General features: G+C 37.2%; 43 protein-coding genes and 1 pseudogene. 35 read left to right on the top strand and 9 right to left on the bottom strand.

The genetic code is table 11. The features are described 5' to 3' along the window. The first annotated feature begins 715 nt into the window (after positions 1–715). Complete coding sequence (tet(W), locus tag CP355_RS04090; protein WP_098036734.1) at positions 716–2,641, top strand: tetracycline resistance ribosomal protection protein Tet(W); 1,926 nt, start codon at positions 716–718, stop codon at positions 2,639–2,641. Beyond that, positions 2,629–2,906: pseudogene (locus CP355_RS04095) on the top strand (IS30 family transposase); the annotation flags it as partial. The gene tet(W) and the pseudogene CP355_RS04095, both read left to right, overlap by 13 nt. A 454-nt stretch (positions 2,907–3,360) precedes the next feature. Here CP355_RS04095 and CP355_RS04100 read toward each other — a convergent pair. Next, entirely contained in the window at positions 3,361–4,608 is a 1,248-nt protein-coding gene (locus CP355_RS04100) for an MFS transporter (protein WP_098043947.1), read from the bottom strand. Between the two features lie 147 nt (positions 4,609–4,755). On the opposite strand from CP355_RS04100, the gene CP355_RS04105 reads away from it, so the two are divergent. Next, positions 4,756–5,736 (top strand): cytochrome C5, encoded by a 981-nt coding sequence (locus CP355_RS04105; protein ID WP_098043948.1) that lies wholly within the window; start codon positions 4,756–4,758, stop codon positions 5,734–5,736. A 92-nt stretch (positions 5,737–5,828) separates the two neighbouring features. Here the strand turns inward: CP355_RS04105 and CP355_RS04110 are convergent, their stop codons facing one another. Both CP355_RS04110 and CP355_RS04115 read right to left on the bottom strand, forming a co-directional pair. After that, positions 5,829–6,950 carry an RNA-guided endonuclease TnpB family protein gene (locus CP355_RS04110; RefSeq protein WP_098043949.1) on the bottom strand — a complete coding sequence of 374 codons (1,122 nt, stop codon included), beginning with the start codon at positions 6,948–6,950 and terminating at the stop codon, positions 5,829–5,831. 125 nt (positions 6,951–7,075) lie between these two features. Continuing rightward, entirely contained in the window at positions 7,076–7,438 is a 363-nt protein-coding gene (locus CP355_RS04115; protein WP_087236344.1) for an aggregation promoting factor surface protein, read from the bottom strand. A 210-nt stretch (positions 7,439–7,648) separates the two neighbouring features. Here CP355_RS04115 and CP355_RS04120 point away from each other — a divergent pair, with 210 nt between their 5' ends. Then, positions 7,649–10,183 carry a M1 family metallopeptidase gene (locus CP355_RS04120; RefSeq protein ID WP_098043950.1) on the top strand — a complete coding sequence of 845 codons (2,535 nt, stop codon included), beginning with the start codon at positions 7,649–7,651 and terminating at the stop codon, positions 10,181–10,183. A gap of 227 nt (positions 10,184–10,410) precedes the next feature. Then, complete coding sequence (locus CP355_RS04125; protein WP_098043951.1) at positions 10,411–11,904, top strand: peptide MFS transporter; 1,494 nt, start codon at positions 10,411–10,413, stop codon at positions 11,902–11,904. A 38-nt stretch (positions 11,905–11,942) separates the two neighbouring features. On the opposite strand, the gene CP355_RS04130 is transcribed toward CP355_RS04125, so the two are convergent. Together CP355_RS04130 and CP355_RS04135 are read right to left on the bottom strand one after the other, a co-directional pair. Then, on the bottom strand, positions 11,943–12,137 hold the full coding sequence (locus tag CP355_RS04130) for a hypothetical protein (protein ID WP_025006416.1): 195 nt from the start codon (positions 12,135–12,137) through the stop codon (positions 11,943–11,945). An 89-nt stretch (positions 12,138–12,226) separates the two neighbouring features. Next, positions 12,227–13,435: a L,D-transpeptidase family protein gene (locus tag CP355_RS04135; protein WP_098043952.1), complete on the bottom strand. Its 1,209-nt coding sequence runs from the start codon at positions 13,433–13,435 to the stop codon at positions 12,227–12,229. 144 nt (positions 13,436–13,579) lie between these two features. On the opposite strand from CP355_RS04135, the gene CP355_RS04140 reads away from it, so the two are divergent. After that, positions 13,580–14,374 (top strand): DUF4931 domain-containing protein, encoded by a 795-nt coding sequence (locus tag CP355_RS04140; protein WP_087176817.1) that lies wholly within the window; start codon positions 13,580–13,582, stop codon positions 14,372–14,374. Between the two features lie 30 nt (positions 14,375–14,404). Here the strand turns inward: CP355_RS04140 and CP355_RS04145 are convergent, their stop codons facing one another. Next, on the bottom strand, positions 14,405–15,049 hold the full coding sequence (locus tag CP355_RS04145) for a hypothetical protein (protein WP_098043953.1): 645 nt from the start codon (positions 15,047–15,049) through the stop codon (positions 14,405–14,407). Positions 15,050–15,107: 58 nt separating this feature from the next. Between CP355_RS04145 and yaaA the strand changes: the two genes are divergently transcribed. Beyond that, positions 15,108–15,869, top strand: a complete 762-nt coding sequence (yaaA, locus tag CP355_RS04150; protein WP_098036402.1) for a peroxide stress protein YaaA — start codon at positions 15,108–15,110, stop codon at positions 15,867–15,869. Here the strand turns inward: yaaA and CP355_RS04155 are convergent. Beyond that, positions 15,866–16,621, bottom strand: a complete 756-nt coding sequence (locus tag CP355_RS04155) for an alpha/beta hydrolase (RefSeq protein ID WP_098043954.1) — start codon at positions 16,619–16,621, stop codon at positions 15,866–15,868. The genes yaaA and CP355_RS04155 overlap by 4 nt on opposite strands. A 143-nt stretch (positions 16,622–16,764) precedes the next feature. On the opposite strand from CP355_RS04155, the gene CP355_RS04160 reads away from it, so the two are divergent. From CP355_RS04160 to CP355_RS04175, 4 genes are all read left to right on the top strand, one after another. Continuing rightward, positions 16,765–17,364, top strand: coding sequence for a histidine phosphatase family protein (locus CP355_RS04160; protein WP_098043955.1), 600 nt, complete (start codon positions 16,765–16,767; stop codon positions 17,362–17,364). A 111-nt stretch (positions 17,365–17,475) separates the two neighbouring features. After that, complete coding sequence (locus tag CP355_RS04165; RefSeq protein WP_098043956.1) at positions 17,476–18,003, top strand: TetR/AcrR family transcriptional regulator; 528 nt, start codon at positions 17,476–17,478, stop codon at positions 18,001–18,003. Further along, positions 18,004–19,065, top strand: a complete 1,062-nt coding sequence (locus tag CP355_RS04170; RefSeq protein WP_098043957.1) for an ABC transporter permease — start codon at positions 18,004–18,006, stop codon at positions 19,063–19,065. Between the two features lies 1 nt (position 19,066). Next, the gene (locus CP355_RS04175) at positions 19,067–19,741 is read left to right on the top strand and encodes an ABC transporter ATP-binding protein (protein ID WP_098043964.1); all 675 of its coding nucleotides are present in this window, start codon (positions 19,067–19,069) and stop codon (positions 19,739–19,741) included. A 45-nt stretch (positions 19,742–19,786) separates the two neighbouring features. On the opposite strand, the gene CP355_RS04180 is transcribed toward CP355_RS04175, so the two are convergent. Continuing rightward, positions 19,787–21,199 (bottom strand): C69 family dipeptidase, encoded by a 1,413-nt coding sequence (locus tag CP355_RS04180; protein WP_087176203.1) that lies wholly within the window; start codon positions 21,197–21,199, stop codon positions 19,787–19,789. 101 nt (positions 21,200–21,300) lie between these two features. On the opposite strand from CP355_RS04180, the gene CP355_RS04185 reads away from it, so the two are divergent. The 6 genes from CP355_RS04185 to CP355_RS04210 all read left to right on the top strand — a co-directional run bounded on the left by CP355_RS04185 (position 21,301) and on the right by CP355_RS04210 (position 25,354). Next, the gene (locus CP355_RS04185) at positions 21,301–21,543 is read left to right on the top strand and encodes a hypothetical protein (RefSeq protein WP_087176204.1); all 243 of its coding nucleotides are present in this window, start codon (positions 21,301–21,303) and stop codon (positions 21,541–21,543) included. Positions 21,544–21,667: 124 nt separating this feature from the next. Then, entirely contained in the window at positions 21,668–22,291 is a 624-nt protein-coding gene (locus CP355_RS04190) for a TetR/AcrR family transcriptional regulator (protein ID WP_098043958.1), read from the top strand. A 145-nt stretch (positions 22,292–22,436) separates the two neighbouring features. Continuing rightward, complete coding sequence (locus tag CP355_RS04195) at positions 22,437–22,976, top strand: NADPH-dependent FMN reductase (protein ID WP_025005915.1); 540 nt, start codon at positions 22,437–22,439, stop codon at positions 22,974–22,976. 13 nt (positions 22,977–22,989) lie between these two features. After that, a complete protein-coding gene (locus CP355_RS04200) occupies positions 22,990–23,538 on the top strand; it encodes an NADPH-dependent FMN reductase (RefSeq protein ID WP_025005914.1) in 549 nt (182 codons plus the stop codon). Between the two features lie 86 nt (positions 23,539–23,624). Beyond that, positions 23,625–24,416 carry a tyrosine-protein phosphatase gene (locus CP355_RS04205; protein WP_098043959.1) on the top strand — a complete coding sequence of 264 codons (792 nt, stop codon included), beginning with the start codon at positions 23,625–23,627 and terminating at the stop codon, positions 24,414–24,416. 8 nt (positions 24,417–24,424) lie between these two features. Then, a complete protein-coding gene (locus tag CP355_RS04210; RefSeq protein WP_098043960.1) occupies positions 24,425–25,354 on the top strand; it encodes an FAD:protein FMN transferase in 930 nt (309 codons plus the stop codon). A 41-nt stretch (positions 25,355–25,395) separates the two neighbouring features. Here CP355_RS04210 and CP355_RS04215 read toward each other — a convergent pair whose 3' ends face one another. Beyond that, positions 25,396–25,932 (bottom strand): CvpA family protein, encoded by a 537-nt coding sequence (locus CP355_RS04215; RefSeq protein WP_025005912.1) that lies wholly within the window; start codon positions 25,930–25,932, stop codon positions 25,396–25,398. Between the two features lie 161 nt (positions 25,933–26,093). Between CP355_RS04215 and rsmG the strand changes: the two genes are divergently transcribed. From rsmG to CP355_RS04310, 18 genes are all read left to right on the top strand, one after another. Continuing rightward, positions 26,094–26,816: a 16S rRNA (guanine(527)-N(7))-methyltransferase RsmG gene (rsmG, locus tag CP355_RS04220; RefSeq protein ID WP_098043961.1), complete on the top strand. Its 723-nt coding sequence runs from the start codon at positions 26,094–26,096 to the stop codon at positions 26,814–26,816. A 14-nt stretch (positions 26,817–26,830) separates the two neighbouring features. Then, entirely contained in the window at positions 26,831–27,670 is an 840-nt protein-coding gene (gene noc, locus CP355_RS04225) for a nucleoid occlusion protein (protein WP_098036411.1), read from the top strand. Positions 27,671–27,684: 14 nt separating this feature from the next. Then, on the top strand, positions 27,685–28,464 hold the full coding sequence (locus tag CP355_RS04230; protein WP_098036426.1) for a ParA family protein: 780 nt from the start codon (positions 27,685–27,687) through the stop codon (positions 28,462–28,464). Further along, complete coding sequence (locus tag CP355_RS04235; protein WP_087176210.1) at positions 28,442–29,326, top strand: ParB/RepB/Spo0J family partition protein; 885 nt, start codon at positions 28,442–28,444, stop codon at positions 29,324–29,326. Before CP355_RS04230 ends, CP355_RS04235 begins: the two co-directional genes overlap by 23 nt. Further along, positions 29,319–29,582 carry a DUF951 domain-containing protein gene (locus tag CP355_RS04240; protein WP_025005907.1) on the top strand — a complete coding sequence of 88 codons (264 nt, stop codon included), beginning with the start codon at positions 29,319–29,321 and terminating at the stop codon, positions 29,580–29,582. Before CP355_RS04235 ends, CP355_RS04240 begins: the two co-directional genes overlap by 8 nt. A gap of 55 nt (positions 29,583–29,637) precedes the next feature. Beyond that, on the top strand, positions 29,638–30,738 hold the full coding sequence (ychF, locus tag CP355_RS04245; RefSeq protein ID WP_098043962.1) for a redox-regulated ATPase YchF: 1,101 nt from the start codon (positions 29,638–29,640) through the stop codon (positions 30,736–30,738). Between the two features lie 8 nt (positions 30,739–30,746). Continuing rightward, entirely contained in the window at positions 30,747–31,526 is a 780-nt protein-coding gene (locus CP355_RS04250; protein ID WP_087235900.1) for a DUF1129 domain-containing protein, read from the top strand. Positions 31,527–31,639: 113 nt separating this feature from the next. Beyond that, a complete protein-coding gene (locus CP355_RS04255) occupies positions 31,640–33,364 on the top strand; it encodes an ABC transporter ATP-binding protein (protein ID WP_087176212.1) in 1,725 nt (574 codons plus the stop codon). A gap of 9 nt (positions 33,365–33,373) precedes the next feature. After that, positions 33,374–35,233 carry an ABC transporter ATP-binding protein gene (locus tag CP355_RS04260; RefSeq protein WP_098043965.1) on the top strand — a complete coding sequence of 620 codons (1,860 nt, stop codon included), beginning with the start codon at positions 33,374–33,376 and terminating at the stop codon, positions 35,231–35,233. Between the two features lie 170 nt (positions 35,234–35,403). After that, positions 35,404–36,090 (top strand): response regulator transcription factor, encoded by a 687-nt coding sequence (locus tag CP355_RS04265; protein WP_025005902.1) that lies wholly within the window; start codon positions 35,404–35,406, stop codon positions 36,088–36,090. Between the two features lie 3 nt (positions 36,091–36,093). Next, positions 36,094–37,242, top strand: a complete 1,149-nt coding sequence (locus tag CP355_RS04270; protein WP_025005901.1) for a cell wall metabolism sensor histidine kinase WalK — start codon at positions 36,094–36,096, stop codon at positions 37,240–37,242. Positions 37,243–37,290: 48 nt separating this feature from the next. Continuing rightward, positions 37,291–38,862, top strand: a complete 1,572-nt coding sequence (locus CP355_RS04275; protein WP_087176214.1) for a UDP-N-acetylmuramoyl-L-alanyl-D-glutamate--2,6-diaminopimelate ligase — start codon at positions 37,291–37,293, stop codon at positions 38,860–38,862. An 8-nt stretch (positions 38,863–38,870) separates the two neighbouring features. Further along, on the top strand, positions 38,871–39,620 hold the full coding sequence (locus tag CP355_RS04280; RefSeq protein ID WP_098043963.1) for an aspartate/glutamate racemase family protein: 750 nt from the start codon (positions 38,871–38,873) through the stop codon (positions 39,618–39,620). Positions 39,621–39,924: 304 nt separating this feature from the next. After that, entirely contained in the window at positions 39,925–40,248 is a 324-nt protein-coding gene (locus CP355_RS04290) for a bacteriocin immunity protein (RefSeq protein ID WP_025005897.1), read from the top strand. Positions 40,249–40,404: 156 nt separating this feature from the next. Beyond that, the gene (locus CP355_RS04295) at positions 40,405–40,923 is read left to right on the top strand and encodes a DUF2975 domain-containing protein (RefSeq protein WP_098036413.1); all 519 of its coding nucleotides are present in this window, start codon (positions 40,405–40,407) and stop codon (positions 40,921–40,923) included. A 15-nt stretch (positions 40,924–40,938) separates the two neighbouring features. Then, positions 40,939–41,466 carry a DUF2975 domain-containing protein gene (locus CP355_RS10360; RefSeq protein WP_025005895.1) on the top strand — a complete coding sequence of 176 codons (528 nt, stop codon included), beginning with the start codon at positions 40,939–40,941 and terminating at the stop codon, positions 41,464–41,466. A 15-nt stretch (positions 41,467–41,481) separates the two neighbouring features. Beyond that, a complete protein-coding gene (locus CP355_RS04305) occupies positions 41,482–41,715 on the top strand; it encodes a helix-turn-helix transcriptional regulator (protein WP_025005894.1) in 234 nt (77 codons plus the stop codon). Beyond that, entirely contained in the window at positions 41,705–41,926 is a 222-nt protein-coding gene (locus CP355_RS04310) for a hypothetical protein (RefSeq protein WP_087176218.1), read from the top strand. The genes CP355_RS04305 and CP355_RS04310 overlap by 11 nt, the downstream gene beginning before the upstream one ends. Positions 41,927–42,099 lie beyond the last annotated feature (173 nt).

The raw sequence follows: 42,099 nt of genomic DNA on the forward strand, positions 1-42,099 counted from the left end.
CCTATTATTAATCTTTTGTTATTGGTATTAATTGATCTACAATACAGCAATCAATGCTCATGTACGGTAAAGAAGCAAGCAACCGAAAACAATAGATAGACCGCCAGCACTACACTATTCCGAACCAAAGACCAAAAGATAAGCATTTTGAGAAAATCTAAACTTTTGGATTTTCCTACAATGCCGACTACGGCGGAATCCCTCCCACTCCTTATATATTTCTTTCTGTATACATTGAATTTGTATTTAGTAAAATGCAGACAACACCACGGATCGGCTTTTGGCTGGACAATTCCAACCAAACACCGCAGCAGACAGTAGAAACCATTCTGAACGTTAGGAAGCCGGTATGATTGTTACATATAAGGGGAAGAAAAATTTCTTTTAGATACTTGTTTTCCTAAAACTGATGTGATATAATAATTCAATTCCAGAAAAGGAGTAAAAAATATGCGGCAAGGTATTCTTAAATAAAACTATAATCAAATAGTGGGAACAAAGGATTATGATAGTCCCTTTTGTAGGGGCTTAGTTTTTTGTACCCAATTTAAGAATACTTTTGCCTTATCAATTTTGACATATCCCCAAAAACAGCACTCACAAACAGGTGTATGCTGTTTTTGGGGATGTCCGCAAATTATCATCCCCAGTGGTAAAAGTATTTTACTGCTGGGGATTTTTATGCCCTTCGGGGCAGTAAAGGGAGGACAATCACATGAAAATAATCAATATTGGAATTCTTGCCCATGTAGACGCTGGAAAGACGACCTTGACGGAGAGCCTGCTATATGCCAGCGGAGCCATTTCAGAACCGGGGAGCGTCGAAAAAGGGACAACGAGTACGGACACCATGTTTTTGGAGCGGCAGCGTGGGATTACCATTCAAGCGGCAGTCACTTCCTTCCAGTGGCACAGATGTAAAGTCAACATTGTGGATACGCCCGGCCACATGGATTTTTTGGCGGAGGTGTACCGCTCTTTGGCTGTTTTAGATGGGGCCATCTTGGTGATCTCCGCTAAAGATGGCGTGCAGGCCCAGACCCGTATTCTGTTCCATGCCCTGCGGAAAATGAACATTCCCACCGTTATCTTTATCAACAAGATCGACCAGGCTGGCGTTGATTTGCAGAGCGTGGTTCAGTCTGTTCGGGATAAGCTCTCCGCCGATATTATCATCAAGCAGACGGTGTCGCTGTCCCCGGAAATAGTCCTGGAGGAAAATACCGACATAGAAGCATGGGATGCGGTCATCGAAAATAACGATAAATTATTGGAAAAGTATATCGCAGGAGAACCAATCAGCCGGGAAAAACTTGTGCGGGAGGAACAGCGGCGGGTTCAAGACGCCTCCCTGTTCCCGGTCTATTATGGCAGCGCCAAAAAGGGCCTTGGCATTCAACCGTTGATGGATGCGGTGACAGGGCTGTTCCAACCGATTGGGGAACAGGGGAGCGCCGCCCTATGCGGCAGCGTTTTCAAGGTGGAGTATACAGATTGCGGCCAGCGGCGTGTCTATCTACGGCTATACAGCGGAACGCTGCGCCTGCGGGATACGGTGGCCCTGGCCGGGAGAGAAAAGCTGAAAATCACAGAGATGCGTATTCCATCCAAAGGGGAAATTGTTCGGACAGACACCGCTTATCCGGGTGAAATTGTTATCCTTCCCAGCGACAGCGTGAGGTTAAACGATGTATTAGGGGACCCAACCCGGCTCCCTCGTAAAAGGTGGCGTGAGGACCCCCTCCCCATGCTGCGGACGTCGATTGCGCCGAAAACGGCAGCGCAAAGAGAACGGCTGCTGGACGCTCTTACGCAACTTGCGGATACTGACCCGCTTTTGCGCTGCGAGGTGGATTCCATCACCCATGAGATCATTCTTTCTTTTTTGGGCCGGGTGCAGTTGGAGGTTGTTTCCGCTTTGCTGTCGGAAAAATACAAGCTTGAAACAGTGGTAAAGGAACCCACCGTCATTTATATGGAGCGGCCGCTCAAAGCAGCCAGCCACACCATCCATATCGAGGTGCCGCCCAACCCGTTTTGGGCATCCATCGGACTGTCTGTTACACCACTCCCGCTTGGCTCCGGTGTACAATACGAGAGCCGGGTTTCGCTGGGATACTTGAACCAGAGTTTTCAAAACGCTGTCAGGGATGGTATCCGTTACGGGCTGGAGCAGGGCTTGTTCGGCTGGAACGTAACGGACTGTAAGATTTGCTTTGAATACGGGCTTTATTACAGTCCGGTCAGCACGCCGGCGGACTTCCGCTCATTGGCCCCGATTGTATTGGAACAGGCATTGAAGGAATCAGGGACGCAACTGCTGGAACCTTATCTCTCCTTCACCCTCTATGCGCCCCGGGAATATCTTTCCAGGGCTTATCATGATGCACCGAAATACTGTGCCACCATCGAAACGGTCCAGGTAAAAAAGGATGAAGTTGTCTTTACTGGCGAGATTCCCGCCCGCTGTATACAGGCATACCGTACTGATCTGGCCTCTTACACCAACGGGCAGAGCGTATGCCTTACAGAACTGAAAGGGTATCAGGCCGCTGTCGGCAAGCCAGTCATCCAGCCCCGCCGTCCAAACAGCCGCCTGGACAAGGTGCGCTATATGTTTCAGAAGATAATGAAGCACTAACTAAGTTCCTAACCACTTTTAATGGAGCTTTATTGTGGACCGTGGCACTGAGTTTAGTGGGCTAGTATCACTTGAATCACAATATGGTATTAAGACCTATTACTGCCATGCTTATACTCCAGCTGAACGTGGTAGTAATGAACGCTTTAATCGGAATTTACGTTATTTTTATCCTAAAGGGACTCGTTTTGAGCACATTAGTGCCCAAGATTTAACGACGACGTTACTCCAAATTAACCAGCGACCGCTTAAAATACTCGACTGACAAACACCGTATCAGGTTATGCTGACAAATTTGTCCAAAAATTCGGATTAAATTTGCAATCTACCAAATATTTATGAATAAGGTCTATCAGTGAAAGCACGTTTAGCCGCTGATAGGCCTTATTTTTATTAAGACTTTGTGCGTGGCACTCAAAAAATTATTTAAATTATTTATACAAATAATTATGAAGCGCTGCCTGATTTAGCCTTTGAAGAGGCATTGGTCTACCTGCTTATCGCTCTTAAAGAAGTAAAAGCAGAGATCTCCGCCACAGTGGAACAAATATTAGACAACTTTATTAAGTTATTGCCGGTTTTCATGCAAAAGCAGCTGCTGCGGACAGCTTAAAAACTAATTTAAGAGACAAAAAGCCAGATCCAATATGGATTCGGCTAGTTTTAGTGCTTTCAAGTTTCAGTTATGGATTAAAAGTAAAAGCAGTGAAAGCGATTACTTATTTATTTCGATAAGAAATACCCCATGCGAAGATCAAAATTAAAATAAAGTTCAATAATAAAGTAAATCCGGTTACCCAGAAAACAGTCGCATAGTTTGAAAAACCAGAAATGGCAGAACCCATTAATGATCCAAGTACTGCACCTACTGCTTGGAAAGACTGATTATAACTAAAAATTCGACCGAAACTTTCCTTAGGTGTATTCAAAGTTAAAACAGTTTGAGCTGCAGGCAACATCCCCGCACTGGCAATACCTAATAAGAAACGTAAGAAGGCAAGCATCCACGGATTATTAGTTAAAGCCATTGGTGCAAATAAAATGAAGCCGATGACTAAACCTACACGCAAAACGCGTAACGGCCCAATTTCATCCATCTTATGGCCAATCTTAGATGCAGCAAGCAAAGTACCAAGTCCTGGCGTTGCTGCTACGATACCAGCAACAAATGCAACATCAGAACCATGAGGAATCATTGATTTTACGTATAATGAAACGATAGGATCAATTGACATAGTTGAAGATTGAACCAACATCGTAGTGATGAACATAACGATAATTAATTTAACACTTGGCAAACTCTTCATGATTTCGCCCATTGGCTTCATCTTTTCGCGAGAAATTGGAGTAAAGTCTTCATGAACTAGGAATGTTGTTCCTAAAAATACGATGAACATCAAGACACCGGTAATAAAGAACGGAATACGATAGCCCCATGCACCGCCAAAGATATTGCCAAAGAAACTAGAAAGGGCACCACCTAATAATGGACCAACCAAGTTGCCAGCAGTACCAGCGGTCATCATCTGACTCATTACCCATCCACTACGTTCGTGCGGCGTTTCGCTGGCCATCAATGCCGTAGCGTTGTTGATATAACCAGAAAATGACCCTTGAATGAAGCGCATGACAACGATATAAATCGCATTTGGTGCAAAACCAGTCAAGGTAATAGTAATTGCCATAACGCCGGATGCACGCATACACATTAGTTTTCTTCCTTTACGGTCAGCCAAGCTGCCCCAGTATGGAGAAACTATTGCCTGGGCAATAAAGGTCATAGCGAATGCCAGCCCAGAGTATAAGTTGATTTGCAGCTTAGAATAATTACCTAAATCAGAAATAAACAGTGAGATAAAGGGCATAGTCATTGAGTAGCCCATCCCAGTGATGAAGCAACCTAACCACAGAGTATAAAAAGCCTTATGCCAACCTGCAGGCAGATTGCGTGATTTAATAGTAGTCAAAGTGTCATCTCTTTCAAAAATAAGAATAAGTTTTAATGTTTATTTTAGCACATACAAAAAATTAAATATTTTTCCAATTTTTTATAATAAAAAGATTATTAATGAAATAATGTGCTACGATAATGGTTCTAGAAGGGAGTTATCTTTATGGCACACATGTCGCGGCGAGAATATCGTATGAAGAAGGAACATGGACAAGATGGTGCTGATCGATCACGAATCAATTATTCTAAAAGTAGAGTAAATAGTCGTGAAGAATTTAGAAGTAAAAAAATTAGCAATCCTAAACCTGCTGCTAATACCAAAATCGATCTTTCACGTGAAAATTATAATCACGTAAAGCTCAATTTCTGGACAATCTTTTCTGATCGACCATATATTTCAGTTGCAATTATTGTCTTGGCACTATTTCTTGCCATGATCAAATTATGGTGGGGATTATTAATCTTATTGGCAGTTGTAATTGTTGGAATATACGTCATCGGCCACAGTCATCATCCCCATCAAGTACTTAGTCTTGAATTTCATCTAAAAGCTTCAAGAAAATTAAGTATGCTGAGAGCTTTAGAATTAGGTGGCTCAGTTACTATGTTTTTAGCTACCTATATGAAGCAAGTGGTAACTGTCGACTTTTCATCGGCAGGGTCAACCGATAGTTTCCAAATTATTCAAGGAGCATTGTCTAATAATGGTGGCTATTATGGTCAACAAGGATCATACTTTTTGAGTTTACTAAATACAGTCACTGGTGGTCAGCTCTGGAGTTCATACCGTTATGCCACAAATAGTGCGCAAATGATGAATAGTAGTTCTGGTCGCTGGATTATTATGTGGATCATGCTTTTGATGATTGCTCCAGCTTTTTGTGTATTAGCACAATTTTTTAAAGAACCATATTCTAGAAATGTGACTTTGATTACTTCATTGATTACCACATTTAGTTTTATCTTAACTCCTGTTTTAATGCGTAAATGGGTAGTTGGTTATGCTATGGAAAACCAACTGGCAAGAAAAGCGGCTAATAATGCTGTTCACATTGGGACGATGGCCTACGTAGGAATGGCTTGCTCGATCCTGGTATTAATAATTGCAACCTACCGGGTAATTAAACAAGATCATTTTGAATGAACTACACCGGCACTGAAGTGCCGGATTTCTGGGAACACTGAGTAGTGTTTAGGATCTTACATTGAATTATTCAAATACCTAACTCACGGAACTCAGCTTGTTACCGTGGCCAGTCCCTGACCATTTAGCTTTGCTTTATGCAAGATATTAACTGCCGCATTAATATCTCGGTCATGCTTAGTTTGACACTTAGAACAGGTCCATTCACGAATCTCTAATGGCTTAGCACCACTGTTATAGCCACATTTTGAACAAATTCTGGAAGTATTCTTAGGATCAACTGCAACTAGCTTTTTCCCATACCATTCACACTTATACTCCAGCATTTGTCTAAACATTTGCCATGAAGCATTGGCAATTGATTTGGCTAAGTGATGATTTTTCTGAAGATTCTTGGTTTTCAAATCTTCAATTGCAATTACATCATATTGCTTAACTAAATGCGTAGTTAATTTATGCAGGTAATCTCTGCGCTGATTAGCTATTTTTGCTTGGCATCCGGCTTTTGAGTTTTGTGCTTTTTGCCAATTAGTGAAACTCTCTAAGCTTCTAGGACAAAGTACCCTTTTATTCTTATCTTGTAAAACTAGTAATTTAGCTAAATGTCTACGTCGAGAATACTTTTTCTGCCAAATTCTAGCTTTCTTTTCAAAATAAGAACTGGCAAAACTAGAGTACTTTAAACCATTAGATAGAATTGCTAAATCAGCTACGCCAACATCAATTCCAACTTGTTTGTCAGTTAAGCTGTACTTCTCTGGTTCAGATATTTCTACCTGTAGAGACAAATAATATTTTCCTGTTGGTTCAAGCAGAACAGTGTAGCGCTTAATCTTAACATCTTGCAAAACTCCAGTCTTGCTGGTTTTGACACAGCCTAATTTAGGAATCTTTAAATATCTTTTACCTGCAATTCTGATAGTCGATTTACCAGTATAAGACCTTTTCAGATACTTGCGTGAATGAAAACGAGGCTTGTCAATTTGACCACTTTTATCTTGAAAGAAGTTCTTCCAAGACTGAGTTAGAAATTCATTAACTACTTGCAAGCTTGAAGAATCGCTGTTTTTCAAAAAAGGATATTCTTTTTTAAGCGGCTTAAGCAGATAATTCAGCTTAAATTTACCCAAGAAAGGCAAATCCTTATTATTCTGATAGCGCTCATTCATCATAGCCAGCATTTGATTCCAAACAAAGCGATCATTGTCGAACATATGTTTAAGAAAGAAGGAGGAACAAGCAAAAAACTAAAAAAAGGCCGGCAATTAATCAATAAAGAAAAAACAGCTTAGTCAACTTGACTAGGCTGCTTTTTTGGAAATTAAGGAATAAATTAATTTTAGTACCAGTTATGTGCTAACCAAAATCTCTTAGCGTTAACCCATGAACCGTAACGACCGTAAACGTATCTATCAGCAGTACGTTCTTGGTTCTTTGGTGATAAGTCACCGTGTAAGTAGCCGATGCTTAATTGGTACTTACCGTAACATGAACCGTTTCTAGCAGTGTAGCTACCGCCTGATTCACGCATTGCGATCCATCTCTTAGCTGCTTTTTCTTTTTTAGACATTTTCTTCTTAGCAGCTTGAACATTTTGGCTAGTAGAATCGTTAGCGAAAGTTTGTGCAACTGCAACACATGCAAAGGCAAGTGCTAATGCAGCAAAAATTTTAACTAAAGTAGATTTAACTTGTTTACTCATTGATCTCATTCATTCCTTATTAAAACTTATTTTTAAAAAATTTATATATTTCTTAATGACTATGCTTATATATTACAAGGTCTATATGACAGCAATGTTACAAAACGAAAACGTCACTCTTACAATCAGGAAGAAATTGCCTTTTTTAAGCGTTTTTACTGATATTTTGGTAAAATTTAGAGTGAATTATGCTAATAGGAGGCAAAATAAATGGCAGTTAAACGTTTTTATGAAATTTTCCACCCAGAACATTACGATTTACGCATTAACGTAAACCGTAAGAATAAGACTATTAATGGTACTTCAACGATTACTGGTGATGTAATTGAAAACCCAGTATTCATTAATCAAAAGTTTATGACCATCGACAGCGTTAAGGTTGGTGGCAAGGACGTTGATTTTGAAGTAGTTGAAAAAGACGAAGCAATCAAGATTGAAACTGGCGTAACTGGCAGAGCCGTAATCGAAATTGCTTATAGCGCACCACTTACCGACACTATGATGGGTATTTACCCTTCATACTACGAATTAGAAGGCAAGAAGAAGCAAATTATCGGTACGCAATTTGAAACTACTTTTGCTCGTCAAGCATTTCCATGTGTTGATGAACCAGAAGCTAAGGCTACCTTCACCCTTGCCCTTAAGTGGGATGAAGAAGATGGTGAAGTTGCACTTGCCAACATGCCAGAAGTTGAAGTTGACCAAGATGGCTACCACCATTTTGAAGAAACTGTTCGTATGTCAAGCTACCTTGTCGCATTTGCCTTTGGTGACTTACAATCAAAGACTACTCACACTAAGGATGGCGTTTTGATTGGTGTTTACGCAACTAAGGCTCACAAACCTAAGGAATTGGACTTTGGCCTGGATATTGCTAAGCGCGCAATTGAATTTTACGAAGACTTCTACCAAACTAAATACCCACTTCCACAATCATTACAACTTGCATTACCAGACTTCTCAGCTGGTGCCATGGAAAACTGGGGTCTTGTAACTTACCGTGAAGCTTACTTACTCCTTGATCCAGACAACACTAGCTTAGAAATGAAGAAGTTAGTTGCTACAGTTATTACCCACGAATTAGCTCACCAATGGTTCGGTGACTTAGTAACCATGAAGTGGTGGGACAACTTATGGCTTAACGAAAGTTTTGCCAACATGATGGAATACTTATCAGTTGATGGTTTGGAACCTGACTGGCACATCTGGGAAATGTTCCAAACTAGTGAAGCTGCATCTGCATTGAACAGAGATGCTACTGATGGTGTTCAACCAATTCAAATGGAAATTAATGACCCAGCAGATATTGACTCAGTCTTTGACGGTGCCATCGTTTACGCTAAGGGTTCAAGAATGTTAGTCATGGTTCGTTCACTTCTTGGTGACGACGCACTTCGCAAGGGTCTTAAGTACTACTTCGACCATCACAAGTTTGGCAATGCTACTGGTGATGATCTTTGGGATGCACTTTCAACTGCAACTGATCTTGATATTGGTAAGATCATGCACTCATGGCTTAAGCAACCAGGTTACCCAGTAGTTAATGCCTTTGTTGATGAAGACGGTCACTTGAAGCTTACTCAAAAGCAATTCTTTATCGGTGAAGGTGAAGACAAGGGTAGACAATGGCAAATTCCATTGAATGCTAACTTTGACGCACCTAAGATTATGTCTGAAAAGGAAATCGACTTAGGCAACTATAAGGTACTTCGTGAAGAAGCAGGGCACCCACTTAGACTTAATGTTGGCAACAACTCACACTTCATCGTTAAGTATGATAAGACTTTGCTTGATGATATCTTGGCAGATGTTAATGAATTGGACCCAATTGACAAGTTGCAATTGCTCCAAGACTTACGTCTCTTGGCAGAAGGTAAGCAAATTTCTTACGCTTCAATTGTTCCACTTTTGGTTAAATTTGCTGATTCTAAGTCAAGTTTGGTAATTAACGCACTTTACACTACTGCAGCTAAGCTTCGTCAATTCGTTGAACCAGAATCAGATGAAGAAAAGAACTTGAAGAAACTTTACGACCTCTTATCAAAGGATCAAGTTGCACGTTTAGGCTGGGAAGTAAAGCCAGGCGAAAGCGATGAAGATGTTCAAATTCGTCCATACGAATTGAGTGCCAGCCTTTACGCTGAAAATGCAGACTCAATTAAGGCAGCTCACCAAATCTTTACTGAAAATGAAGATAACTTAGAAGCATTGAATGCAGATGTTCGTCCATACGTTTTGATTAACGAAGTAAAGAACTTTGGCAATGCTGAATTAGTTGATAAGTTAATCAAGGAATACCAAAGAACAGCTGATCCATCATACAAGGTTGACTTACGCAGCGCTGTAACCAGCACCAAAGATCCTGCAGCTATCAAGACTATTGTTGGCGACTTTGAAAATGCTGACGTAGTTAAGCCACAAGACTTACGTGGTTGGTACCGTGGTTTACTTGCTAACCATCATGGTCAACAAGCAGCTTGGGACTGGATCAGAGAAGACTGGGATTGGCTTGACAAGACTGTTGGTGGTGACATGGAATTTGCTACATTTATCACTGTTACTACAGGTGTCTTCCACACTCCAGTAAGACTTAAGGAATTCAAGGAATTCTTTGAACCAAAGATTAATGTTCCACTTCTTAGTCGTGAAATTAAGATGGATGTTAAGGTTATCGAAAGTAAGGTTAACTTGATCGAAGCTGAAAAAGATGCTGTTAATGATGCAGTTGCTAAGGCAATTGATTAGGTAATATAATTGTAAGTGTTCATGAAGAACTAAATGCAATTCATGCAGAAGAACACAAATGAGAAAAAGAGTATGCTAAACGTGACTTTAGTCATGCAAAGCGTGGGCGGTCGTATGACCGCTTTTTTTGTAAAGAAATAAGGATCTATCTGTAAATAGGATAGGTCCTTATTTTTCGTGGTATAATTATTTTTATTGCTTACCTTAGATAAGAAGGGAGTTTTTCTTTGGGTAAACGAGATTCAAATACAGCATTCTTTGGACAGCCAAAGGGCTTGTCCACTTTATTCTTTACTGAGATGTGGGAGCGTTTCAGTTACTACGGCATGCGGGCTATCTTATTGTTCTACATGTACTACGCAGTTACCAAAGGTGGTTTGGGAATGTCTCAAACTACTGCTGCTTCAATCATGTCAATCTATGGTTCGCTTGTTTATTTATCAACGTTAGTCGGAGGCTGGCTTTCTGACAGAGTATGGGGCTCTAGAAAAACAGTCTTTTACGGCGGTGTGCTTATTATGTTGGGACACATCGTTTTAGCTTTGCCAGCTGGTGTAGCGGCGTTATACAGTTCGATCGCTTTAATTGTTGTGGGAACTGGATTGTTAAAGCCAAATGTGTCTGATATGGTTGGTGGTCTTTATTCTGTTGAAGATCGCCGTCGTGACGCCGGCTTTAGTATTTTTGTTTTCGGAATTAACTTAGGTTCCTTCATCGCTCCATGGCTTGTTCCATGGGCAGCTGAAGGTTTTGGCTTCCATATCTTTGGTAGCCAGTTGAACTTCCATGCAGGATTTTCATTAGCTGCAGTTGGTATGTTCTTTGGTTTAGTACAATATGTACTTGGCGGAAAGAAATATCTATCAACTGAAAGTTTGACACCTAATGATCCTATTGATAAAGGCGATTTGCTTAACGTAATCAAGTGGGGTGTCATTATTATCGTTGCAATTGCTGCAGTTTTAGCCGTTATGGCTGGAGTAGGACAATTAAATGTTGATAATGTAATTACCTTATTAACTATCTTGGCTATTGCATTGCCAATTTACTACTTCGTAATGATGCTTCGCAGTTCAAAGGTTACTAAGATTGAACGTTCGAGAGTTAAGGCATATATTCCATTATTCTTCGCCGCAGCTATTTTCTGGGGAATAGAAGAATCAGGTTCAGTTGTTTTAGCATTATTTGCGGAACAAAGAACTGTTTTACATATCGGCGGTTGGCACTTTACTGCGGCTAACTTCCAATCTCTTAACCCATTATTTATCATGATTTTGACACCAGTATTTGTATGGCTATGGGAACACTGGAAGAAGCAGCCAACTGCACCGGGGAAATTTGCGGCAGGTCTTGTCTTTGCTGGGCTTTCATACATGTGGATGGCTCTTCCAGGTATGCTCTTTGGTACAAGTGGTAGAGTAAGTCCATTCTGGCTTGTAGGTTCATGGTTTATCGTTGAAATTGCCGAAATGTTGATTTCACCAATTGGCTTGTCAATTACAACCAAACTTGCTCCAAATGCATTCCGCTCACAGATGATGAGTATGTGGTTTATGGCCGATGCGACAGGACAAGCAATTAATGCCCAAATCGTTAAGTTTTATTCAACTAAAACAGAAGTGCCATACTTCATGGCTGTTGGTGTAGTCAGTGTAGTATTCGGGATTATTATGTTTGTTTTAATTAAGAAGATTAACGTCTTAATGGAAGGCGTACATTAGAATATGAAAAATGACGTGGGAATAATCTCACGTCATTTTTAAAATCTACGTAAATAGATGCTATAAACTACTAGTAAAATACCAAAGATTAAGAAAATAATTGCCAAACTACGTTGCCATTTAGCTTCATTAGTTTTAGTATTATCTTTTTTCGTGTTATTGTTCTTAATACTTAAACATCTTAAATATGAAATTGCCGCCATAACTAAGCAAATGATTCCGATTATTAACATAAAAACCTCTCAAAAATCTATATCTTTATGTCTAATTTTACGCAAAAAAATAATGCCATTCAAATTTGAATAGCATTATTTTTATTTTCTTAGTAAACAATTACGGCATCATTAGTAGAAACATTGTTCCATACGCTTCTAATTTCAGCAGGACGAATGTTAACACATCCATGTGAGCCGCCTTGAAGGTATGCAGTCTTACTCCAATCATTTCTCCAGCTAGCGTCGTGCAAACCACAGCCGCTTAAAGTAAATGGCATCCAGTATTGAACTTTAGATGCGTATTTGGAGCCGTCGTCATTGAAACCGCGTAAAACGCTAGGTGACTCTTTATACATGATGTACCAAACACCCTTTGGAGTTTGGTTGCCTTTTCCACCCTCTAAAGTACCAGTAACTACATCGTTTAAATGAACAACAACGCGTCCTTTGCGAACGACCCATAATTCTTGGTTTTTAATCGAAACGACAACATAATTATTCCCGATACCGTTGTTGCTCTTGCCATAACCATGAGCATAAGTACTGTAGCCATCGCCATAAATGTACTTGCTGCCATCAAGTTCTGTAGTACCATCGATAAATGCCTTTTCTATAGCAGCTTGGGCTTTCTTTACATAAACGCCCCAACCATAGCTTTCGTTAGTTACGGTGACCGTTTTGCCTTTAGCCTTATTGCCTACAGGTACCATAAATTTATAGCTCTTTTTCAACGTTTGGACTTCTTTATTGATGTCATGAAGTTTGTTAGTTAAGTTTTTGACATCAGTGAACTTATACTTACCATCCTTATAAGTAACTTCACTAATTAAGTCTTCAGCTTTTAAGGTGTATTTTTTACCAGCGATATTATAAGTTACAGAAGCGCTTTGCATCTTCTTCAGTTTTTCTTTTGCTTCGCTTAGAGCTGTAGAGTTATAAGTATATTTTTGATTATTAATCAAATCTGTATGTTGCTTGTCAAAATATTCTTTAACAGTTTGCTTATCAACAGTTTGAATATTTGCATCCCTTTCAGAAACTATTTTTTTATTTCTTAAAAAGATGACATTATCAGCTTTTTCGTTAATCTTCGCTGTAGCTTTATTAACTGTTAATTTGCCGACCTTAACGCCATAGATTGTAACATTAGGATTGAAGTGAGTAGAAGCAAAGGCACGCTCACGTTGTTCGCTTTCTACCTTCTTATTGTAAAAAATTACACCACCAATAATTGCAATTATGACAATTACGCCGATAATTATTAAATAGAGATTATTTCGATTATTATGTTTTCTAAGTTCCGTTCTAGATTGCATTTTATCAAATACCCATCTCATTAGATTTTCGAATAAGTGTTTGCTTTGAAACAGTATAGCAACTATTTTTATCCTAGTAAAGTTACTATATAATACTTTCAGAATAATATACGTTATTAATTTTAACAGACTTTGAGGGAAAATATGAATAATGATCCACTTGTTTTTCAAATGAATATTGCAAAAGATAAGCCGCAGTCTTACCGTAAGGACAAAAAGAAGAAGGTTTGTCCATTTTGTGATGTAGCTAATTTAACTGATATTTATCAAAAAGAAGATGACATGATTTGGCTGAAAAATAAATATCCTACTCTGCGTGATACTAATCAGACCGTATTAATTGAATCAAGCGATCACCATGGTGATATTAGTATTTATACTAAAGAGCATAATCGTAAATTGATGCGGTTTAGCCTTGCATGTTTTGAAAAAATGGCGGCTAATAAAGATTATCAGACCGTTGTTTGGTATAAAAACTATGGTCCGCATTCGGGCGGTTCTTTGATTCACCCACACATGCAGATTGTGGGCTTTGAGCATGAAGATGGTTATAAATATATTCACCCTAATAATTTTGAAGGTGAAACGCTTTTTGATGAAAATGGGGTAGAAGTCAATATTGCCGAACACCCCGTACAAGGATATACAGAATTAAATATTAATCTTTTAACTAAGGATAGTATTGACCTATGGGCAGATTGGATTCAGAGCGGTGCTAAATACTTGCTTAATATCATGTACAATGGCAGATGTGATTCATACAATTTGTTCTTCTATCCACGCGAAGATGGTGGTGTTTGTGCTAAATATATTACCCGTTTTGAGGCTCCTCCGTATTTTGTGGGCTATAAATTATCTCAAGTAAACGATGAGATCACTTTAGACAAAGAAGCTCATCGCTTTAGAAAATTCTATGATAATGGATCGAAGATTAACTAAAAAACCTTCTCATTGCGAGAAGGGTTTTTGTTAGAATTCAGTGTGAATGATGTCGTCTTCTGGACGATGTGCTTGGATACGCAAAACTTGCCAAGCTAAATCACTTTCTGGTTCAGTAAGATTGATGGTCAATTTACCGTCTTTAAAAGTAAAATCAAGATCAGTTCTGTGATCGATCCATTCAACGCGGTTAGGTTCTTGAGTTAAACCGGTAACCTCAATTTTTTCAGGGAGTGGTCGTTTTACAAAAACATATTTTTGGTAATCTGCGTGCCGATTCTCTAAAATAAAACCATTGTTGCTTTCAAGAGTGCTACTTTTGCCTTCATTTAAAGCATGACCAAATAAGTGCATCCAAGAATTAATGGTATCAAGCAACTTTTGAGTAGTATCGTCAAATTTACCGTCGGTTACAGGGATGTTAATGATAGTATTTTTGCCATTTTGACGATTAGTAACAATAGTGTCAATTACATCATCACTGTTTAAATCGACACCGTCTGCTTCGTCAGCTAGAAAAATAGTGTATTTGCTGCAAGCTTCTTTAAAATCGTCTTTTTGAGCATTGGTTATCACGGCACGTGCACCAATGTTTCTAGCAGTTTTGACTAAAAAGTCCGCATCCGCATTTCCGTTTATTTTAAAAGTTAAGACAATTGCAAAATCAGGATTCATCATTTTTCCTCCTTATTAATTACTAGTTAAGTTTAACCTAAAGAAGTGAAATCTAAAAATGAAAATTATTATTGCACCCGCAAAAATTATGAAAATTGATCGTGATTCTTTTCTAGTTGAGTCTAAACCTGAATTTTTGGATAAGACTAAAGTACTGGAGAAATTTTTAAAATCGCGTTCTGAAGACCAATTAACTGAGTTATGGCATGCTAGTAAAAAGGTGACAGAGCAGAGTATCGAGCAGCTAAAGAATATGAATTTGGATGAACGATTAACGCCTGCTATTTTGGCTTTTTCAGGCATTCAATACCAATATATGGCGCCGGATTTGTTTACTCAGCCAGCGCTTGATTATATTCAAAAAAATTTGCGTATTTTATCCGGCTTTTACGGGATGCTTAGACCTTTTGATGGTGTTTGCCCATATCGTTTAGAACTTAATACCAAGATGAAAGGTTTTATTGATTATAGCTTGTACCATTTCTGGGGTGATGCTATTGCTGAAAGTCTGTTTAAAGATGATGACACAGTCATTAATCTAGCTTCCAAGCAATATATGCGGTTGGTTAAGCCGTATTTAAACGAAAATCGAAAAATGATTACCATTGATTTTCAAGAATTAAAAAATGATCAATGGAAAACTGTAGGTGTTCATGCCAAGATGGCACGCGGTGAAATGGTGCGCTTCATTGCCGAAAACCAAATAAAAAATCCCGCAGAGTTGCGAGATTTTCATGATTTTGAATTCCAATTTGTGCCCGAAGTTAGTTCATCAGATCATTATGTCTTTAGAACTAACTTTGATTTTAAACGTCGTTAAAACGCAGGCTTTAAAAATTGCGCAGTTAAATCAGCTGCCATGTCTTTGTATTCACCGCTAAATCTATGATCAGCATCAGGGATCATATGTAATTCGCTGTTTTCATAAACTTCATCGTGTTTTTTAGCATATTTTGGATCAACGACTTGGTCATTAGTACCGGCAATTACGGAAACTGGTCTAGTGAAACGTTGAGATACTTCATAAATTGGTAAAACTTGTGCAGTTCTTAAGTAAAAGCCGCCAAGCTTCATCCCTAATTTATTGCCTACTAATGGCACAACTTCAGGAATATGATTTGGATCATAAGTTGCACCTTGAGTGTTACCCTTTAATGCGTCGTCTTTTAATTGAGCTGCAGGAGCTAAGAGGACTACTTTTTTTACAACATCAGGATAAAGACCTGCAAGCATTGATGCCACTACGCCACCTTGAGAATGTCCCACTAAGAAGATGTCTCGAACGTGTGGATCGGTGCGGACATAGTCCAAGATCGCCTTACCGTCGGCGATTTCGTTGCAGACAGTCATATCTTCAAATTTACCATCGCTTTCGCCGTGACCATTAAAATCAAAACGAACGCTAGCTACATTTTCATCGCGTAAATCATCGGCAATTTGTCTTAATAAATCTGTATTTCTATTAGCAGTGAAACCATGCATTAAAATAGCCATGTCATAGATTTCACCAAATGGTTCTTCACGGTCACCTACGAGAGTTAAACCGTCTCTTTCAATCGTAATGCGGGACATAAACATTCTTCTTTCTAAATTGGTCTACTATTATTGTAAACTTTTTTATAGGAAAATTAGTAGAAAAGAAATTAAGAAATTGGAAAGATTGCGTAATTACGCGTAAAATTAATTCATTGATTAAGTCATGCGAGGTATTAATGATGGAAATAGTTTTTATTCGTCATGGTCAAACAGATGTTAATAAGGATAATCGTCTTCAAGGCGCGCATGTTGATGCGGAATTAAATGATTATGGCCGCGCTTATGCTAAAAAAGCAGCAGCTAACTTCGATGAAGATGAGTTTGACGTAGTATATTCTAGTCCAATGAAGCGAGCAGTCGAGACCGCTAAAATTTTTACTAAAGATAAGAAAAAGATCAATCTTGATGATCGTTTGCTTGAATTTGACTTTGGTGACTGGGATGGCAAGAAGATGGATGATATCGTTAAGGAATATCCTGATATTGTTGATCCTTGGGGAAAGGTTAATCGCAACTATGTAAGATATGCCAAGAATGGTGAAAGCTACGAAGCTTTTGACAAGCGTTGCGGTGACTTTTTAGATGAAATGTACCAAAAGTATCCTGATAAAAAGGTGCTAGTAGTAGCTCATGGTCGTTTGATTCGAATGATGGCGGCGCACTACTTAACTAATGGCGATATGGATAAAATTGATACGATGGATAATTGTGCCCTAGCAAAATTTAGCGTTAAGAAAAATATTGCACGAATGATCTTCTACAATCGGCTACTTGCTTAGTAAAAAAGCAAGCAGCTTTTTTTATGTATATTCATTGACAATACGTCACAAAAGAATAGTATAATAGTTGATTGGTGACAAAACGTCAGTGTGTTGAAAGAGAGGATAAAAATGGTTAAAGCAACATTTAAAAATTTACCTTCCGCTAAACGCGAACGAATCGAAAAGGCTTTGTTAGAAGAGTTTAGTACATATCCTTTAGCAGATGCTAAAGTTTCTCATATTGTCAAAAAGGCAGACATTGCACGTGGTGCATTCTATAAGTATTTCGATGATTTAACAGATGCTTATGTTTATATGTATCATATTGCGATCGATACTATTCACGCTAATATGAGTCCTGATGAAAAATTTGATCCTGATCATTTTTATGATCGAGTTATTAAATTTATTGATAAGACTCAAAACAGTAAATATGAACCAATGATGAAGTTGCACATGTCGCAAAATGAATATTTAATTCCGGATAACTTCAAGATTTATTCAAGACAATTATTAAATATGAGTCCACAATTATGGAGTGCAATGGTTTTAAGTCATGAAGTAATCAATCTTTGCTTGTCAGACCCAGAAAATCAAGAGAAGAACCTTGCTCGTTACAAGAAGAGTTTATACATGATTGCAAAGGGGATGAAATAATTGTTTTTAGCACTAAAAGAAATTAAACATGAAAAGTTGCGCTATGGCTTAATCATTTTAATGATCTTTTTAATCAGTTATTTGATTTTTATGTTGTCTTCATTAGCCGTGGGATTAGCGAGTGAAAATACACAGGCAATCGATAGTTGGAATGCTAAGAAAATTGTTTTAAATAAAAATTCCAATATTAGTTTGGGTCAATCTATTTTGACTAAAAAAGATTTAAAAGACGATGATATTGGTAAAAATGAAGCATATATTGGTCAAGTGGCGGTAGTAGTTAAATCTAAAAATCGGCCATCTGTTTCTGCGCAATTTTTAGGGATTAAGAAAGACCAATTTATTTACAAAGACCAGGACTTAGTAGCTGGTAAACGAGGAAAAGGTAAAACAGAAATTACCGTAGATTCAAGCTTAAGGGATAAAGGCTATCGTTTAGGCGATAAGATTAGTTTGAATGGTTCAGCTAGAAAGTATAAGATTGTGGGCTTCGTTAATAATGCCAAGATCAACATTGCCCCAATTATCTATGGCTCTTTTGCTACATGGAGAAAACTGCGGATGGTTGCACCAAATGTAGCTGCTGCAGCGATTGTTTCCAAAAATGCTAATTATAAATACAACTATAAAGATGCAAAAACATATCCGATTGCCACATTTATTAATAAATTGCCAGGTTATACTGCACAAAATATGACCTTTGGGTTAATGATTGGATTCTTATTTGTCATTTCTCTAATTATCATTGCAGTTTTCCTATACATTTTGACGATGCAAAAAATGCATAATTTGGCTGTAATGAGAGCACAGGGAATTCCAAGCAAGACACTAGTTGGTGCAACAGTTAGTCAATCAATTATTTTGGTCGTTGTGGGAGTGATTATCGCCTTAATATTGATGTGGGTCACAGCCGCTGTTTTACCCGCTGCGGTGCCTATGAGCTTTACCACAACTATTATGATTGCTGGTACGCTAGGGATGCTTGTAATGGGTATTATTGGTAGTTTGATTCCGATTAGATCAATTTTAAAGGTTGATCCTGCAAAGGCAATTGGTGAATAAAATGGCAGTAATTGAGTTAAAAGATGTAGAAAAGATTTATGGTAAAGGCGATGCGCAAGTTGAAGCTTTAAAAGATATTAATTTTGAAGCTGATAAGAGCGAATTGGTTTTGATTATGGGACCTTCCGGTGCCGGTAAGAGTACGTTTTTAACTATTGCCGGTTCACTGCAGAAGCCAACTTCAGGCCAAGTTATCGTTAACGGAGAAGATATTAGCAAGTTCTCTGATAAAAAAAGAAATAGTTTGCGTTTAAATGAAATAGGTTTTATTTTACAAGCCTATAATTTGGTTCCGTATTTAACTGTTCATGATCAATTTGTTTTGGTCGATAAAGTTAAAAAGGGAGATAATTTGTCTAAAGAAGATTTGGATAAATTGCTTGAGGATTTGGGTATTACTAAATTAGTTAAAAAATATCCTAATGAATTGTCAGGTGGTCAGCAGCAGCGTGTGGCAATTGCGCGGGCGCTTTATGCTAACCCAGCGATTTTGCTAGCAGATGAACCAACGGCATCTTTAGATACGCAAAATGTAGAAGAAGTTGGTAAGTTATTTAAGAAGCTGGCTAAAGAACGTGAAAAAGCAATTTTAATTGTGACGCACGACCCTCGTCTTGAAAAATATGCGGATCATATTTATGAAATGATGGATGGTAAGATGAGTCAAAAGAAGTAAAAAATACCTAGTTCAAAATTTTGAACTAGGTATTTTTGTTATGAACTATAAGTTAGGATCCATCTTGAAGCGAAGAGGTGAATCGCCAGTTTGCTTGGTGATTAATTTAGCAGACAATTCTTTGAAAATATCCGTAGCAGTTTTAGCCATCTTTTCGTTAGCTTCATTAACAAGGTCAATTCTCTTAGCTGGATCACTTTCTTTAGCTAATTTTTGATCATATTCGTAACGCAGACGGGTAGTCTTTTCTCTAGCTTCGTCTTGGGCATTGCTTAAGTCTGTTCCATATTTATTCCAATCGCGGTCAGCTAAGGTGCTTGCCAGTTTAAATACCCAGTAAGCAGAGTTAGTGCTGTAAGTTTCCTTGCCATATTTATACATAGTAGGGACCTTAGTTCCTTGTGGGTAAAATGGAACATAAACGCTTTGTGCAGCTATACCCATTGCTAACCAATGAATCATGTTTTCACCGTTTAATTCTAATAAGTGAGACTCTTGGGTAGTAGCAACAGAAATAGGTCTAAATGTCGCATTATTCTTGTTCTTAGGATTAGTTAAATCATAAGGCGTATTTTGGTAATGATTGCTCAATACGGCTTGTGCGTCTTGAATAGAAATTGGCTTGTCCGGTTTTCTAATAAATGGCAAGTCAAAATCTTGTGGTTCTTGCTCGACAGATGGAGTTAATAATTTTTGCCCAATCCAGACACGAGGTGTGTTGTAATGCAAGTCGCTATCGTCATGTGTGCCAAAGATTTCACGCCAGTTAAAGACGGCATCTTTAGGCCATAATTGATTTTGGTAAACAAAGTCTTTTAGATCTTTTGAATACATAAAATCATTACCATCGAAGACGACAGCTTGGATTGCCAATTGGTTAGCAACTACTGCGTAAGAGTCGTCAGGAATTCTTTGAGCAACCCAGTGATGGCCTGAACCGATTTCCATATACCATGCTTCATCTGGGTCACTGAATAAAATACCGTCTGCTTCAGCAGCACCATGCTTTTCGACGATTTCACCTAAACGTTGTACGCCTTCGCGGGCTGTTTTAACGTATGGCAAAACAACGGTTACCATGGCTTCTTCTAAAATACCTTTTTCTGTATCAAAAGGATCAACTGCTAATACTCGTTCATTGGCATATGCACTTTCAGTAGCACTCATTGCTACATGATGTTCATTGATACCATCTTCTTCAAAGACGCCATACTTGTCTGTCCATTCTGGTGTTGAAGAATATGAAAAAATAGTTTCAGGTAAATCCATTTCAAATTTGTTATCTTTTGATTTGAAATGGTTATTTTTTACATTATCTTGATGCGGATTAAATGCAAGATGTTTGGGCCAAGCGGTTTTAGCATCTTCATTACGACCAATAATTACGCTTCCTGTGAGAGAAGCCTTCTTACCAATAAGAATAGAAGTACACGATGAACGTCCGATTACATTATTCATAAAAAATCACGCTTTCTAAATCGCATTTGTAACATAATTATAATGTAATTGTATTAATTTTTATATTATATTAAAAATATGTAAAAAAAGGAGATCTTAACATGAGCGAAGGACCAGAAGATAAATCAATCGAGCTAACGACAGATTATGCAGATCATACTATTAATATGAAATTTTCAGATAATCTGACTGACGATCGTGAGCGGGGCTATATTCTTTCTGCAGCTTTCTTTTCATTTTGTGCTGCACAAGGATTAGATAAGCAAGCAGTTATTGAAATGGTGTCATCACATTATGATCAATTTACTGGAGACAACGGATCATCGCTATTCAAGCGATTATAAAAATGACAAAAATGTATTGCTTAGGCTTGCATTTGTTATTTATTGGATATATGATGTACATGAAGATAAAAATAACAAGCGTATTGAAAAGCACATGTTTAACAAATGATTGAGGTGTATTAAAATGGCAAGAAAAAAAGAAATAAGCAAAGATAAGATTTTAGATACCGCTTATAAGATGGCTATTAAAGGTGGAATTGAAGGATTAACTGCTCGTAGTATTGCTAAGGCAGGACATTTTTCAACCCAACCTTTATATCTAGAATTCGATAATATGGGAGATCTTCGTAATCAAGTATTGAAGAAAATTTCTTCAGATTTAAGAACTCACACTTTACAACAAAAGTTTACTGGTGAGCCTTTAATCGACTTGGATTTATCATACATTGATTTTGCACAAAAGCATGTTAACTTGTTCCGTGCAATGTTTGTTGATGGTAAATTCGGTAGCAAGATTATTGCTGATACTTTGATGGATCTTGGAATTGAAAAGTTTAATGAACAATATCCTGATACTGGATATGATAAAGACAAGATTAATGACATTGTAATTGCTAACTGGATTTCAACTACCGGTATGGCTGCATTAGTTGTTAACGAAATTGCAAGTTTCAACCAAAATCAAATTATTAATGTTTTGAATGCTCAAATCCATGATGCAATGCTTAACGATCGTCTTAGCGAAACTGAGGAAAATCCTATGTTTGCTGCAGATGACGAAGCATCTCTGAAGGATAACTTAGCATAATATTTCATCAATCATCTGTGCTTTTTAATGAAAAAAGACGCTTCACAATTGTGGAGTGTCTTTTTTTGCTGTTAAAATTCAGCTATTTTTGTGGCCATTAAGTTATAATTATATATAGTAAAGGAATTTTCGAAAGGTGGTTTTTATGAAGGTACTCGCTTTATCTGGTTCAAATGCAGATAACTCATTTAACGAAAAATTACTCAAAGTTATTATCAAAAATTTAGATTATAAATACGACTTCGACTTTGCAACTGTTAAGGGCTTACCAATGTTTAAAGAAGGTGTTGAAGCTCCTAAAGAAATTTTAGATTTAGGCGAAAAAGTAGGAGAGGCTGACATGATCTTAATCGGTTCTCCTGAGCAACAACACTCAGTTACAAGTGCTTTAAAGAGTGCACTTGAATGGCTTTCTAGTTCAGTTCATCCTTTCCATGACAAGCCAGTTGTGATTGTTTCAACTTCACCAATGCCTCAAGGTGGTGCTCGTTCTCAAACTCGTTTAAAGAGTATTTTGGCTGCTCCTGGTTTTAGTGCTCACGTATTTAACGGCGATGAATTTATGATGGGAATTGCACCACAACAATTTGACGAAGAGGGCAATTTAACCGAACCAGGTACGCTTAAGTTTTTGAATCACTTCTTTGATGAAGTAGATGATTGGTATGCACAACTTACTAAGTAGGGGGCTTATTTAAATGAAATTATTAGTAGTCGTTGGTACAAATGCTCCATTTTCATATAATCGTTTTTTAGCAAAATTTATTGCTAAGCGTTATGCAGATAAGGCTGATTTTGAAGTTAAAGAAATTGATCAAATTAAGCCTTTCTCTAGAACGGATGAACCTGATGAAGCTACCAAGAATTGGATTGAAGATATTAAGAATGCAGATGGCGTAATCTTGACAACACCTGAATATGATCATGCTATTCCTGCAGCTCTTAAGAGTGCACTTGAATGGCTTGGCTCACATGCTGGCCCTGACGTAATGAAGATGAAGCCAGCAGCAGTTGTTGGTACATCATACGGCATTCAAGGTTCAAGTCGTGCTCAAGAAGATGCACGAGAAATTTTGCTTTCACCTGATATGAGTGCCAACGTATTACCAGGCAATGAAATCTTAATTGGTGGCGCTGCAAGAAACTTCGATAAAACTACTGGTGATCTTTCAAATGAAGATTACATCAAGCAATTAGATGTAATGATGGACAATTTCATTAAGTTTGTAGAACAAGCAAATAAATAATTTTGCCAGTTATCTAACTCAATAGTAAAATTACCGGATAGAAAACTATCCGGTTTTTTCTCAAAAAATGTAATGGGGTGAATTAAATGGTGAATCCAGTTGTTTTGTCACTAGAGCAAGTTCGTAATCCGCGTGATTTGGGCGGCTATATTGGTGATCATGGACGTAGAGTAAAAATGCATCGTTTACTGAGAACGGGGAAGATCAGTAATATAACGCTGCATGATCAGCAATTCTTGCTTGATTATGGTTTGACCAAAATCATTGATTTACGTTCGCCATTAGAGTGTCATAAGATGCCTGATAGTAAAATTCCGGGCGTAGAACACATTGATTTATCTATTTCGACTGATGATAATACGCAAGGAGGCAAAAAAGACCTTGCTAAGACATTTGAAATTTATCGTCATGACCAATATGCTGGCTTTAAAATGATGTGTGATCGCTATCGTTCACATGTATTAAAAGAACACGCTCAAAATAGTATTCATAAAATTTTAGAAGTTTTAGCCAATACTGAAGATGGTGCAGTGTTGTATCATTGCTCTGAAGGTAAAGATAGAACAGGTATTGTTACCGTAGTTGTTCTTTACCTATTGGGTGTTGATATGGAAACTATTAGGCAGGATTATTTATATTCAAATTATATGCTAAATGACTATCGTGCTTTACGGGATAAAAAGATGCAAGAAGAAGGAGAAAATTTATGCTTCCGTGCTAATATGCGTATTTTAGGTTCCGTATCCGATGCATTTTTAGATACTGCATTAATTGCAATTGAAAAAGACTTCGGTAGTATCGATAATTATCTTAAAGAAAAAATTGGCGTAACGTCGGAATTGCGTGATAGATTACGTGAATTGTATTTAGAAAACTAGGAATTAAAATGATTAAAGATTTAGCATTAGAACAAGTAGTAGGGCATCACCATGCTTTAGGTACATCGATTACTTTGCAAATATTTGGGACACAGGATCGAAGCCTGTTGAAAAAATCTTTTGATTTAATTGATCATTATGAAGATATTTTTACTGTTAATCGTGATCAATCTGAAGTAATGGATATTAACCATGCCTCAGGTGAGCATCCTGTTCAAGTTTCAAGTGCAGTCTACAGCCTAGTGAAGTTAGCCGTAGAAAAAAGCAGAGAGAATTTTGGCTTTAATGCCTTAATTGGACCAGTAGTAAAATTGTGGCACATTGGTTTTAAAGGTGCCCATGTTCCAAAAGATGAAGAAATCAAAGATAAGATGTTACTGACGAATCCTTTTAAGGTGGAATTAAATGATCAAGATCAAACTGTTTTTCTTCAAATGAAGGGGATGGAACTGGATCTTGGTGGTATTGCCAAGGGCTGGATCGCCGACCGCATTCGTGATTTATGGCTAGCATATGGTGTTGAAGCAGGGATTATTAATTTAGGTGGTAATATCCTTCTGGTAGGCGATTCACCTAAGCGAGACAATGGTAAATGGGTGATTGGGATTCAAGATCCTAAAGAGCCTCGCGGCGACAATATTACCTCTGTAATGGTAGGAGAATGTTCAGCTGTGACTAGTGGTACGTATGAGCGTTACTTAGTAGTTAATGGACATAAGTATCATCATTTAATCGATCCTAGAACTGGTTATCCTGTAAAAACGGATTTGGCAGGCGTAACTACTTTTACCAAAACATCCGTGGAAGCAGAAATTGAATGCAAGAGATTATTCTTTGCAGGTCATCCGCTAAAAGGCTGGCATGGTGATCCTGACCGTGTTGGGGCAATTTTTGTTTATAATGATGAACATGTTGAATATGATAATTTTAATCAATAAAAAATAGGACTAAGCAAATTGTTTGTTTAGTCCTATTTTGTTTAACCAACGGTCTTACCGATGTTGAAGATACTGTTGAAGACGCCGTTAGAAAGTCCAGGTGTACTGTAGATAATGAAGCGTAAGAAGCTAGAATCTATTGTTTGTTGCATGAACCATGGATTTTGCAATGCATTGAACATGGACAAGACAACGTAGACTACGAAGTAACTGGCTACTAGGGATGCCAAAGCTCCTAAGACATTGTCTAAAAGGCTGCCAAGATTAGTGGCATGTGGATTTTTAGCAGGAATCCAGCCCTTAAATATTTTCATGATCATCTTACCAACGAAGAAGATAATGAAGAATGCAGCAAAACGTGCAATCATTAATTCAACATTAGTTGTTGAATTGCTTCGAATCATTTCTCCTGTAACTTGGGTGTAAAGCCAATTGCCAAACGGATTTTGCATAAAAATTGCGACCATAAAGACAATAGCGGAACAAATTAAACCAATAATATATCTGGTAAAACCGGTTTTATAGCCTGTATAGGCTTTATAAGCTAAGTAAGCCAAAACAATTAAAGTAACAACCATTTTTATTTCTCCTTTGCGGAATATTATACCCTATTTTGCATGCGACAAAACTTTGACGATTGCAATGAAATAGTTGATAATTGTAAGGACGATTTCTCTTTACTAATAAGTATAATTAGCGTTAAATTTAGAAGTGTGAAACAAGGTTTCACGGGTGAAAAATGAATCCTGAAAAATTTATTTTAGAATTATCAAAACATAATTTTGTATTAACTGATAAACAAAAAGAGCAATTTAAACTTTATTTTAAATTCTTAATTGAAGTCAATGAACATGTTAACTTGACTCGAATTACGGAAGAAAATGAAGTTTATCTCAAACATTTTTATGATAGTGTTACGCCACTCTTTGTTTTTGGCGATGTTTTTAAAGATGGTGCTACTCTTTGTGATGTCGGAGCTGGGGCCGGATTTCCTTCGATCCCATTAAAGATTTTAAAGCCATCTCTTAAAGTAACGATTGTTGATTCGCTGGCTAAAAGGCTGACTTTTTTGAAAGATTTGATTGCTAAATTAGATTTGGATAATGTGGAGTTAGTTCATGGCCGTGCTGAAGATGTTGGTCAAAATAAGCTTTATCGCGAAAAGTTTGATATTGTTACTGCACGGGCTGTAGCCAAGATGAGTGTTTTAAGCGAATATTGTCTACCATTGGTTAAAAACGATGGTTATTTTGTAGCTCTTAAAGGACCAAAAGCTGAAGATGAACTGGATGAAGGACAAAAGGCACTTGCAGTTCTCGGAGGTAAATTAATTAAAGATGAAGAGTTAACTTTGCCAGGAACTACAGAAGAAAGAACTTTGGTTTTGGTTAAAAAAGTTAAAGAAACGCCAAAGAAATACCCTCGTCAAGCGGGGACGCCGCGGCGTAAACCAATATGTTAATAGGAGGATGAAAAATGTCATTATTTTCTTTTATGCATCATGATGAAGAAATCCCCAAGAATAAGCAAATTCAAGATCTTGAGTTAGATAAGATTGTTCCTAATCAATATCAACCACGACGTCAATTTTCTGATGATTCAATTAAGGAATTGGCGGATACTCTTGATCAAGATGGATTGCTTCAACCGATTGTAGTACGTGAAGATGGTGATGATCACTATGAGATTATTGCAGGTGAACGTCGCTATCGTGCTGCTAAGAGTTTAGGCTGGGAGACTATTCCTGCCATTGTCAAAAACATGAATGATGATCAAGCAGCTTCTCTTGCTTTAATTGAAAATTTGCAACGTGAAGACTTGAATCCTATTGATGAAGCTAAAGCCTATACTAATTTGATGAAATTAAATGATTTAACTCAAACTGCTTTGGCTAAAGATATGGGTAAGTCTCAATCATATGTCGCAAACAAGTTGCGTTTACTTAAGTTAGATGATGACGTGCAAACTGCTTTGGTTGAAGGAAAAATTACTGCTCGTCATGGCCGTGCTCTTTTAAATCTTGATGATGCTGATCAAAAGCGAGTTTTAGCTGAGATTGAAGCTAAAGGCTTGAATGTAAAGCAAACTGAAGAAATTGCTAAAGATGTGGATGCTTACTTTAATCCTCAACCTAAGAAAAAGGAAAAAGCAGAACAAAAGCGTGTTGTTAACCGCATTCCAAAGGACCTTAAAGTTCAAATTAATACCATTAAGAAGGCTGTTAAGTTGGCTAAAGATTCAGGAATTAAAGTTAAAATTAAAGAAGATAAAAATCCAGATGATTACAAAATCACCATTGAATTAAAGAGAAAGTAGAAAGGATGGAAAATATGGTAAATGTAATTTCGGTTGCTAACCAAAAAGGTGGCGTGGGTAAGACCACTACTACTATCAATTTAGCAGCCTCAATTGCCGACCGTGGTTACCGTGTTTTAATTGTGGATATTGACCCACAAGGAAATGCCACCTCTGGTTTAGGAATTGAAAAATCAGAGATTGACCAGGACATTTACAATGTTTTGATTGACGAAATTCCAATCCAAGATACAATTCATCATACATCAATAGCTAAGTTAGACATGGTTCCAGCAACAATCAATTTATCAGGTGCTGAAACTGAATTAATTAGCATGATGGCACGTGAAACAAGATTGAAGTCGGCTTTAGATGCAATTAGTGATCAATATGATTTTATTTTTATTGATTGTCCTCCTTCATTAGGTCAACTTTCAATTAATGCTTTTACTGCGTCTGACTCAATTTTGATTCCAGTTCAAAGTGAATATTATGCTATGGAAGGTTTAAGTCAGCTTTTGAATACTATTCGTTTAGTACAAAAGCACTTTAACAAGGACTTAGGTGTTGAAGGCGTCCTTTTAACTATGTTAGATGCTAGAACCAATTTAGGTGCAGAAGTAGTTAAGGAAGTTCAATCATACTTTAGTAAAAAAGTTTATAAAACAATTATTCCAAGAATCACTAAATTGGCAGAAGCACCAAGTTATGGTCAGCCGATTACCGAATATGCTCCAAGATCTCGTGGTGCTAAGGTATATGATGATTTAGCAAAAGAGGTGTTAAAAGCTCATGGTAAGAGACTCCAGAAGTAAAGAAAATAGAAAAAAAGGCGGATTAGGTCGTGGTATCGAAGCTTTATTTGATGATGAACCACAAATTGAGGAAACTGAAGAAGTTCAAGAACTCAATTTAAGTGAGATTCGCTCTAATCCATATCAGCCTAGAAAGCGATTTGATGACAAGAGCCTGAAAGAATTATCTGATTCTATTAAGGAAAATGGCGTTTTTCAGCCTATTATCGTCCGCAAGTCTGTTAATGGTTATGAGATTATTGCAGGTGAACGGCGCTATCGTGCATCAAAATTAGCTAAGAAAAAGACCATTCCTGCAATCGTTCGCAAGTTTGACGAAAGTCAAATGATGGAAGTAGCCGTCTTAGAAAACTTGCAACGTGAAGATTTGACCCCACTTGAAGAAGCACAAGCTTATGAAATGCTACAAAAGAATCTGGGTTTAACTCAGGAAGAAGTTTCTAAGAGAATGGGCAAGTCTCGTCCATACATTGCCAATTATTTACGTTTATTGACTTTGCCAAGCAAAACTAAGCGTTTATTGCAACATGGCGAATTATCAATGGGTCAAGCTAGAACTCTTTTAGCTTTAAAAGACAAAGATAAAATTGATAGTTTAGCCAAAAAGGTGGCCCAAGAAGGGATACCTGTTCGTAAGGTTGAAGCCTTGGTCAATGAAATGAATGCCAAAAAGCCCCAAAAGAAGGCTATTAAAAAGTCAGCCTTTATTAGAGCAAGCGAAAACCAATTGTCTAATAAATTTGGCGCAAGCGTTAATATTTCAGAGACTAAAAAGGGTAAAGGTCACCTATCAATTGATTTCACTTCTGCCGAAGAGTTGAATAGAATTCTTGATTTGTTAGGTGTTGATTTAGATGACTAAAGAAATCACTTATAATTTAGCTGATACAGTTCAAATGAAAAAGTCTCACGCATGCCAAGTCAACGACTGGGAAATTTTGCGTATGGGTGCTGATATTAAGCTGAAGTGTATGGGATGCGGCCATATGGTTATGATGCCGCGTAGCGAATTTAATCGGAAGATGAAAAAGGTTTTAACTAAAGCTAATGATCCGGTTAATGCAAAAAAAGAGCAATATGTGCCAAAAGATCGTATCGCTCGCCCTAATTTTAGATAAAATAGACAAGTAAGATAAAATATTAAAATAGTTTTTTAGAAAAAGAGGACAACAAATGTCATTAACTGCTGGTATCGTTGGTTTGCCAAACGTTGGTAAGTCAACTTTGTTTAATGCGATTACTAAGGCTGGTGCAGAAATGGCTAACTACCCATTTGCCACCATTGAACCAAATGTCGGGATGGTTGAAGTTCCTGACAAGCGTTTAGCAAGAATCCAAGAATTAATTCCTGCTAAGAAGATTGTGCACACTACTTTTGAATTTACTGATATTGCTGGTTTGGTAAAAGGTGCTTCAAAGGGTGAAGGTCTTGGTAACAAATTCCTCGAAAACATTCGCCAAACTGATGCCATTGTTCACGTAGTTCGTGCTTTTGATGATGACAACATTACTTCAGTTACAGGTAAGGTTGATCCAGAAGAAGACATTAATACTATTAATTTGGAACTTGCAATTGCTGACCTTGATGCTGTTAACCGTCGCATTAACAAGGTAAAGAAGGTTGCTCAACAAGGTGACAAGGAAGCTAAGGCAGAAATGGCTGTACTTAACAAATTGCAACCAGTTCTTGAAGAAGGTAATGCTGCTCGTTCAATCGACTTTAATAAAGATGAACAAAAGATTGTTAAGGGCTTATTCCTTTTGACTTCTAAGCCAGTTATTTATGTTGCTAACATTGCTGAAGATTCAATGGCTGATCCAGAAAGCGACAAGTACTACCAAATCGTTAAGAAGCACGCTGAAAGCGAAGGTGCTGAATGCTTGGGTATTTCTGCTGCAACTGAAGAAGAAATCGCTGGCATGGCTGACGATGAAAAGAAGGAATTCCTTGAAATGGAAGGCGTTGAAGAATCTGGTTTGGACCGTTTGATTCGTGCCGCTTACCACATCTTAGGTCTTAGAACCTTCTTTACTGCTGGTGGTCCTGAAACTCGTGCATGGACTTTCCACAAGGGTATGAAGGCTCCACAAGTTGCTGGTGTTATTCACTCAGACTTTGAACGTGGCTTCATTCGTGCAGAAGTTGTTTCCTTCGATGATTTAGACAAGCTTGAAACTATGCAAAAGGTTAAGGAAGCTGGTAAGTTGCGTCTTGAAGGTAAGGACTACGAAGTTCAAGATGGTGACATTATCGAATTTAGATTTAATGTCTAGGAGGAAGAATGGCTGAAGAGACAAAAAAAGAACAAACAGCTTCAAATATTGATAGCGAAAAACAAGCAAAGTTAAAGCGTCAAACTGAAGCTGACAATCAAGATGAAAAAATTAAACAAATGGATCCAAAGGAATTACGTAATAAGTTAAGTAATAAAAATCAAGATTACGTTTTTCGTTTGGAAAAAGAATTGCAATTGCAAGGTTCAATTTCCCGTGCCGAAGCAGTAGAGATGACTGATAAACTATTAGGTGAAATTGTAGTGGCACAACGTCATGGACAACCAGCTAATGGTTTATACTTAGCTTCGCCAAAGATTAAGGCAGAGCAAATGCTTCATCCGGATAAGAAGCCCGTTGCAACTCCATTTTGGCAATTAGCTATTGATGGTGCATTAATGTATCTTGCAATTTTTGTTGGTTTGTTTGGAGTCGTTGCTTTATTTGAAACTAAACAACCTAAGAATTCACAAATGGGTATTTTAACCTTAGCCAGTGTTGGTATCGTAATGGGCATCGGTATGGTGAAATATAATGACTGGATAATGCCTAAAAATGGTAAGCGCCAATCATGGGCTAAAATCATTTTAGGGATGATAGGCGTTGTTGTCGTATTATTCGTCTGGATTTGGTTACTATCTCTTCCAGGCTTAAGACCTATTAACCCAGTATTGCCAGGTGAAGTAGATATTATTATTGCGGCAGTTGCATTTGGTGCTCGTTACTTATTCAGAAGATATTACAAGATCACTGGTTCACCGTTTGCACCAAATATGCAACGCAAATAATTTGCTTCTTTTTTTAAAAAAGTACATACTTAATTTAATAACGTCAAAAAAGATAAATAGGTAATAGCCTATTTATCTTTTTATTTATGAAGTGCATGGAAAGGTGGGTCTATATGGTCAAAACACTAAGCAAATCGATTAGACAATACAAAAAATTGTCATTGCTCTCACCATTATTCGTTATTGGTGAAGTAATTATCGAAATGCTGATTCCATATTTGGTCGGAATTTTGATTGATAATGGAATTATGAAGGGGAATATGCCCTATATCAGTAAAATGGGGTTGTTATTACTGATAATAACTATAGTTTCACTGATATTAGGTGCGAGTGCGAGTTATGTTTCCGCACATGCTGCAGCGGGTTTTGCATCTAATTTACGTAAAGATATGTTCTACCATATGCAGGACTATTCTTTTGAAAATATTGATCGTTTCTCAAGTGCCAGTTTGGTTACGCGTTTGACTACTGATGTTAATAACGTACAAATGGCATATCAGATGATTATCAGAATTGCGGTTAGAGCGCCAATGATGTTCATCGTTTCAATTGTGATGTCTATCATAATTAGTCCAAGATTATCTTTGATTTTCTTAGTTATAGGCCCAATTTTTGCGATTCTATTAGGATTAATTATTAAAGCAGCATATCCATATTTCCCTAAAATTTTTAGAGGATATGACCGTATGAACCAAGTCGTTCGTGAAAATGTTCGGGGTATTCGCGAAGTAAAGACTTACGTTCAAGAAAAAGATCAGATTAAACAATTTGAGAAGTCATCAGGCTTTATCTATAAGTTATTCGCTACCGCACAAAAGATTATGTCTTTAAATGCGTTAGTTGTAGCGGCTGTTTTGAACATTTCAACTTTGGCTATCTGCTGGTTTGGTGCTAAAGAAGTTGTTGGTGGCAGTTTGCAAACTGGTCAACTTATCTCAATGTTTACTTATTCAAACTCCGTTTTGTTCAGTTTGAATATTTTAGCTATGATTACTACGCAATTAGTTGTTTCAGGTGCCAGTGGTCGTCGTATTGCTGCCGTCATTACTGAAAAGCCAACTATTGAAAATCCTAAAAAGCCACTTAAGCGTTTAACTAATGGTGAAATTATTTTTGATCATGTAAGTTTTAAATATGAACTAGCTGACAAGACTGATGCGTTACATGATATCAATTTGCATATCAAATCGGGTGAAACTCTAGGAATTATCGGTGAAACTGGTTCTTCTAAGTCAACTTTGGTTTCAATGATTCCGCGTTTATATGATGTAACGGCAGGTGCCGTTCGTGTAGCGGGTCATAACGTTAAGTCATATGACTTAAAGACGTTGCGTGATAACGTTGCGATGGTTTTGCAAAACAACGTTTTGTTCACTGGTACAGTAAAAGATAACCTCAAATGGGGTAACGAAAATGCAACCGATGAACAAGTTGTAGCTGCAGCTAAGATTGCGCATGCTGATGGCTTTATTCGTGAAATGCCGGATGGTTACGATACCATGATCGAACAAGGTGGTAATAACGTCTCTGGTGGTCAAAAGCAGAGAATTACTATTGCGAGAGCCTTGCTTAAGAATCCTAAGATTTTAATTTTGGATGATTCAACTTCAGCTGTTGATACCAGTACTGAACGTGAAATTAGAACTTCTTTGGCTAAAGACATGCCAGATACAACGAAGATCATCATTTCACAAAGAATTGTTTCAATTAAGGATGCTGACCGCATCATCGTGATGGATCACGGTAAAATTCAAGATATTGGAACGCATGAAGAATTGATGAAGACTAATGAGCTTTATAGTTCAATTGCTAAGTTCCAAGAAGAACAAGGAAAGTAGGTGAGCGTTATGGATCAAGCAGTAGATAATAAAAATCAAACTAAGGACAATCGAATTAAGATTTTGATGCGTTTGCTTAAATTAGTAAACAGTACAAGTCCATGGATGCTCATCATTTCCATGATTACCATCGTTTTAGCAGCGGCAAGTAATGTTATCGGTTCATTATTTATTGAACGATTAATCAATGATTACATTATTCCGCTAACTAAGGAAAAGGTGCCAAATTATGGTCCACTTGCAACTGCTATTGCGGTAATGTTTGGTATTTATGCCATTGGATTTTTGTCTAACTATTTGTTCAACATGTTAATGGGTGTGTTAGCTCAAAAGGTACAATTCCGTGTTCGTAACGAAATGTTCACCCACATGGAAAGCTTGCCAATTTCATACTTTGATCAAAATGAATTTGGCGATATCATGAGTCGTTATACTAACGATATCGATACCTTGATGCAGATGATTTCACAGTCCATTCCACAATTTACTAACTCAGCTTTAAGTTTGATCTTCGTTGTAGTAGCGATGTTCTCACTTAGCTGGCAACTTACTGTATTTTCATTCATTATCTTTGCCATGTCATTTGGTATCGTGCGTTTCTTGACTTTAAGATCAAGTCACTACTTCCAAGTTCAACAGAAGAAGTTGGGACAAATCAATGGTTATAACGAAGAAATGCTTAATGGGTTAAAGGTTATTAAGGTCTTCAGTCATGAACCAGAATCTAAAACAGGTTTTGATAAGTATAACGAAGAATTGCGTCAAGCTTCAGGTAAGGCCAACACCTATGCCACTATCCTTTTCCCAATTATGGGTAACATGGGTAACTTGCTCTATGTTTTAATTGCCTTTGTTGGTGGTGCTGTGGCTATTAACGGCTGGGCTCCATTATCTCTTGGTGCTATTGGTTCATTCTTGCAATTATCAAAGCAGTTTAGTATGCCAATTGCCCAGATTTCACAACAGTTGAACTCAATTGTGATAGCTTTAGCTGGTGCCGAAAGAATCTTTAATTTGGAAGATAAAGCTTCTGAAACTGACAATGGTGATGTTACAATTTCACGAGGTGCTGAAGTCGGCAGTATGTGGAATTGGAATGTTCCTGAAAAAGATGGTTCTGTTAAGAAAGTACCGGTTCGCGGACACATCATTTTTGATCATGTTAATTTTAGCTATGTTCCAGAACACCAAATTTTGCATGATATTTCAATCAATGCCAAGCCAGGGATGAAAGTTGCCTTGGTTGGTGAAACTGGTGCTGGGAAGACTACCATTTCAAATATGTTGAACCGATTCTATGATATTGATTCAGGTAAAATTACGTATGATGGTATCCCGATTAAACAAATCAAGAAGGATGATTTGCGTAGATCACTTTCAATTGTTTTGCAGGAAACACACTTGTTTACTGGCACTATCATGGATAACATCCGCTTTGGTAATCCTGAAGCTAGTGATGATGATGTTTACCAAGCAGCTAAATTGTCACATGCCGATGAATTTATTCACGATCTTGATCATGGCTATGATACTGTGATTGATGGAGACGGTGGAGATTTATCACAAGGGCAAATGCAGCTGCTCAGTATTGCGAGAGCGATGATTGCTGACGAACCTGTAATGATCTTGGATGAAGCAACCTCAAGTATTGATACTAAGACCGAAAAGATGGTTCAAGCAGGTATGGACAACTTGCTTGCTGGACGAACTAGTTTTGTTATCGCCCACCGTTTGTCAACTATCGTAAACTCTGATTTGATCTTGGTACTTGATCATGGTCATATCATTGAATCCGGTAACCACGAAGAGCTATTGAAGCAAAAGGGTTACTACTACGAGCTTTACACTGGTAAAAAAGAAATTGAATAGAAGTAAAATAGAGCACAAGTTGCTCTATTTTTTGTATTTTTCTAAAAAATAGCTTTACCTTTCAGCCTTTTATTGAAAAATAGTAAAATATAGACCATAGGGTCTGCTAAACTAGTAGATAAAGATACAGACTATAATCAATTAGCAAAATAAAGAGAGGGGTTTTCTTTATGAAAATCTTAGTTGTTGATGATGACAAGGAAATCGTAGAATTATTAAGCATCTATCTGAAAAATGAAGGTTATGAACCAATTGCGGCATATAGCGGCAAAGAAGCAATTACTAAATTAACCACGACTCCAGATATCGCTTTGATGATACTGGATATAATGATGCCAAATATGTCAGGAATTGAAGTAATTAAGGAAGTCAGAAAAGATTCAGATATTCCAATTATTATTGTTTCAGCTAAGACTGGCGACATGGACAAGATTCAAGGGTTAATCACCGGTGCCGACGATTATGTATCTAAGCCATTCAATCCACTTGAAGTAATGGCTAGGGTTCGTTCACTTCTTCGTCGTAGTCAAAAACAAGTTAAAGATGATGAACCAGATGTTTTGGAGGTAGGTCCATTAGTTATTAACCGTGATTCACACGAAGTTAAAACTATTGATGGCAAAGCAATTCAATTAACTGCTCTTGAATTTGGTATTTTATATCTTTTAGCTAGTCATCCTAACCGGGTATTTTCAGCAGATGAAATCTTTGAACGCGTATGGCAACAAGAATCTATTGTTTCAGCTAAAACTGTTATGGTTCACGTTTCACACTTGCGTGATAAGATTCAAAAAGCTACCGGCGGTGAAGATGTCATTCAAACCGTTTGGGGCGTAGGATATAAAGTCGAGGCGTAGTTAATGAAAAAAGAACGCGTCAAGCTTACTGGCGCTGAAAAAAGTGAGTTGTTTGCAGAAGGAGTGGTAACCATCGTCCTTCTGCTTTTGTTAAATTTATCAATTATTATTCTGATTCACCTGGCTATTTTGCAAGATGAGAGCTTAGTTAATGGCATTTATTTTTTGAAAAAAACAATGACATTTGCTGGTGGGTATCATCTTTGGTCTTGGCAGAATACGTTTATTATTTTGATGGAGATAGGCGATATTGTCGTTTTATATTGGCGACTGATTAGACGCTATCATCAAATGCAGCTACGCCACGTAATTTCAGAATTGCATTATATTGCAAGTGGACACTTTGATCATCGAATCAACTTTCGAGTTCGTCCAGATTTGCAACATGTGGTTGATTCTATTAATTCTTTAGTTGATAGTACGGTTAATTCAATTAATGAGGAACGTGCAATTGAACAGTCAAAAGATGAATTGATTACCAACGTTTCGCATGATATCAGAACGCCGTTAACTTCAATTATTGGTTATTTGGGATTGTTGAAAAGTGGGGTTGCCTCACCAGAAGATCAGCAAAAATACGTTAACATTGCGTATACTAAGGCTGAGCAGATGAAGTCTCTTGCCAATGATTTATTTGAATATACTACCCTTAAATCTACTAAGTTGAATTTGAGCAATTTACATATTTATTCAATGTTAGAGCAAGTTGCTGCGGGATTTGAACTAGAAGCTGAGAAAAAGGGCATAGAAATTAAAATTGAAGCTCGGCCCAAAAATTTAATCATTAAGGCTGATGCAGAAAAATTAGTGCGAGTTTATAATAATTTGATTTCTAATGCCTTTAAATACGGTATTGGCGCTACGCAGATTAAATTAGTGGCTAATCTAGTAAATAAACGTGAAGTTGAATTACGTGTAGAAAATAATGGTGAACCTATTCCGAAGAAATCATTGAAAAAGATATTTGATCGTTTTTACCGCGTGGAGACATCGCGCAATACAAAAACTGGTGGTACAGGATTGGGACTTTCTATCACCAAGGGTGTGGTTGATTTGCATCACGGAACTATTAGATGCGAATCGGATAAGAATTGGACAAGTTTTATTATTCGTTTACCACTTAATCCTAAGAAGGCAAACAGCAAGGGCTAGCTGTGTTATAATTTTGACTGAAATGTTTTAATACAACGAGGAGAAAAAATGAGTATTTCTTTAAATACCTGTATTTTAATTTTAAAAGAGCATCATTTACTTAAGTCAAGTGCAGTACAAGATACTGTAGCAACCAAGATGGAATACGTGTCATATGATTCACGTGATATCCAAACTAACACTTTATTCTTCTGTAAAGGTGCGGGCTTTAGACCAACATATTTATCAATGGCTAAAGATAATGGAGCAATCTGCTACGTAGCTGAACAACCTTATCCAGAAGGTAAAGGGATGCATGCATTGATCGTACGTGACGTATCAAAGGCAATGGCATTACTTTCAGCAGCATTCTTCCGTTTTCCACAAGATGATTTGTATGTAGTAGCATTTACTGGAACTAAGGGTAAGACTACTTCTGCATACTTTTTAAAGGGAATGCTCGACCAAGCTAATGGCGGCAAGACCGCTTTGATTTCATCAGTTAATGACGTTGTTGGACCAAAGCCAGAAGATAGTTTTAAGTCTAGTTTGACTACCCCAGAAAGTTTGGACTTGTTCCGTGACATGCGTACTGCTGTTGATAACGGAATGACTCACTTGGTAATGGAAGTTTCAAGTCAAGCATACAAGAAGAATCGTGTCTTTGGTTTAACTTATGATTTAGGTTTCTTCTTGAATATTAGTCCAGACCATATTGGACCAAATGAACACCCTAATTTTGCAGATTACTTACACTGCAAGTTGCAATTATTGGTAAATTCACGCAAGTGTATTATCAATGCAGAAACTGCTCACTTCAATGAGGTTTACGCTGCAGCAACCACTACTACTAATCCTGATAGCATTTACTTATTTGCTAGAGAAGATTTCGAAAATCCGGATTTAAAGGTACCAATTGACTTCAGATTTGCTTCTCAAGAATTAGATATGAAGGAAACTCGCTTCAAGTTATTCTGCTCTAGTGATAAGGCACGTAAATTGCCAATCAACGGTGACTATACTTTGAAGATGCTTGGTGACTTTAATGAATCAAACGGTACTGCTGCGATTATCGGTGCTGGTCTTGCAGGCCTTAACCATGATCAATGTGCTAAGGGTATTCGTGATGTAACTATTCCGGGTCGTATGCAAACTGAAAGAACTAAGAGCCACGGAATGGTTGTAGTTGACTATGCACACAATAAAGCTTCGATGATGGCTTTAATGAACTTCATGCAAAGTGAATTTAATAATCCTAAGATTATTGTGGTCGTTGGTGCACCTGGTGATAAAGGGGTATCTCGTCGTCCAGGCTTTAGTGAAAGTTTAAGTGCATATGCAGATAAAGCATTTTTGACTACTGATGATCCAGGATTCGAAGACCCTAAGAGTATTGCCGAGGAAATAGATTCAGGTATTGATCACTCTAAATGCGACGTTACAATTGAATTAGACCGTAAGAAAGCTATTCATGACGCGATTGCTATGGCTGGTCCAGATGATGTAGTCTTAATCTGCGGCAAGGGTGCAGATGCATTCCAAAAGATTCGCGGCGTAAATACTCCATATCCATCAGATATCGTAGTTGCTCAAGAAGTAATCAATGAATTAGAAGGTCAAAAAGAGCATTTTAGAAAGTAGAAGATAAGATGAAACATTTCTTTAGTATTATTGGTGGGATGGGAACCATTGCCACTGAAAGTTATGTTCGTTTAATTAACCATCGAGTAAAAATTGCGCGAGACCAAGATTATTTAAACTATATTTTGGTTAATGATGCTCAAGTTCCTGATAGAACTGCTTATATTAAGGATCATTCTAATCCTAACTTCTTTTATGATTTAAAAGATGATGTAGAAGGCCAGGATAAGCTGGGAACAGACTTTTTGGTAATGCCATGCAACACTGCGCATTATTTCTATGATGATTTGGCAGCACTTACTGATAAGCCATTCTTGCATATGATGCGGATTGCAGTGCACAATTTTATTGATAATTATCCTGATGAAAAGAAAATTGGCTTAATTGCTACAGAAGGGTCAATTTATGATCATTTATATGCCGATGAAATTCAAAAAGTTGGCAGGACGGTAGAATTAGGTGGTCCTGAGATTCAGCCGATGGTCAATGAATTGATTTATTCTGATATTAAAGAAAAAGGCATTGTTGATCATGACTTGTATCACAAGATTTTGAAAACAATGCATGATAAGTATGGCTGCAACGTTATTTTGCTTGGTTGTACTGAATTATCTTTAGCTCAAGAAAAGGCACCAGATCATCCTTATAACGTGATTGATCCGCAATCAATTATTGCTGACGTGTCAATTGAGGTTGCGCTTAAGATTCGTCACGGGATGGATCCTAAAGAAGCATGTAAGAAATATATGTATAAGTAAAAAATACCGAATCAGTGCGAAGCTGGTTCGGTATTTTGTTGGACTATAATTTACAATATTATAATATAGTAAATCGTAATATTGTAAATAGGTTATATGAGAGAATGAATGATTTAATAGATGTTTGGAACATAATAGTAAAAGAAGATTATCATGTCCCCTGGGGAATGGCTGCGCTTTATGAAGGCATAATTGCGACGATTTTTTGCCAGGTTTTTCGTTGATTAGAGAATTAATTTTGAAGGTTCATTTTGATTTTTTAGGACTATAATAAGAGCAAATGAAAATCAAAGAAGGTCTCAAAATGTATCAAGAAGATGAAAACGACTTGAAGATTTGGCTTTTGAATAATATTACTGATTTGTTAGTAAACGAAAATACTAAACCAGAAGAACGCAAAGTTTTGCTTAATGCTAAGCATCAACTCGAAACTGGCGAATCAGCTAACTATGTTTGCAACTTAATTCGTGTTGGTCTTGATCCTTTAAGCTGGCAAAGCAAGTTATCTAAGGGTGTGACTGAATTTCACTATGAGATTGCTAATGGTGTTCGCCCTGTCTCTCATCAAGCAGGAGCACTTGGTGGTGCAGCCTTAGGCTTGGCCTTTTCGGGCATTGGTAGAAGATAAAACAGAAATTAAATATAAGAAAATAGCTATTAACCTAAAATGGTTTGATAGCTATTTTTTTGCACCTCAATATAAAATTATATATTTGCAACTAATAATTATCGTAATACAATAAAATTAATGAGAGGTAGATAACTCTATAGGGAGGAATGAATTATGAAAAAGTTTATCCTGAATCTAATAACGGTAATTAGCTGGATTATTGAAATATTTATGTGGTTTTCAATTGCTGTATGTACACTCATGGCAGGATCTTTTGTATTCTTATTAGTTAAAATGCCAGATGTAATCAGAGAAATTGCTAAAGAACCTGGTTTACGCCAGTATAGTAGCCAATTTTGGCATATACTACCATTTTTTATGATTATTGGTTTGATAGCTGTTATTTTCTTTAATCTTGGCATTCATAATGTGCGGCACTTGATCAAGAATATCAAGCAAGAAGTTTACTTTGATCAGGCTAACCTGCATGAATTGAAGCAATTGTTAATTAGATCAATTGTTTATACAGTGTTGTCAATTATTTCCTGGGCAATTATCTTGCCAATGGACAGCACACCATTTTATCCTAATGCATATATTGCTGATCTGGTATTTATTGCGATTGTCTATGTTGTCTACTTGATCTTTAAGCATGGCTTAGCCTTACGTGATGACACTAACAAGATTATTTAGGAAGGGAGAATATAAATGAAAAATAAAGTTTTTAAATTACTTAACATCGTATCCTGGATTGGCGAAATATACTTTGTTTTGATGGCGATCTTCTATTTGATCTTTTTAGTTGCTGCAGTCATAACGCCCGGAACGCAAGGCTGGATTCGCCAGATGATGATTACTCCATTTTTTAAAGTAAGCAATGGTCCTTCAGCATGGATGGTGATTGCTGTGGCATTAATTGCCGATATTGTGATGATTGTAATTGTTCATTATTTACAAAAAATGATTGTAAATTTAAATCAAGAGAAGTATTTTGAACAAGATAACCTGCAATTATTGCAGCGGTTGCTGGCGACTGTAGGTATTTATACTATACTAAATTGGGTCAATGTCTTGTTGATTTGCGTGACTGGTGAATTTGCTAAAGCAGACCAGCTTTCTAGTGAATGGGTAGCAAGTAGCTGGAATGCCTTAATCTTTTTAGCAATTATCTATATTATTTATCTAGTATTTAAATCTGGTTTAAAGCTGCAACAAGAATCAGATACTTTTATTTAATGGGGATGAAAACAGATGATTGAAGTAACTGTTGACTTTATGCTGTTAAAAAGAAAGATGAAGTCAAAAGATTTAGCTAAAGAAATTGGGATTACACCGGCGAACTTGTCTATTTTGAAAACAGGTAAGGCACATGGTGTTCGTTTTGATACACTTAGCAAAATTTGTAAGGCATTAGATTGCCAACCTGGTGATTTGCTTAAGTATGTGCCAGATGATGAAGATAAAGGTGAAGATGATGAAAAATAAAAATGAATTTTCAGCTTTAAAATTATTTATTTCAATGCTAATTGCTTGGGCAATAGTATTTGTCGGAGCCTGGGCTGGTAAGGGTTTTAGTGCAGACTTTTTTGCAATGCCACGTTTTGTCGTAGTACTAGTTACTTCTGTTGCCGGTGCAATTGTAATTGGACCAGCGATTTATGGCTTTTTGTATATTGGCGGGAAGCATGATAAATAAAATCCATTAGTGAAATTTTGAATTAGATATTGACAAATTAAGCAATAGATATTAGTGTATTAGTTAAGTGATACAGATGCGGAAGGACGGAAACTGTCAAATCTTTTGTGTAAATAGTTCTTTCTCGTAAATTGATTTTTTAATTATTTATTTAATCAAAGTAGGATTCTAAG

Source organism: Lactobacillus sp. UMNPBX4, from assembly GCF_002554115.1.
GTDB classification, from domain to species: Bacteria; Bacillota; Bacilli; order Lactobacillales; family Lactobacillaceae; genus Lactobacillus; species Lactobacillus gallinarum.

Coding starts and splice junctions, on each gene's coding strand:
- CP355_RS04105 (WP_098043948.1), top strand. CDS start 4,756: ATGGCACACATGTCGCGGCGAGAATATCGTATGAAGAAGGAACATGGA.
- CP355_RS04110 (WP_098043949.1), bottom strand. CDS start 6,950: ATGTTCGACAATGATCGCTTTGTTTGGAATCAAATGCTGGCTATGATG.
- CP355_RS04115 (WP_087236344.1), bottom strand. CDS start 7,438: ATGAGTAAACAAGTTAAATCTACTTTAGTTAAAATTTTTGCTGCATTA.
- CP355_RS04120 (WP_098043950.1), top strand. CDS start 7,649: ATGGCAGTTAAACGTTTTTATGAAATTTTCCACCCAGAACATTACGAT.
- CP355_RS04130 (WP_025006416.1), bottom strand. CDS start 12,137: ATGTTAATAATCGGAATCATTTGCTTAGTTATGGCGGCAATTTCATAT.
- CP355_RS04135 (WP_098043952.1), bottom strand. CDS start 13,435: ATGCAATCTAGAACGGAACTTAGAAAACATAATAATCGAAATAATCTC.
- CP355_RS04140 (WP_087176817.1), top strand. CDS start 13,580: ATGAATAATGATCCACTTGTTTTTCAAATGAATATTGCAAAAGATAAG.
- CP355_RS04145 (WP_098043953.1), bottom strand. CDS start 15,049: ATGAATCCTGATTTTGCAATTGTCTTAACTTTTAAAATAAACGGAAAT.
- yaaA (WP_098036402.1), top strand. CDS start 15,108: ATGAAAATTATTATTGCACCCGCAAAAATTATGAAAATTGATCGTGAT.
- CP355_RS04155 (WP_098043954.1), bottom strand. CDS start 16,621: ATGTCCCGCATTACGATTGAAAGAGACGGTTTAACTCTCGTAGGTGAC.
- CP355_RS04160 (WP_098043955.1), top strand. CDS start 16,765: ATGGAAATAGTTTTTATTCGTCATGGTCAAACAGATGTTAATAAGGAT.
- CP355_RS04165 (WP_098043956.1), top strand. CDS start 17,476: ATGGTTAAAGCAACATTTAAAAATTTACCTTCCGCTAAACGCGAACGA.
- CP355_RS04175 (WP_098043964.1), top strand. CDS start 19,067: ATGGCAGTAATTGAGTTAAAAGATGTAGAAAAGATTTATGGTAAAGGC.
- CP355_RS04180 (WP_087176203.1), bottom strand. CDS start 21,199: ATGAATAATGTAATCGGACGTTCATCGTGTACTTCTATTCTTATTGGT.
- CP355_RS04185 (WP_087176204.1), top strand. CDS start 21,301: ATGAGCGAAGGACCAGAAGATAAATCAATCGAGCTAACGACAGATTAT.
- CP355_RS04190 (WP_098043958.1), top strand. CDS start 21,668: ATGGCAAGAAAAAAAGAAATAAGCAAAGATAAGATTTTAGATACCGCT.
- CP355_RS04195 (WP_025005915.1), top strand. CDS start 22,437: ATGAAGGTACTCGCTTTATCTGGTTCAAATGCAGATAACTCATTTAAC.
- CP355_RS04200 (WP_025005914.1), top strand. CDS start 22,990: ATGAAATTATTAGTAGTCGTTGGTACAAATGCTCCATTTTCATATAAT.
- CP355_RS04205 (WP_098043959.1), top strand. CDS start 23,625: ATGGTGAATCCAGTTGTTTTGTCACTAGAGCAAGTTCGTAATCCGCGT.
- CP355_RS04210 (WP_098043960.1), top strand. CDS start 24,425: ATGATTAAAGATTTAGCATTAGAACAAGTAGTAGGGCATCACCATGCT.
- CP355_RS04215 (WP_025005912.1), bottom strand. CDS start 25,932: ATGGTTGTTACTTTAATTGTTTTGGCTTACTTAGCTTATAAAGCCTAT.
- rsmG (WP_098043961.1), top strand. CDS start 26,094: ATGAATCCTGAAAAATTTATTTTAGAATTATCAAAACATAATTTTGTA.
- noc (WP_098036411.1), top strand. CDS start 26,831: ATGTCATTATTTTCTTTTATGCATCATGATGAAGAAATCCCCAAGAAT.
- CP355_RS04230 (WP_098036426.1), top strand. CDS start 27,685: ATGGTAAATGTAATTTCGGTTGCTAACCAAAAAGGTGGCGTGGGTAAG.
- CP355_RS04235 (WP_087176210.1), top strand. CDS start 28,442: ATGGTAAGAGACTCCAGAAGTAAAGAAAATAGAAAAAAAGGCGGATTA.
- CP355_RS04240 (WP_025005907.1), top strand. CDS start 29,319: ATGACTAAAGAAATCACTTATAATTTAGCTGATACAGTTCAAATGAAA.
- ychF (WP_098043962.1), top strand. CDS start 29,638: ATGTCATTAACTGCTGGTATCGTTGGTTTGCCAAACGTTGGTAAGTCA.
- CP355_RS04250 (WP_087235900.1), top strand. CDS start 30,747: ATGGCTGAAGAGACAAAAAAAGAACAAACAGCTTCAAATATTGATAGC.
- CP355_RS04255 (WP_087176212.1), top strand. CDS start 31,640: ATGGTCAAAACACTAAGCAAATCGATTAGACAATACAAAAAATTGTCA.
- CP355_RS04260 (WP_098043965.1), top strand. CDS start 33,374: ATGGATCAAGCAGTAGATAATAAAAATCAAACTAAGGACAATCGAATT.
- CP355_RS04265 (WP_025005902.1), top strand. CDS start 35,404: ATGAAAATCTTAGTTGTTGATGATGACAAGGAAATCGTAGAATTATTA.
- CP355_RS04270 (WP_025005901.1), top strand. CDS start 36,094: ATGAAAAAAGAACGCGTCAAGCTTACTGGCGCTGAAAAAAGTGAGTTG.
- CP355_RS04275 (WP_087176214.1), top strand. CDS start 37,291: ATGAGTATTTCTTTAAATACCTGTATTTTAATTTTAAAAGAGCATCAT.
- CP355_RS04280 (WP_098043963.1), top strand. CDS start 38,871: ATGAAACATTTCTTTAGTATTATTGGTGGGATGGGAACCATTGCCACT.
- CP355_RS04290 (WP_025005897.1), top strand. CDS start 39,925: ATGTATCAAGAAGATGAAAACGACTTGAAGATTTGGCTTTTGAATAAT.
- CP355_RS04295 (WP_098036413.1), top strand. CDS start 40,405: ATGAAAAAGTTTATCCTGAATCTAATAACGGTAATTAGCTGGATTATT.
- CP355_RS10360 (WP_025005895.1), top strand. CDS start 40,939: ATGAAAAATAAAGTTTTTAAATTACTTAACATCGTATCCTGGATTGGC.
- CP355_RS04305 (WP_025005894.1), top strand. CDS start 41,482: ATGATTGAAGTAACTGTTGACTTTATGCTGTTAAAAAGAAAGATGAAG.
- CP355_RS04310 (WP_087176218.1), top strand. CDS start 41,705: ATGAAAAATAAAAATGAATTTTCAGCTTTAAAATTATTTATTTCAATG.